This is a genomic window from Tistlia consotensis USBA 355, assembly GCF_900177295.1.
Lineage (GTDB): Bacteria > Pseudomonadota > Alphaproteobacteria > Kiloniellales > DSM-21159 > Tistlia > Tistlia consotensis.
Genome location: NZ_FWZX01000008.1, coordinates 1 through 53940 on the forward strand (window position 1 = coordinate 1; position 53940 = coordinate 53940).

Annotated in this window: 58 protein-coding genes (1 of these 58 only partly in view); 34 read left to right on the plus strand and 24 right to left on the minus strand. The window is 72.0% G+C overall.

The features are described from left to right. From B9O00_RS11875 to B9O00_RS11920, 11 genes are all read left to right on the plus strand, one after another. The coding region (locus B9O00_RS11875; RefSeq protein ID WP_235017107.1) for a hypothetical protein at positions 1 to 305 on the plus strand (305 nt) is incomplete at its 5' end. Positions 306 to 565: 260 nt separating this feature from the next. Next, positions 566 to 4507: a coiled-coil domain-containing protein gene (locus B9O00_RS11880; RefSeq protein ID WP_085122898.1), complete on the plus strand. Its 3942-nt coding sequence runs from the start codon at positions 566 to 568 to the stop codon at positions 4505 to 4507. Further along, positions 4504 to 6222 (plus strand): hypothetical protein, encoded by a 1719-nt coding sequence (locus tag B9O00_RS11885; protein ID WP_085122899.1) that lies wholly within the window; start codon positions 4504 to 4506, stop codon positions 6220 to 6222. The genes B9O00_RS11880 and B9O00_RS11885 overlap by 4 nt, the downstream gene beginning before the upstream one ends. Beyond that, on the plus strand, positions 6219 to 7010 hold the full coding sequence (locus tag B9O00_RS11890; RefSeq protein WP_085122900.1) for a hypothetical protein: 792 nt from the start codon (positions 6219 to 6221) through the stop codon (positions 7008 to 7010). Before B9O00_RS11885 ends, B9O00_RS11890 begins: the two co-directional genes overlap by 4 nt. Before the next feature lie 10 nt (positions 7011 to 7020). Next, positions 7021 to 8133, plus strand: a complete 1113-nt coding sequence (locus B9O00_RS11895; protein ID WP_085122901.1) for a hypothetical protein — start codon at positions 7021 to 7023, stop codon at positions 8131 to 8133. Further along, positions 8133 to 8858: a LamG-like jellyroll fold domain-containing protein gene (locus B9O00_RS11900; protein ID WP_085122902.1), complete on the plus strand. Its 726-nt coding sequence runs from the start codon at positions 8133 to 8135 to the stop codon at positions 8856 to 8858. The genes B9O00_RS11895 and B9O00_RS11900 overlap by 1 nt, the downstream gene beginning before the upstream one ends. Before the next feature lie 9 nt (positions 8859 to 8867). Then, on the plus strand, positions 8868 to 9482 hold the full coding sequence (locus B9O00_RS11905; protein WP_085122903.1) for an HI_1402-related protein: 615 nt from the start codon (positions 8868 to 8870) through the stop codon (positions 9480 to 9482). Beyond that, on the plus strand, positions 9482 to 9637 hold the full coding sequence (locus tag B9O00_RS33035; protein ID WP_159460199.1) for a hypothetical protein: 156 nt from the start codon (positions 9482 to 9484) through the stop codon (positions 9635 to 9637). The genes B9O00_RS11905 and B9O00_RS33035 overlap by 1 nt, the downstream gene beginning before the upstream one ends. Continuing rightward, positions 9634 to 9960 carry a hypothetical protein gene (locus tag B9O00_RS11910; protein ID WP_085122904.1) on the plus strand — a complete coding sequence of 109 codons (327 nt, stop codon included), beginning with the start codon at positions 9634 to 9636 and terminating at the stop codon, positions 9958 to 9960. Before B9O00_RS33035 ends, B9O00_RS11910 begins: the two co-directional genes overlap by 4 nt. Before the next feature lie 33 nt (positions 9961 to 9993). After that, on the plus strand, positions 9994 to 10197 hold the full coding sequence (locus B9O00_RS11915; protein WP_085122905.1) for a hypothetical protein: 204 nt from the start codon (positions 9994 to 9996) through the stop codon (positions 10195 to 10197). A gap of 50 nt (positions 10198 to 10247) precedes the next feature. Then, positions 10248 to 10877, plus strand: a complete 630-nt coding sequence (locus B9O00_RS11920) for a hypothetical protein (protein WP_085122906.1) — start codon at positions 10248 to 10250, stop codon at positions 10875 to 10877. Between the two features lie 180 nt (positions 10878 to 11057). On the opposite strand, the gene B9O00_RS11925 is transcribed toward B9O00_RS11920, so the two are convergent. Both B9O00_RS11925 and B9O00_RS11930 read right to left on the minus strand, forming a co-directional pair. Next, positions 11058 to 12524, minus strand: coding sequence for a 4-hydroxyphenylacetate 3-hydroxylase family protein (locus B9O00_RS11925; RefSeq protein WP_085122907.1), 1467 nt, complete (start codon positions 12522 to 12524; stop codon positions 11058 to 11060). Between the two features lie 31 nt (positions 12525 to 12555). Then, positions 12556 to 13071 (minus strand): flavin reductase family protein, encoded by a 516-nt coding sequence (locus B9O00_RS11930; protein WP_085122908.1) that lies wholly within the window; start codon positions 13069 to 13071, stop codon positions 12556 to 12558. Positions 13072 to 13196: 125 nt separating this feature from the next. Between B9O00_RS11930 and B9O00_RS11935 the strand changes: the two genes are divergently transcribed. The 4 genes from B9O00_RS11935 (at position 13197) to B9O00_RS11950 (ending at position 17669) form a co-directional block, all read left to right on the plus strand. Next, the gene (locus tag B9O00_RS11935) at positions 13197 to 14108 is read left to right on the plus strand and encodes a LysR substrate-binding domain-containing protein (protein ID WP_085122909.1); all 912 of its coding nucleotides are present in this window, start codon (positions 13197 to 13199) and stop codon (positions 14106 to 14108) included. 41 nt (positions 14109 to 14149) lie between these two features. Continuing rightward, positions 14150 to 14974 carry an aldo/keto reductase gene (locus B9O00_RS11940; RefSeq protein WP_085122910.1) on the plus strand — a complete coding sequence of 275 codons (825 nt, stop codon included), beginning with the start codon at positions 14150 to 14152 and terminating at the stop codon, positions 14972 to 14974. 73 nt (positions 14975 to 15047) lie between these two features. After that, positions 15048 to 16319: an iron-containing alcohol dehydrogenase gene (locus B9O00_RS11945; protein WP_322111194.1), complete on the plus strand. Its 1272-nt coding sequence runs from the start codon at positions 15048 to 15050 to the stop codon at positions 16317 to 16319. A gap of 270 nt (positions 16320 to 16589) precedes the next feature. Next, positions 16590 to 17669: a Glu/Leu/Phe/Val family dehydrogenase gene (locus tag B9O00_RS11950; protein WP_085122912.1), complete on the plus strand. Its 1080-nt coding sequence runs from the start codon at positions 16590 to 16592 to the stop codon at positions 17667 to 17669. A gap of 28 nt (positions 17670 to 17697) precedes the next feature. Here B9O00_RS11950 and B9O00_RS11955 read toward each other — a convergent pair whose 3' ends face one another. From B9O00_RS11955 to B9O00_RS11975, 5 genes are all read right to left on the minus strand, one after another. Continuing rightward, positions 17698 to 18189: a PAS domain-containing protein gene (locus tag B9O00_RS11955; RefSeq protein WP_085122913.1), complete on the minus strand. Its 492-nt coding sequence runs from the start codon at positions 18187 to 18189 to the stop codon at positions 17698 to 17700. A 22-nt stretch (positions 18190 to 18211) separates the two neighbouring features. Continuing rightward, entirely contained in the window at positions 18212 to 18700 is a 489-nt protein-coding gene (gene bfr / locus B9O00_RS11960; protein ID WP_085122914.1) for a bacterioferritin, read from the minus strand. A 104-nt stretch (positions 18701 to 18804) separates the two neighbouring features. Continuing rightward, positions 18805 to 19029: a (2Fe-2S)-binding protein gene (locus tag B9O00_RS11965; protein WP_143596212.1), complete on the minus strand. Its 225-nt coding sequence runs from the start codon at positions 19027 to 19029 to the stop codon at positions 18805 to 18807. Between the two features lie 187 nt (positions 19030 to 19216). Beyond that, positions 19217 to 19828, minus strand: a complete 612-nt coding sequence (locus B9O00_RS11970) for a 5-bromo-4-chloroindolyl phosphate hydrolysis family protein (protein WP_159460200.1) — start codon at positions 19826 to 19828, stop codon at positions 19217 to 19219. A 4-nt stretch (positions 19829 to 19832) separates the two neighbouring features. Beyond that, on the minus strand, positions 19833 to 20936 hold the full coding sequence (locus B9O00_RS11975; RefSeq protein WP_085122917.1) for a toxic anion resistance protein: 1104 nt from the start codon (positions 20934 to 20936) through the stop codon (positions 19833 to 19835). Between the two features lie 113 nt (positions 20937 to 21049). On the opposite strand from B9O00_RS11975, the gene B9O00_RS11980 reads away from it, so the two are divergent. Then, entirely contained in the window at positions 21050 to 21838 is a 789-nt protein-coding gene (locus tag B9O00_RS11980) for an SDR family oxidoreductase (protein ID WP_085122918.1), read from the plus strand. Between the two features lie 19 nt (positions 21839 to 21857). On the opposite strand, the gene B9O00_RS11985 is transcribed toward B9O00_RS11980, so the two are convergent. Further along, the gene (locus tag B9O00_RS11985; protein ID WP_085122919.1) at positions 21858 to 22301 is read right to left on the minus strand and encodes a VOC family protein; all 444 of its coding nucleotides are present in this window, start codon (positions 22299 to 22301) and stop codon (positions 21858 to 21860) included. Positions 22302 to 22388: 87 nt separating this feature from the next. After that, entirely contained in the window at positions 22389 to 23204 is an 816-nt protein-coding gene (locus B9O00_RS11990) for a helix-turn-helix domain-containing protein (RefSeq protein WP_085122920.1), read from the minus strand. A 214-nt stretch (positions 23205 to 23418) separates the two neighbouring features. On the opposite strand from B9O00_RS11990, the gene B9O00_RS11995 reads away from it, so the two are divergent. Next, complete coding sequence (locus tag B9O00_RS11995) at positions 23419 to 23856, plus strand: DUF6647 family protein (protein WP_143596213.1); 438 nt, start codon at positions 23419 to 23421, stop codon at positions 23854 to 23856. A gap of 116 nt (positions 23857 to 23972) precedes the next feature. Here B9O00_RS11995 and B9O00_RS12000 read toward each other — a convergent pair whose 3' ends face one another. The 6 genes from B9O00_RS12000 to B9O00_RS12020 all read right to left on the minus strand — a co-directional run bounded on the left by B9O00_RS12000 (position 23973) and on the right by B9O00_RS12020 (position 31244). After that, positions 23973 to 27263: an error-prone DNA polymerase gene (locus B9O00_RS12000; protein ID WP_085122922.1), complete on the minus strand. Its 3291-nt coding sequence runs from the start codon at positions 27261 to 27263 to the stop codon at positions 23973 to 23975. A gap of 283 nt (positions 27264 to 27546) precedes the next feature. After that, positions 27547 to 27957, minus strand: coding sequence for a type II toxin-antitoxin system VapC family toxin (locus B9O00_RS12005; RefSeq protein WP_085122923.1), 411 nt, complete (start codon positions 27955 to 27957; stop codon positions 27547 to 27549). Positions 27958 to 27970: 13 nt separating this feature from the next. Further along, positions 27971 to 28207: a FitA-like ribbon-helix-helix domain-containing protein gene (locus B9O00_RS12010; RefSeq protein ID WP_085122924.1), complete on the minus strand. Its 237-nt coding sequence runs from the start codon at positions 28205 to 28207 to the stop codon at positions 27971 to 27973. Between the two features lie 50 nt (positions 28208 to 28257). Then, positions 28258 to 29916 carry a DinB/UmuC family translesion DNA polymerase gene (locus B9O00_RS12015; RefSeq protein WP_235017115.1) on the minus strand — a complete coding sequence of 553 codons (1659 nt, stop codon included), beginning with the start codon at positions 29914 to 29916 and terminating at the stop codon, positions 28258 to 28260. Then, on the minus strand, positions 29807 to 30658 hold the full coding sequence (locus tag B9O00_RS33780) for an ImuA family protein (protein ID WP_235017108.1): 852 nt from the start codon (positions 30656 to 30658) through the stop codon (positions 29807 to 29809). The genes B9O00_RS12015 and B9O00_RS33780 overlap by 110 nt, the downstream gene beginning before the upstream one ends. Before the next feature lie 241 nt (positions 30659 to 30899). Continuing rightward, positions 30900 to 31244, minus strand: coding sequence for a hypothetical protein (locus tag B9O00_RS12020; protein WP_085122926.1), 345 nt, complete (start codon positions 31242 to 31244; stop codon positions 30900 to 30902). Positions 31245 to 31422: 178 nt separating this feature from the next. On the opposite strand from B9O00_RS12020, the gene B9O00_RS12025 reads away from it, so the two are divergent. Together B9O00_RS12025 and B9O00_RS12030 are read left to right on the plus strand one after the other, a co-directional pair. After that, on the plus strand, positions 31423 to 31770 hold the full coding sequence (locus B9O00_RS12025; RefSeq protein WP_085122927.1) for a GFA family protein: 348 nt from the start codon (positions 31423 to 31425) through the stop codon (positions 31768 to 31770). A gap of 109 nt (positions 31771 to 31879) precedes the next feature. Beyond that, on the plus strand, positions 31880 to 33145 hold the full coding sequence (locus B9O00_RS12030; protein ID WP_159460201.1) for an MFS transporter: 1266 nt from the start codon (positions 31880 to 31882) through the stop codon (positions 33143 to 33145). Positions 33146 to 33195: 50 nt separating this feature from the next. Here the strand turns inward: B9O00_RS12030 and B9O00_RS12035 are convergent, their stop codons facing one another. After that, positions 33196 to 35115 (minus strand): ABC transporter substrate-binding protein, encoded by a 1920-nt coding sequence (locus tag B9O00_RS12035; protein ID WP_085122929.1) that lies wholly within the window; start codon positions 35113 to 35115, stop codon positions 33196 to 33198. Between the two features lie 214 nt (positions 35116 to 35329). On the opposite strand from B9O00_RS12035, the gene B9O00_RS12040 reads away from it, so the two are divergent. Further along, positions 35330 to 35680, plus strand: a complete 351-nt coding sequence (locus B9O00_RS12040) for a hypothetical protein (protein WP_085122930.1) — start codon at positions 35330 to 35332, stop codon at positions 35678 to 35680. A gap of 13 nt (positions 35681 to 35693) precedes the next feature. Here B9O00_RS12040 and B9O00_RS12045 read toward each other — a convergent pair whose 3' ends face one another. The 4 genes from B9O00_RS12045 to B9O00_RS12060 form a co-directional block, all read right to left on the minus strand. Further along, on the minus strand, positions 35694 to 36476 hold the full coding sequence (locus B9O00_RS12045) for a molybdate ABC transporter substrate-binding protein (RefSeq protein WP_085122932.1): 783 nt from the start codon (positions 36474 to 36476) through the stop codon (positions 35694 to 35696). A gap of 106 nt (positions 36477 to 36582) precedes the next feature. Further along, positions 36583 to 37416: an ABC transporter substrate-binding protein gene (locus tag B9O00_RS12050; RefSeq protein WP_085122934.1), complete on the minus strand. Its 834-nt coding sequence runs from the start codon at positions 37414 to 37416 to the stop codon at positions 36583 to 36585. Positions 37417 to 37442: 26 nt separating this feature from the next. Next, complete coding sequence (locus B9O00_RS12055) at positions 37443 to 38228, minus strand: ATP-binding cassette domain-containing protein (RefSeq protein WP_085122935.1); 786 nt, start codon at positions 38226 to 38228, stop codon at positions 37443 to 37445. Further along, entirely contained in the window at positions 38225 to 38929 is a 705-nt protein-coding gene (locus tag B9O00_RS12060) for an ABC transporter permease (protein WP_085122936.1), read from the minus strand. The genes B9O00_RS12055 and B9O00_RS12060 overlap by 4 nt, the downstream gene beginning before the upstream one ends. A 197-nt stretch (positions 38930 to 39126) precedes the next feature. On the opposite strand from B9O00_RS12060, the gene fdhD reads away from it, so the two are divergent. Both fdhD and mobA read left to right on the plus strand, forming a co-directional pair. Continuing rightward, a complete protein-coding gene (gene fdhD / locus B9O00_RS12065; protein ID WP_085122937.1) occupies positions 39127 to 40086 on the plus strand; it encodes a formate dehydrogenase accessory sulfurtransferase FdhD in 960 nt (319 codons plus the stop codon). Positions 40087 to 40140: 54 nt separating this feature from the next. Beyond that, positions 40141 to 40770 (plus strand): molybdenum cofactor guanylyltransferase MobA, encoded by a 630-nt coding sequence (gene mobA, locus B9O00_RS12070; RefSeq protein ID WP_085122938.1) that lies wholly within the window; start codon positions 40141 to 40143, stop codon positions 40768 to 40770. Here the strand turns inward: mobA and B9O00_RS12075 are convergent. The 3 genes from B9O00_RS12075 to B9O00_RS33480 form a co-directional block, all read right to left on the minus strand. Further along, positions 40767 to 41282, minus strand: coding sequence for a P-loop NTPase family protein (locus B9O00_RS12075; RefSeq protein ID WP_085123060.1), 516 nt, complete (start codon positions 41280 to 41282; stop codon positions 40767 to 40769). The genes mobA and B9O00_RS12075 overlap by 4 nt on opposite strands. A gap of 161 nt (positions 41283 to 41443) precedes the next feature. After that, positions 41444 to 41602, minus strand: a complete 159-nt coding sequence (locus B9O00_RS12080; RefSeq protein ID WP_085122939.1) for a YqaE/Pmp3 family membrane protein — start codon at positions 41600 to 41602, stop codon at positions 41444 to 41446. Positions 41603 to 41703: 101 nt separating this feature from the next. Then, the gene (locus B9O00_RS33480) at positions 41704 to 41958 is read right to left on the minus strand and encodes an HP1242/YdcH family protein (protein WP_200808477.1); all 255 of its coding nucleotides are present in this window, start codon (positions 41956 to 41958) and stop codon (positions 41704 to 41706) included. Positions 41959 to 42196: 238 nt separating this feature from the next. Here B9O00_RS33480 and B9O00_RS12090 point away from each other — a divergent pair, with 238 nt between their 5' ends. The 11 genes from B9O00_RS12090 (at position 42197) to B9O00_RS34020 (ending at position 51795) form a co-directional block, all read left to right on the plus strand. Continuing rightward, positions 42197 to 42838 carry a DUF3305 domain-containing protein gene (locus tag B9O00_RS12090; protein ID WP_235017109.1) on the plus strand — a complete coding sequence of 214 codons (642 nt, stop codon included), beginning with the start codon at positions 42197 to 42199 and terminating at the stop codon, positions 42836 to 42838. Then, complete coding sequence (locus tag B9O00_RS12095; protein WP_085122942.1) at positions 42835 to 43557, plus strand: DUF3306 domain-containing protein; 723 nt, start codon at positions 42835 to 42837, stop codon at positions 43555 to 43557. The genes B9O00_RS12090 and B9O00_RS12095 overlap by 4 nt, the downstream gene beginning before the upstream one ends. Before the next feature lie 215 nt (positions 43558 to 43772). Then, positions 43773 to 44378, plus strand: a complete 606-nt coding sequence (locus tag B9O00_RS12100) for a TorD/DmsD family molecular chaperone (RefSeq protein ID WP_085122943.1) — start codon at positions 43773 to 43775, stop codon at positions 44376 to 44378. Positions 44379 to 44482: 104 nt separating this feature from the next. Then, positions 44483 to 44683 (plus strand): hypothetical protein, encoded by a 201-nt coding sequence (locus B9O00_RS12105; protein WP_085122944.1) that lies wholly within the window; start codon positions 44483 to 44485, stop codon positions 44681 to 44683. A 63-nt stretch (positions 44684 to 44746) separates the two neighbouring features. Further along, positions 44747 to 47620, plus strand: coding sequence for a formate dehydrogenase subunit alpha (locus tag B9O00_RS12110; RefSeq protein WP_085122945.1), 2874 nt, complete (start codon positions 44747 to 44749; stop codon positions 47618 to 47620). 18 nt (positions 47621 to 47638) lie between these two features. Continuing rightward, positions 47639 to 48235 carry a formate dehydrogenase FDH3 subunit beta gene (gene fdh3B / locus B9O00_RS12115; RefSeq protein WP_085122946.1) on the plus strand — a complete coding sequence of 199 codons (597 nt, stop codon included), beginning with the start codon at positions 47639 to 47641 and terminating at the stop codon, positions 48233 to 48235. Between the two features lie 155 nt (positions 48236 to 48390). After that, positions 48391 to 48594 carry a hypothetical protein gene (locus tag B9O00_RS12120; protein ID WP_085122947.1) on the plus strand — a complete coding sequence of 68 codons (204 nt, stop codon included), beginning with the start codon at positions 48391 to 48393 and terminating at the stop codon, positions 48592 to 48594. A 78-nt stretch (positions 48595 to 48672) separates the two neighbouring features. Beyond that, positions 48673 to 49815, plus strand: coding sequence for a formate dehydrogenase subunit gamma (locus B9O00_RS12125; RefSeq protein ID WP_235017110.1), 1143 nt, complete (start codon positions 48673 to 48675; stop codon positions 49813 to 49815). A 14-nt stretch (positions 49816 to 49829) separates the two neighbouring features. Further along, positions 49830 to 50228, plus strand: a complete 399-nt coding sequence (locus tag B9O00_RS12130) for a hypothetical protein (RefSeq protein ID WP_089229685.1) — start codon at positions 49830 to 49832, stop codon at positions 50226 to 50228. A 31-nt stretch (positions 50229 to 50259) separates the two neighbouring features. Next, positions 50260 to 51603: a WD40 domain-containing protein gene (locus B9O00_RS12135; protein ID WP_085122950.1), complete on the plus strand. Its 1344-nt coding sequence runs from the start codon at positions 50260 to 50262 to the stop codon at positions 51601 to 51603. A 63-nt stretch (positions 51604 to 51666) separates the two neighbouring features. Next, the gene (locus B9O00_RS34020; protein WP_268810756.1) at positions 51667 to 51795 is read left to right on the plus strand and encodes a hypothetical protein; all 129 of its coding nucleotides are present in this window, start codon (positions 51667 to 51669) and stop codon (positions 51793 to 51795) included. A 30-nt stretch (positions 51796 to 51825) separates the two neighbouring features. On the opposite strand, the gene B9O00_RS12140 is transcribed toward B9O00_RS34020, so the two are convergent. Beyond that, positions 51826 to 53043: an MFS transporter gene (locus B9O00_RS12140; protein ID WP_085122951.1), complete on the minus strand. Its 1218-nt coding sequence runs from the start codon at positions 53041 to 53043 to the stop codon at positions 51826 to 51828. 135 nt (positions 53044 to 53178) lie between these two features. Here B9O00_RS12140 and B9O00_RS12145 point away from each other — a divergent pair, with 135 nt between their 5' ends. Further along, on the plus strand, positions 53179 to 53940 hold the 5' portion of the coding sequence (locus B9O00_RS12145) for an AraC family transcriptional regulator (protein WP_085122952.1). It continues 15 nt past the right edge of the window; 762 of the gene's 777 nt are visible here — the first part of the coding sequence; it begins with the start codon at positions 53179 to 53181; the stop codon falls past the right edge of the window.

Consider the following 53940-nt stretch of genomic DNA (forward strand, 5'->3'; position numbering starts at 1 on the left):
CGGCTGCACGAGCTGCTGCCGTGGGAGTGGAAGGCCTTGCGGGACGCCGCCAAGGCAGCCTGACGATGGCGGCACCCATCCTGGTGCTGACGATCGAGCGCGTGGCCGAACTCCTGGGCGAAGACCTCGACTGGCTGTGGGACGTGGCCGGCGAGATGGAGCCCGAGGACGGCTGCCTCTGGGTCCACGGCGCCGACGACCAGCAGACCATCGCGTTCACGCCGGACAGCCTGGATCGTCTCAAAGAGCTGGTCGAGCACTACAAGGCCACCCCGCACCAACTCCGCCGCTACGAAAGCCTCTGACCCGCGGTCCTCACCGGACGGGTACGGCGGCCCGGGCGCTGTCGCAGCAGCTGCCGCAGCTGCTCGGCGGCTTCGGGCTCTGGGGCGCCGTCGTCGGTGCGGCCGTCGCGCTCGGCGGCGCCCTGATCACGACGATCTTCGACATCGGCTACAGCGCCAACGAGACCGACAACAAGCTGAAGGCCCTCGCCGATTCGACGGGCCTGGTCACCGACCGCCAGCGGCGCCTCGACGGGGGCCTCGAGGAGACGCGCCAGGCGGTGATCCGCCTTGCCGAGGCCTACCAGCTGGCGGACAAGGCGCAGAAGGGCTTCGCCGCGACCGACCTGTCCGGGGCGCTGGGGCGCAGCCGGACCGCGATTGAGTCGGAGATCGTCAGCAACCTCTCGGCCCAGCAGGAGGCGCTCAAGCAGCGTCTGTCGAGCTTCGGCGACACGCTGCGATCCGGACCGTTTACGATCCAGCAGGGCATGGCCGCGCGCTTCGGCATCCCGCGGAAGATCATCGCCGACCTGCCGGTCACCGACGAGCAGGCGGCCAGCCTGACCGGCGCGATCGGCGCCTTCCTCGACCACAAGACGGTCGACAACGCCAAGGCCGTCGCCGACGCGCTGAACAAGATCAACGCTGAGGCGAGCAAGATCTCGCCGGAGGTGGCGAAGCTTGCTCAGCAGGTCGGGGACGACTTCGACGCGATCGCGCAAGACCAGCGCGCAATCGACGCTCTCAAGGAGCTGCGCCGGCAGATCCAGGATACCGGGACGGTCGCGGCGCAGTTCGCCAGCGACGAGGAGCGCCTCCTCCAGCGCAAGCTGAGCCTCGTCGGCGCCGACCCCGCGAAGGCTGCCGGCGAGATCGCCGCCCTGCAGAAGCGCCTCGAGCTGCAGAAGCAGCAGCAGGGAGCGCTGACCGCCGAGCAGGAAGCCGAGGTCGAGCGCGCCCGGCGCCTGGCCGAGGGCAACGTCCTGCTCGAGCAGCAGACCGGCCTGGTCCGGCAGGTCCGCCAGGCCGAGGACGACGGCGAGCTGCTGCAGCGCCGCCTCGAGCTGATCGGCGCCTCGAAGGTCGAGCGCGACGTCGAGCTCGCCCGCCTGCAGCAGCGCCAGGAGCTGGAGCGCCAGGGCATCCCGCTCGACGACGCCCGCGCCAGGAAGCTGGTCGAGCAGGCCGGGACGCTCGCCCGGCAGAACGACCTGGTCGAGTACCAGGTCAAGCTCGCCGAGAAGCTGGCCGGCGGCCAGGACAGCCTGACCATCCTGCAGCGCCAGTTCTCCCTGCTCGGCGCCGACCCGGTCGTGTCCGCCGGCGTGATCGCCCGCGAGCAGCAGCGCCTCGAGATCGTCCGCGAGATTGGCAGCGCCGATGACCAGCGCTCGCGCGACCTGATCGACCAGGCCGGCCGGATCGCCGAGCAGAACGCCCGCCTGACCATCCAGAAGGGCCTGGTCGAGGACATCCGGGCCGCCAACGACAACTTGCGGGTCCTCGAGGCCGAGCGCGACCTGGTCGGCGCCACCTCGATCGAGCGCGAGACGATCCTGGCGCAGCTGCGCACCGAGCTGGACCTCAAGAAGCGCGGCGTCGATCTCAGCTCCGCCGAGGCGCAGCAGCTGATCGCGCTCAACCGGGAGATCGCCGCCAAGGGCGTGCTGCTCGACCAGCAGAAGCAGTTCGTCGACAGCCTCTCGGACTCGATCCGCCAGGCCTGGGAAGACGGCACCGGCGACGTCGACCTGGGGAACATCACCGACGCGCTTACCAAGGCCTTCAAGTCGGCCTGGTACTCGGCGATCATCGACGCGCCGCTGCGCCAGCTCGCCGGCGCCGCCAGCAAGCCGCTGACCGAGGCGATCGGCGGCACGGGCACCGGCGGGCTCGGCAATCTCTCGCTCACCAAGATCGGCGACTGGCTCGGGCTGACCGGACACTCGTCGGCGGCCAACGACCTCTCGGCCTTCGGCGGCGCCGGCCCGACGATCGCCGGAACCGGAGTCGGGCAGTCGGCGGCGCTCGCCGCGAGCGGTCCGCTCGGCGGCGCTGGCACTCTGCCGGGAACCGTGACCGGCTCGAGCGGCGGTGCGACGGCGGCGGCGACCGCCGCCCAGGCGACGCCGGGTGCCGCTTCCGGCCTGTCCTTCGGCCAGGCCTTCGGCGCGGCCGGATTCGGCTTGGGTGCATTCCAGGGCTTCCAGAGCGGCAACTACGCCCAGGGCGTGTCCAACCTGGTCGCCGCCGGGCTCATGTTCACGCCGGCGGCGCCGATCGCGCCGCTCGTCCCGATCGCCGGCAGCATCATCGGCGGCTTCTTCGGCAACCACCATCCGACAGTCGGCCCGAACTCGGCCGCCACCGGTACGCTCTACGGCGGCCTTGCCGGGATCACCGACGCCGGCGCGGACAACGACGGCCACGTCGCCAACAGCGTCAACTTCCTCAAGCAGCTCGCCCAGGCGCTCGACCAGGTCGGCACGGCGGCCGGCAAGGCGCTGCCGCCCGTCGACGCGAACGTCAAGATCAACGAGAAGAGCGGCGAGATCCTGGTCACGATCGCCGACGAGACCCGGCGCTACACCGACGCGACCGAGGCGCAGCTCGATTCGCTGAAGCGCCTCACCGAGCGCTATGGCGACCTCGACGGCGACATGGCCAAGGTCGTCGCTGGCGCCGGCAGCCTGGACGACGCTCTGCAGGGCCTGCAGACGATCGCCACGATCGATGCCCTGCCGACGTACTTCAAGGCGCAGACCGACCTGGAACGGCAGGTCACGGAGCTGACCGACCGCTACCAGGCGCTCACGGATCAGGCCGAGAAGCTCGGCCTGTCGGAGCAGCGCCTTCAGCATATCCGCGAAGCCGAAGCCGCCCAGCTCGAGCAGCTCCGGACCGACTTCGAGGCGAGCATCCAGCGCCAGATCCTGGAGATCACCAACTCGGGCTCCGCCTCACTCGCCAGCCTGCAGGATGCCTTCGTCCAAACCCTGCACGACGCCGCAGCGGTCGGTGCCGACCTGGAGGCGGTCGAGCGGCTCTACGGCCTGAAGCGCCTCCAGGCGGTCCAGTCCTTCAGCGAGCAGCAGCTGCGGGCCCTGCAGTACGGGACGCAGCTCGACCAGGCGCTCGCCGCCTACGAGACCGCCAGGCGGCGGATCCAGACGGCGGTCCAGGACATGGTCTCGCCGCTGCAGCAGTTCATCGATGCAGCCGAGCAGTTCCGCGACTCGCTCGGCCGGATCTTCGACAGCCTCTTGACGAACAAGGAACTGTCGCCGCTCGCCGACCAGGAGCGCCGCGACGAGGCGCTGAAAGTTCTCAAGCAGACCATCGCCGACGCGGCCGGAGGCGACGTCACCGCGCTCGGCAACGTCCAGGCTGATGTCCAGTCGTTCCTGCAGGCCTCGAAGGACGTCAACGCGAGCACGCCGGCCTATCAGGCAGACTTCAAGCTCGCCCAGGATCTGGCGAACGGCCTGGGCGTCGAGCTCGAGCCACAGATCGACGTCGCGCACCAGCAGCTCGACGTCCTGCAGCAGATCCTCGACCAGCTGCAGAACCCCCAGGTCGACACCGGCGCGCTCTCGTCCTTGCTGGCCGCCGCCGGGCTCAATCCCGCCCTGGCCGGCGGCCTGGTGTCCAGCCTGGCATCGGCCCAGCAGGCGATCGAGCGCGAGACGGCACACAGCAACCGCGACGCCCTGCAGCAGACCTATTCCGACCTGCTGCAGAAGCTGCGCCACGGCAGTCCGACCCAGGCCGACGCCGACGCCTGGTCGCGCGTCGCCGGCGAGCTGGACGCGAGCGGCGGCCTCGACCACGCCGGTATCGCGAAGGACGCCGGGGACTGGGAGCAGCGCGGCTTCAAGGTGTCGGGTTATGCCGAGGGCGGCGACCACCCGGGCGGACTCCGCATCGTCGGCGAGCGCGGCGCGGAGCTGGAGAACACGGGCCCGGCCCGCTACTTCTCGGCCCAGCAGACCTCGCAGATCTTCGCTGCCGGCATCAGCCAGGCGGCGGCGGCCGACGCCGACATCAAGGCCCTGACCAAGGCGGTCGACCGGAACACCGCGCAGATGGTCGTGCTGATCGACGAGGTTCGAGGCCGCGGCGAGGATGCCAGGCGCCAGGCGAGCGATCTGGAGTCCGCGACCCGTCTGACCGGGCGCGAAATGAAAGCGGCCGCCAAGGCCGCGGGGGGCAGCCAGTGACCGGCGGCTCCGCGATCGCCGGCCTGGGCGAGCTGCCGCTCGGCAGCCCGGCGCTGCGCGCCGACCTGCCCGACCGCTACCTGCGGATGCTCCGAGATCCCGGCGCGATCGCGGTCTATCTCGCCCAGGTCACCGGGGTCCGCGCCGGCGGCGGGGACGGCGGCCTGGTCGCCGGCCTCGGCGAGTCGGGCCTGGGCGAGCCGGTCGTCGCCGGTGTCGGTCAGGCGCTCAGCAGGACCTTCCGCTGGGCGACGCTGCACAAGTCGATGCGGCCGGGCGACGGCCGCCTGCCCAACGGGTTCTGGGACGGGCTCATGGCGACCGGGCCGAAGCTGACCCGCGAGCTGCCGCTGACCCCCGAGGATTCCCGGCGCCTGCGCGAGTCCTTCGGCGAGCTCGAGCTCGGCGACGGCGACCGCACGCTCGATGCGCTGCTCGCCGCCTACAACATCGACGGCCGCGAGCTGTCGTTCCTCTTCGGGCCCTGGGACGGCGACCTCGAGGACTTCGCCGAGGTCGGCCGCGTGCTGATCGAGAGCCCGGTCACCGGCGGCGCGCGCGCCCTCCTGGAGTTCCGCGACGCGACCCTCGGCCTCGACCAGGTCGCCCAGCCGCTCACCTTCGCCGGCACCGGCGATGGCGAGGGCGGCGACGACCTCAAGGACAAGCCCCTGCCGCTCGCCAAGGGGACCGTGCGCTTCGTCTCGCCGCCGGTCGAGGATTCGGCGAGCGACATGCGCCGCGCCGCCGACCGCGCCTTCGAGCTGCTCGGCGCCTACGACGGCGCCAAGGCGCTGGACGTCGCCGGCGACTGGCCGAGCTATGCCGCCTTGAAGGCGGCGACGCGCGGAGTCGCCGGCAGCGGCGCGGACATCGAGGCCGGCGAGATCGGCACCTGTCTCGCCGAGGGTTGGGTCCGGCCGGGCGGTCAGGTCTTCAACGCCCTGACGCTCGACATCCGCTGCGGCGCGACGACCCTTTCCGGCATGGCGCTGAGCGCGCTCGACGACGCCGGCTACGGCGAGACCGCGCGCGACAGCGCGAGCTGGCTCGAGATCGACTGGGGCGGCGGCGAGTCCGGCCTCTACGTCTCCAGCGACGAGCGACTGTCGACTGCCGACCTGCTCGACCGGATCACCGCCGCCGGCGACGCCTGGTGGGGCACCGATCGGCGCTCCCTGATCGTCGCCGGCCGGCTCTACGACCCGGACACGCTGACCGCGCACCTGACCTTGACCAGCTCGGACGTCGCGACCGCCAAGCGCGACCGGTACTACGCGCCGCGCAAGAGCCAGACCGTCACCTACGCGCGCTGCTACACGCCGCTGTCGGAGAACCAGATCGCGACCGGCGCGACCGATGTTCGGAAGACCTTCGCGCGCCAGGCGCTGCGCCAGGTCCAGCCGACCTTCGACACCATCGCGAGCCGCCATCCCCAGGCCTTCGACGCCGCCGCGATCGCCGGCCTCTTCGACAGCCAGGCCGATGCGCTCTCGCTGGCCCAGACCCGCGGCACGCTGTGGAGCCGCTGGTGGCGCTCCTGGTGGATCCTCGCCGGCCGGCGCGGCTTCGAAGCCAAGCTCGGCCGCTGCATCGCCGTCGAGCACCCCGACCTCGGCCGCTACTCCGGCCGCAGGTTCCTCGTCGTCGGCGAGCAGCTGACCGGCAGCGCCGCCGCCATCCTCCTGCGCATCGCGAGGCCGATCGAGAAGTGACCGCCAACCTCACCCGCGCCCTCTTCATCGGCGACGACCGGGTCGCCTCGGCCAGGTCGATCACGGCGACCAGCTGGGTCGGCAGCGACTATGCGCCCGCCAACGTCGCCAATCGCGTCCCGGCCTACCGCTGGGCGACGACCGACCCGCTGGCCGAGCTGACGATCGACTTCGGCGCCGACGTGGCGATCTCCGCCATCCTGGTCGAGCTCTATCGCGGGGAATGGCCGCTGCCGACCGGCGGGACCTTCCGCTTCCGCCTCGACCCGGACGGCGGAGCGGCCGGCGCCGGCGCACTGCTCGACCGGACGGTCGCGGCGGACCTGGTCGAGGGCTACGCCACGCACCTCGAGCTGCTCGATGCCGAGTACGCGGCCCGCTATCTCACGATCAAGCTCGGCCTGACCGGCGCCGATCGCTACGAGGTCGCCACGGCGATCGCCGGCACCTGGTGGCAGCCGCCGGACAACTACTCCTTCGGCGCTGTCGAGAAGCGGGTCGACCCCAGCGACCTCTCGATGCGCGCGGCCAGCGGGACGCTGCATCCGGACTATCGGCCCGGCTGGCGCTCCTGGAGCCTGCAGCTCGACCAGATGCCGGAGGACACCCGGGACTGGTTCCGCGATCTCCACCGCCAGCAGGGCCAACGCGGGCGCTTCGTCTTCTGCAAGGAGCCGGCCGCGGCCGCGACCGAGACTGCGGTCTGCCGCTTCGCCAGCGACCCCGCCTTCACCCGGAACCTGCCGCTCGCCTGGGACATCCCCGTCGAGATCGAGCAGCTCGTCTGAGGAGCCACCGATGACCGTCTTCGTGCTCGACAACGCCCGCAATCAGACCGACGCCAACGGCGCCCAGACCGACGCCTCGCTGGTCGACATCGTCGAGGGCTACCGCCAGATCGTCCAGGCGGCCTATGTCGGCTTCCCGATCATGTGCGTCGAGGTCGACGACGTGAACGCCTGGAGCCACATCGAGGGCTTCGTCGGGCGGCTGCAGAGCGGGCCGAACCGCCTGGAGAAGGTACGGCTGATCTTCAGCGACACCGGCAGCTGGATCGCCTGGAACGGCAGCCCTGGCATCATCTTCTCGACGCCGCTGAGCGAGCACTTCAACGGCTTCGACTGGATCGACACCGACGCGGCTGCGACGACCGAGGTCTACAAGATCGCCAGCGATCGGGCGCGCATCAATGCCGGCGGCACGATCGGCAGCCTGGGGACGGCACCCGTGGTCGGTGCGGAGATGCTGATCGAGGCAGGCGATACCGCCCTCACGTTGACCCACAACGCCGCCGCGATCCTCTGCCCGGGCGAGAAGGACCTGCCGTTGGCACCGGGCGATCGCGCCCGCGTGCGCTATCTCGGCGGCTCGGTCTCGGAGGTCCTCGAGGTGCTGCCCGGCTCGCGCATGCACTCGATCTCGATTCCCGTCGCCAGCATCCTGCCGAGCCCTAACGGCGGCTGCGAGAGCCTGACCAACGACAGTGCCGCCTCGACTGTCGCGACCCTCGAGTTCCTGCTCTTCTCGGCCTCGACGGCCAACCATGCCCAGGCCCAGCTGACCCTGCCGAAGAGCTATACCGGCGGCGACATCCTGGTCGAAGCGCTGCTCGCGTCGAACGGCAGCGGCAACGTCAAGGTCGACGTGCGCGCTGAGGCCGTCGGCGCAGGGGAGAGCCCGTCCGGCTGGGGCGATGCCGCGACGACGACCGTCGCCGTCGGCGCGACCGCCGGGGCGCAGAAGTCGACCGGCCGCCTGACCGTGACGCCGGCCGGCACGCCGGCGGGCGGCGAGGAGCTCTTCGTCCAGGTCAAGCGAGACGCCGCCGACGGCACCGACACGGCCGCCGACAAGATGCGCCTCTACGCGATCATCGTGACGATCCCCGTCAGCAAGGAAAGCGACGCCTGATGCGGCCCTATCGCCTGGCCGGCCGCCGCGCGAGCTACTTCGCGAACGCGGTCACGATCGACAACGCCTGGGCGTCGATCAGCGGCGGCTTCGGAACCAATCCCGCCTACTTTACCATTTCCTTCTGGCTGAAGATGCTGTCGGCGGACAGCACAGACCAGGCGCTGCTCTACACCTCCGGCGGCTCGTTCTTCCACCTCTACCGGGACTCGACGAACGCGCTGACCCTGACCATGGCGACGCCTGGGGGCACGATCATCTTCAACCAGGTCGCCGCCTATACCGGCTTCACGGTCGCCGCAGGCTGGCAGCACGTGATGATGGCGGTCGATCCCGGATCTACGGCCGAGTGCTACGTCAATAGCGTGGCCAGGAACCCCCCGTCCGTAGGCTCCGACGGCACGATCGCCTTCGACCGCGGGGACTTCCTGCTCGGCTCTTCGACGGTCGTCGGCGGTGCCAAGCTCCATGCCGACATCGCCGACTTCTGGCTCGACTTCTCCTGGCTGCCGCCCTCGACGGCCGCGAACCTCGCCAAGTTCCGCTCGTCGGGGGGCAAGCCGGTCAACCTCGGCGCCAACGGCCAGCTGCCGACGGGGTCGGCGCCGAGGCTCTACCTCGCGGGGCCTGCCAGCGGCTTCCTGGACAACAAGGGGGCGCCCAGCCCCGACTTCACGCTCGTGTCCGGCAGCCTGGCGGATGCCGCCTCGAGCCCGAGCAGCTAGGAACGCACCATGCCCACCTATGCAGAGATCCTGCCCGGCCAGCCGATACGGGAGGTCGTGTTCGGCCGGGCCCTGCAGCCTGACGAGATCAAGCACATCGGCGGCCTGCCGACCCTGCGGCCCCTGGTCGTCGACCTGTCGGTTCCGTCGGGCTATCGGGGGATCGGCACCGACTACCAGGTTGCCGACGTCCAGGTGACCAAGGTCGCGGTGACCGAGGCGATCCCGCTCGCGGAGCAGGCGGACGCCAAGGCAGCGACAGCCCGCCGGATCGGCGCTGCCAAGATGGACGCCATCGTCATCGACTACAGCGAGCAGGAGCGGCTCACCTTCGCCAAGCAGCTTTCCGAGGCGCAGGCCTACGATCCGAACGCGACGGCACAGGAGAACGAGGCCTCCTGCCCGATGCTGGTGCAGCTTGCCGCCGCCAGGCCGGACATCGCGACGCTCGCCGACATGGTCGACCTGGTTCTCGCCAAGGACACTGCCTGGTCGTTGGCGGTCGGCGCGGTCCTGGGCGTCCAGCAGGGGTTCGAGAAGGCCTGCGAAGCCGCCAAGGCCGCCGCCGACCAGGCCGCGGTCGATGCGATCGACGTCACCACAGGCTGGCCTGGAGAAGCTTGATGATCCGCTGCATGAAGGCGCGCAGGCGCCCCGACGGCCGCCCGTTCGGCATCCCCGACAGCGCTCACGACTGGGCGGTCTTCCTGACCGGCCTCGCCTGGGGGGCGGGCCTGACCGCGCTGGCCGCGCTGGCCTTTGGTGTGCCGGCGCTGTGACTGCGCCGGCCCTGCTCGACCCCGCCGGCGTCGTCGCCAAGCGGCACTGGCGGGCCAAGGAAGCCGCGGGCCTGCTCGCCCGCCTCGGGCTCGGCCAGGTCGCCGAGGTTCACCGCCGCGCCGGCTATGACCTGGAGCGCCTCGAGGGTTCGCTGACGACCTCCGGCCACCTGCGCGTCCAGGTCCGCTGGGCCAAGCTGCTGGCGCAGGGCCGAACGCTCGAGCGCCGCGAATCCTGGCGCCGCTACGACCTGGACCTCTCGATCGAGGAGTTCATCGCCTGGAGCGAGCTGCTCGCCGGCCGGCGCCGGCTGGAGGCTTGACCGTCCAGGCGGCGCGCGAGCAGCCTAGGATCCATGGCGAGCTCCTACACGATCGGCGAGCTGCTGACCGAGGGCTACACGGTCCACGGCTTCTGCTTCGGCTGCGGCACCGGCCGGCCGCTCGATCTCGCGGCGATCGCCGCGAGGCGGGGCAGGCAACTGCAGCTCCTGGAAATGAAGCGGCGCCTCCGCTGCACAGTCTGCCGCGGTCGGGTGGAGATCTGCCTCAGCAGCTAGCCCGCCGGCCTCGGGCCCATCGCCAATCACACCCCGATGCGGAGGTAGCAATGCGTTCGATCATCATCGCTGTGGCGGTCACCGTGCTTCTCATCGCGGCCCAGGCGGCTGCCGCGGGCGAGGGCGACCCTCTGAGGGTGCTCAAGCCGGCCGACCTGCCGGCCGACGGCCTGTTGCCGGCCGCGTCCATCGTCCACGGCTGGGCCGTCGCGCTCGACGGGGTGACGCTGGCCGTGGCACCCGGCGCGAACGGGGACAAGGAGTTCTTCGCCGACGCTGCCGACCGCCGCGTCATCCGACTCCGCCTCTGGGGTGTCATGGTGCCGGCCCCGGAGGCGACGGCCGCCGCGCTCTTCGCCCGCGCCGCGCTCGACGATCTCCTGACCTGCCGGCAGAAGCCATGCCGGACAGGGAGCGTCGAAGTCGGCGGCTTCGTGAAGTGCACGGCCGAGGGCATCCTGGTAGCGGGCCTACCGGCGGCCTCCTGCAGGACCGACGTCGTCGGCTCTCTGTCAACGCCCCTCGTCCTATCCGGCGCGGTCGTAACCGACCGGGATGTCATCGTCGACGGCGGTCGTGACGGGTCGGCCATGATCTCGGGCGAGAAGGCCCCGCGCCTGGCTCAAGAGGGATTCTGGTCGGGCCTCCCCCGGGCTCCTGTCGCCGGCGTCACCAACTGACGCAGCGCCCCAGCCATCTTCGAAGACAGCTCAAACCACCTTCGATCCCCACCCGCGCGTGCTATGAATTCTAACGTCAATGACTCCAAGATTCAGTGTCGCGCTACACTCGCCCCTTGGGGGAGAGGGAGGGGCCCGCGAAGCGGGAGGGTGAGGGGTGTCACGAGCGCAAGGCCCGCCTCAATGCGGCTTCTTCTTCCCCATCACCTTCTCCGACAGCCCGGCCGCCTTGCGCACGAAGTCGAGCGGGCCGGAGAAGTCGAAGTTGCGGTAGACCGCGGCCAGGTGCGCGAAGGGCGGCGACTGGGCGAAGAGCTCGAAGGTCAGGCGGTGGCCGGCGTAGTCGCTGTTGATCAGGTCGCGGGCGAAGGCCAGCAGCCGGCGCCGGTCCTCGGCGACCCAGTCCTCGTTGACGCTGTAGTACTTGGCCAGCCAGTGGGCGATCCCGGGGGCGTCGAAGGTCGCCGAGTCCGGGGTCACGCAGATCTGGCCGCCGCAGAGCTCGCGGGCGATATGGATCATCTCCGGCAGCTTCGAGCAGGCCTGGACGCGGCCGGTGTAGAGCAGCGACTGGTTGGGCATCAGCAGGCCCGCCGGGCTCTTCTCGGCCAGCGCGATCGAGGCGGTCAGGTGCGCGTTGATCGTCTCGCGGTAGCAGGCCAGCTGCGCCAGCTTCTCCTGCACCGCCTGCTGCTTGTCGAGGCCGGTCTGGCGCACGTTGAACAGCGCCGCGCCGATCAGCATGTCGGCGATCTTCTCGATGCGCTGCACGAAGGGGAAGGCCGAGTAGCGGTGCAGCGTGCCGCGGATGAAGGTCGCCGCCCTGGTGTGGCGGTAGAAGAGGACGTTCTCCCAGGGGATCAGCACGTCGTCGAAGATGACCAGCGTGTCGACCTCGTCGAAGCGGTTGGCCAGGGGATAGTCCGTGGCCGGCCGGCGCCCGGCGAAGCCGGTGCGGCAGATGTGCCTGATGCCCGGCGCGCCCATGTCGCAGATGAAGCCGAGGGCGTAGTCCGACAGCTCGGCGTCGCCCCAGTTGGCGATCGTCGGCTTGACGAAGGCCTGGTTGGCGTAGGCCGCCGCGGTCTCGTACTTGGCGCCGCGCACGACGATGCCGGCATCGGTCTCCTTGACCAGATGCAGCAGCATGTCCGGGTCCTGGTCCTGCGGCCGCTTCGAGCGGTCGCCCTTGGGATCGGTGTTGGCCGAGACGTGGAAGGGGTCGCCGTGCAGGGCCTTCTTGATGTGCGCCTCGATGTGGCGGGCGAACTGCGGGTCGACCTCGTTGAGCACGTCCTGGCCGTCGTAGAGCGACCACATCTCGCCGACCGTCTCGTCGCCGACCCGGATGACCACGCCGCCGATGTCGTTCAGCACGGTGTCGACCGCCTTGCGCTTGTCCCACCAGTCCTGCTGGCTCTCGGGCAGCTTCAGGCCGATCGCGTTGGGCTCGTTGGTCCCCGGGTCGACGTAGGACATGACGCCGGCCGTGGCCGGCTCGTGGGCGAGGTCGTAGATCCGTGCGCGGACGTCGACGATCGGCTTGAACGAGGGATGCGCGGTCACGTCCTTGACGCGCTCGCCGTCGATCCAGACCTCGCGGTCGTCGCGGATCGACTGGCGGTACTCCTCGCCGGTACGGATCATGGCAAAGGCTCTCCTGGTGAGGGGATTGAGGTCAGACCGGCGCGGGCGCGCAGGGCGCCAGGCGGCGGTAGGCGCGCTCCTGGTAGAGCAGGGGCCGCTCGGCGCCCGGCGCGCTCTCCAGCACCTGGCCGACGAAGACGCGGTGCGTGCCGTGGGCGTGGGCCGCCTCCAGCGCGCAGTGGAAGGTCGCGGCGGCGCCGGCCAGGCGCAGGGCGCCGTCGGCGCCGAGCCGCCAGTCGCCGGTCGCAAACTTGTCCTCGCCCTGGGCGAGGCCGCGGCCGGCGAAGACGTCGGAGATCGCCGACTGGCTTTCGGACAGCAGGTTCACCGTGAAGCGCCCGTTGCCCTCGATCGCCGCGCAGGTCGGGCTGAGCCGGTGCAGGCAGACCAGCAGCAGCGGCGGCTCGGCCGAGACCGAGGAGAGCGCCGAGACGGTCGTGCCGCGGCGGCCGGCGGGGCCGTCGGTCGCGACCGCCGCGACGGCGGTGGCGGCGCGGGCCATCGCGGCCAGGAAGGCGCTGCGGGCGGTCTCGTCGCAGGTCGTCATGGTCGGGCTCTCCCCCAGTCGGATCCGGTCGGAAGCGAACGCGAATTAGAACCGATCCGAAGGCTAGCTTCCCCCGCCATCTTCAGTAAAATATCATTTACCTAGGAATATCATCGGAAAAACTGATGAACTTCACCCTGCGCCAGCTCCGCTACCTCTGCGCCGTCGCCGAGGCCGGCAGCATCGCTGCGGCGGCCCAGCGCCTGGCGATCTCCCAGCCGGCGATCTCGGCGGCCGTCGCCCAGCTGGAGCGCGAGGCCGGCACCAGCTTCTTCCTGCGCCAGCCGGCCCAGGGCCTGGCGCCGACCGAGGCCGGCCGTGCCTTCCTGGCCCGCGCGCGCGGCCTGCTCGAGCACGCCGAGGAGGTCGGCGGCGCGGCGCGCAGCCTGGGCGAGGGCAGCAGCGGCAGCCTGACGCTCGGCTGCTTCTCGACCCTGGCGCCGGTCCACCTGCCGCGCCTCGCCAAGGCCTTCCAGGCGACGCAGCCGGGCATCGAGCTGGACTTCCGCGAGGGCTCGCTGGACGGGCTGCAGGCCGACCTGCTGTCCGGCGTGCTGGAGCTGGCGCTGCTCTACGACCTCGACCTCGACCGGCGGCTCGAGGCCGAGCGGCTGGCCGAGCTGCCGCCCTACGTGCTGCTCGCCGCCGGCGACCCGCTGGCGGCCCGGGACAGCCTGGATCTCGCCGAGCTGGCCGAACGGCCGATGGTCCTGCTCGACCTGCCGCACAGCCGCGAGTACTTCCGCTCGCTCTTCCTGGCGCGCGGCCTGGAGCCGCGGGTCGCCCGGCGCACCGCCTCCTACGAGCTGCTGCGGGCGCTGGTCGGCAGCGGCTTCGGCTATGCCCTGCTGAACGTCCGGCCGGCCACCGACCGGGCCTACGACGGCAGCCGGCTGGTGCAGCGGCCGCTCGCCGACCCGCCGCCGGGCCTCGCCCTGGTCCTGGCCCGCGTCGCCGCGGCCCGGCCGACCCGCCGCGCCCTGCTGTTCGCCGACTTCGCCCGCGGCTTCTTCGCAACGGCGGGAGCCACCTGCTAGGGTCCCGATCCGATGGAGCGACGCGCGGGAAGGAGCCGCCGATGATCGAGATCAGGACCAGGGGCGCCCGGCTGCCGGCGCTCGGCTTCGGCACCTGGGACCTGCGCGGCGACAACTGCCGGCAGATGATCCCCGTCGCCCTGGAGCTCGGCTACCGCCACATCGATACGGCGCAGTCCTACGGCAACGAGGCCGCGGTCGGGCAGGGGCTGCGCGATGCCGGCCTGGCCCGCGACGCGCTCTGGATCACCAGCAAGCTGTGGCCCGACGACCTGGCGCCCGAGCGGGTGCCCGGCGCCCTCGCCGAATCCCTGGAGCGGCTCGGCACCGACTACCTCGACCTGCTGCTGATCCACTGGCCGAGCCAGACGGTCTCCCACCTCGAGACCCTGGCGGCGATGGAGGAGCAGCGCCAGGCCGGCCGGCTGCGCCACCTCGGCGTCTCGAACTTCACCGTGGCGCAGGTCGCCGAGGCGAGCGCTGCCGGCTTCGAGCTGCTGACCGACCAGGTCGAGTACCACCCCTTGCTCAGCCAGGACGACCTGCGCGACGCGCTGGCTGCGTGCGACATGGTGCTGACCGCCTATGCGCCGCTGGCGCGCGGCCGGGTCGCGGCCGAGCCGACGATCCGCGGCATCGCCGAGCGCCACGGCAAGACGCCCGAGCAGGTCGCGCTGCGCTGGCTGGTCCAGCAGCGCAACGTGGCGGCGATCCCGAAAGCCGGCAGCCGGCCGCATGCCGCGGCCAACATCGCGATCTTCGACTTCGTGCTCGAGCCGGGCGAGATGGCCGCGATCGCCGGCCTCGGGCGGCAGCGGCAACGCCTGGTCGATCCCTCCTGGGCGCCGGCCTGGGACGCGGCCTGACAGGTGACAGCCACTCTCAATTCGCTTCATGGTTCGACAGGCTCACCATGAAGCGGTTCGGGTTCACGCCCCGGTGGACTGGCCTCTGAGCGCGAAATGGCGCTGGAAAGCGATCTACGCGACCGCTAGAAGCGCGATCACCGAGACCCCGAACAACAGGACCACCGCCATGGGCGACGCCGCCGATCTGAAGTCGAACTGGAACTTCCCGACCCAGGTGCTGTTCGGCCCGGGCCGTATCGCCAGCCTGCCGGCGGGCTGCCGCTCGCTCGGCATGGCGCGGCCGCTGCTGGTCACCGATCCCGGCCTCGCGGCGCTGCCGATGATCGCCGAGGCGCTGGAGCTGTGCCGCGCCGACGGCCTGGGCGTCGCGCTCTTCTCCGAGGTCAAGGGCAACCCGACCGGCGCCAACGTCGAGGCCGGCATCGCCGCCTTCAAGGCCGGCGGGCACGACGGCGTCATCGCCTTCGGCGGCGGCTCGGCCCTCGATGCCGGCAAGACCATCGCCTTCGTGGCCCGCCAGAGCCGGCACTGGTCGGAGTTCGAGGACCGCGGCACGAACTGGAAGCTCGCCGATCCCGAGGCGATCGCGCCGATCCTGGCGGTGCCGACGACCGCCGGCACGGGCTCGGAGACCGGCCGCGTCGGCGTCATCCTGGACGAGCGCGACCACATCAAGAAGATCGTCTTCCATCCGAAGATGCTGCCGGGCCTGGTGATCTCCGATCCCGAGCTGACCGTCGGGCTGCCGGCCAAGCTGACCGCGGCGACCGGCATGGACGCCCTGGCGCACTGCCTGGAGGCCTATTGCGCGCCGGGCTTCCAGCCGCTCTGCGAGGGCATCGCCGTCGAGGGCATGCGGCTGATCAAGGACTGGCTGCCGCGCGCCGTCCATGAGGGCCAGGACGTCGAGGCGCGCGCCTACATGCTGGCCGCCGCGTCGATGGGCTCGACCGCCTTCCAGAAGGGCCTGGGCGCGATCCATTCGCTGTCGCACCCGGTCGGCGCGCTCTACGACACCCACCACGGCCTGACCAACGCCGTCTTCATGCCCTATGTGCTGCAGTTCAACCGCACCGCCATCGAGGCGAAGATGCAGCGGCTGGCTGCCTGGCTCGGCCTCGGGACGCCGGGCTTCCCGGCCTTCCTCGACTGGGTGCTGCGCTTCCGCGAGGAGCTCGGCATCCCGCACAGCCTGGCCGAGATCGGCGTCGACGACTCCCGGACCGACGAGATCGTCGCCATGGCGCTCGACGACCCGACCGCGCCGACCAACCCGGTGCCGCTGGAGGCCGCGCCGGTGCGCCGGCTGTTCGAGGACGCCCTGGCCGGGCGCCTGGCCTAGGGCGAGGCGGTCTCGCGCACCGGGCGCCGGCGGGCGCCCGAATCGCCGGATCTTCATCGGAAAGAAAATTACCCGGTCTGCCTGGCAGACCGGTCTTTCGAACGCCCGCGCGGGCGCGCCGCTCACATTGCTGCTTTCTTGGGCAGGACCGGAACAGGCCGTTGAAGCGGCCCGTTCTCCGGGACAGCTTCTGAGGCGGAAGCAAGCAACGAGAGCCGGTGAACGGCCGAGGGTCCTGAGCCAGGAACCACGATCCGGAGGTCTTGCGTCATGTCCGTCTTTGCCCATCCCGAGTTCGACAATCACGAGCGCGTCGTCTTCGTCCGCGACGCCGAGAGCGGCCTGAAGGCCATCGTCGCCGTCCACGACACGAGCCTCGGCCCGGCGCTCGGCGGCTGCCGCTTCTGGACCTACGCCAGCGACGACGAGGCGCTGACCGACGTGCTGCGCCTGTCGCGCGGCATGACCTACAAGTCGGCCCTGGCGGGCCTGCCGCTGGGCGGCGGTAAGTCGGTGGTCATCGGCGACGCGCGCGCGCTGCGCGCCGAGCCGGCGCGTGCCGAGGCGCTGTTCCGGGCGCTCGGCCGGGCCGTCGAGCAGCTCGGCGGCCTCTATACCGCCGCCGAGGACGTCGGCACCTCGGTCGCCGACCTGGAGCTGGTGGGCCGCGAGACCCGCCACGTCGCCGGCGTCGCCAGGGGCCAGGTCGGCGATCCCTCGCCCTACACCGCCTACGGCGTGTTCCGCGGCCTGCAGGCCGCCGTGCGCCACAAGCTGGGCCGCAGCGATCTCGAGGGCCTGCGGGTCGCCGTCCAGGGCCTGGGCCATGTCGGCCAGGGGCTCTGCGAGCACCTGGCCGAGGCCGGCGCGAAGCTGATCGTCGCCGACCTCGACGGCGAGCGGGTCGCGGCGCTGGTCGAGCGCTTCGGCGCCGAGGCCGGCGACCCCGCGGCGATCCTGGCCGCCGACTGCGACGTCGTCGCGCCCTGCGCGCTCGGCGCCGTGCTGAACGACGACTCGATCGCGGCGCTCAGGGCCCCGGTCGTCGCCGGCGCCGCCAACAACCAGCTGGCCGAGCCGCGCCACGGCGAGCTGCTGCGCCGCAAGGGCGTGCTCTACGCGCCCGACTACCTGGTCAACGCCGGCGGCATCATCGTCATCGCCTACGAGGCCGGCCGCCGCGGCCCGCGCTTCGAGCGCGCCCAGGCCATGGCCCACATCGACCGGATCCACGACACCGCGCTCGAGATCTTCGCCCGGGCCGAGCGCGAGGGCATCGCGACCTCGCTCGCTGCCGACCGCCTGGCCGAGGAGCGCTTCCGGCGGCCGGGCAGGGCGCGGGCGGCCTGAGCCCGTCAAGTCCCCTGAGCTTCGCGGGTCAGAAGAAGACCGTCAGGCCGAGGAGCATGTTGACCGTCTCGTCGTCGTCCGACAGCGGCAGCAGGATGGTCTCGAAGCGGGACCAGGGCTTGCTCGGCAGCCAGTAGAGCGTGCCGGTCGACATCCAGGGCTCGCGGCTGGCGACGACCTGGTCGCCGACCTCGCAGAGCCGGTCGGCCGGGGCCCGGTCGGTCTTCTGGTGCGGGTAGCAGCCGGTCCAGTCGGCGCCCTGGTAGTCGACCTGCGCGGTGCCGTGCAGCCGGACGCGGAAGCGCCGCTCGCGCGGGCTCTGCGGGAAGACGTCGATCAGCATCAGGTGGGGCAGCAGCCGGCGCGCGTCGGCGGGATCGAAATCCCGGCGCGCCGGCATGCGCCGCTCGCCGCGCAGCTCCCGCCACAGCCGGTGCAACTCCTGGAGCTCCGGACGGCAGTCCTCGATCGACAGCAGCCGGGTGCTGCTGCCCGGAACGATCATGCTGGCCGCGATCATCCTGCCCTGCCGCCGCGCCGGCTCAGTCGTCCGGCGTGGCGTTGGGCTTGGTCTGCAGGTGGATGAAATGGGCGATGCCCATCTTCTCGACCAGGCCGAGCTGGGTCTCCAGCCAGTCGATGTGCTCCTCCTCGCTCTCCAGGATGTCCTCGAAGAGCTCGCGGCTGCCGTAGTCGCGGACCTCCTCGCAGTACTGGATCGCGTCGCGCAGGTCGGGCATGGCCTTGCGCTCGAGCTTGAGGTCGCACTCCAGGATCTCCTGGACCGATTCGCCGATCAGCAGCTTGTCGAGGTCCTGGAGGTTCGGCAGCCCTTCGAGGAAGAGGATGCGCTTCACCAGGGCGTCGGCATGCTTCATCTCGTCGACGGATTCCTCGTATTCCTTCTTGCCGAGCTCGGAGACGCCCCAGTCCTGCAGCATGCGCGCGTGCAGGAAATACTGGTTGATCGCGGTCAGCTCGTTGCGCAGGACCTTGTTGAGGAACTCGATGACCTTCTTGTCGCCCTTCATGGCCTGTCCTTCCGGAGCGTGATCTTCGTTGCGGCGACGAGAAGCCTAGCGCGGCGGCCGGCGCCGCGCCAATGCCGCTTCGAGGGCCGGGCGGCGGGGAAGGGCTATTCGGCGGCGACCGAGAGGGGATCGAGGGCGGCCGGGGCGCCGTCGTTCGCCCCTGCCTGCGCCGCGTGCTCGTCGATCATGCCGACGATGGTGTCGCGGCAGCGTCCGCAGCTCGGCCGGAGGCCGTTGCGCAGGAACACCTGGGCATGGCTGCGCGCGCCCTCGGAGAGGGCCTGCTTGACCTGGCGGCAGTTCATTCCGGAGCAGAGGCAGACATACACGGCGTGACGGTCCCAAGTCGGCTCTAGAGAGAATGCGAACTGTTCGCAATCGCACCTCTAGATAGGGGACCGCCGGGGCCCTGTCAATCGCATCGATCGCCGCGGCCTATCGAGCCTTCGGCAAGGGAGCAGCCGAGCCGGTCCGTGCTCCCTCTCCGCCCCAGAGGGGTAGAGAGGGAACCTGCGGTCAGCGCGCCCGCTCGTCCTCCAGGGACTGCTCGAGCAGGCGCAGCTCGGCCTCCAGGGCGTCGCCCTCGGGCGCGTGGAGGCGGCCGGCGTAGTCGCGGAACACGGTATCGAGCCGCTCGAGCATCGCAGCGGTCTCGGCCAGGCGCGCCGGGTCGGCGCCGGGGCGGCCCTCCAGCTCGGCGTAGCTCTCGGCCAGGCGCAGCGCCGAGGGCAGGTAGAAGGTCAGCAGGCGCTGCACGGCGAGCAGGCGCTGCGGCCGGCGCTCGAGCCGGCGGCAGAGCTCGTTGGCGCCCTCGACGAGGCCGTCGATCCGTGCGGCGACGCGCCGGTCGGCGATGCGCCGGCCGGCGGCGGAGAGCGCGGGCAGGTCGTGGGCCGCCGAGCCCAGGACCTCGCGGACCAGGGCGACCCGCGGGCGCTCGCTGCGCGCGATGCCGCCGAACAGGCCGCGCGGCGAGAGGTGCCAGCGCAGCGCCAGGAAGCCGGCGAGGCCGGCCGGCAGGGCGGCCCAGACCGGCGCCAGCAGGAGGCCGAGCAGGGCGACCAAGCCGCCGCCGAGGCCGGCGACGAGCGTGCGGTTGCGGATCCAGCCCGAGGGCTCGATCGCCACGGCCTCAGCCTCCCGCGGCATCGCCGCCGCCGTCCGCGGCCGCGCTCAGCGCCTGCTTCAGCTCGCGCTCGATCTGCTGCAGCTGCTGCTCGGCCTCGCGGCGCTTCGCGTTGCCGCCGCGCTGGATCTCCAGCACGCCGGAGATCGTCTCGACCAGCTTGCGGTTGGTCTCCTGCAGCGTCTCGATGTCGACCACGCCGCGTTGCGCCTGGCGCTCCAGCTCGATCGAGCCGGTCTTCAGCATCTCGGCGTTCTTGCGCAGCATCGCGTTGGTCGCGTCGGCGACCTCGCGGTCCAGGTTCAGCGCCGTCTCCTGGCGGTGCAGGGCGAGCGCGATGGTCATCTGGTTCTTCCAGGTCGGGATGGTCGTCGAGATCGAGGACTGCAGCTTGTCGATCAGCGTCTCGTTGCCGCCCTGGATCAGCCGGATCTGCGGCAGGCTCTGCTGGGCGACGGCGCGGCTGAGCTTGAGGTCGTGGAGGCGGCGACGGAAACGCTCGACGGCCTGGCGCGCGTCGTTGAGGCGCTGCGCCGCCAGATGCGACTCGCCGCCGGCGGCGGCCTGGGCGGCCTGCTCCAGCTTCGGCACCTCGCGTGCCTCGTAGTCGGCGAGGTAGTGCTCGCCGGCTTCGATGTGCGCCTCGAGCTGGCGCAGGTGTTCCAGGTTGCGCTTGTAGAACTGGTCGAGCATGGCGACGTCGCGGCGCAGCCCGTCGCGCTGGCGGTCGAGCTCGATGGCGATGCGGTCGACCTGGGCGGCGACGCTGCCGAACTGCTCCTTGAAGCGCACGACCTTGCGCCGGGTGCCGCCGAGCAGCCGGTCGACCAGGCCCTGGTCCTTCAGGCGGTCCGGGGCCAGCCCCTGGACCTTGGCCAGCATGTCGGCGAGCAGCTCGCCGATCGGGCCGGCGTCCTTGTTCAGGGTCTCGCGCAGCACGCCGTCGGCGAACTCCGCGACCGCGCGCTGGGCATGCTCGCCGTAGTCGGCGACGGCGCCGCGGTCGTCGAGGTCGATGCCGGCCTGGATCTCGGCGACCAGCCGGTCGCCGGGCGCGGCCTCGGGCGGCAGGTCCGGCGCGGCCCCCTGCTTCTGCGAACTCTCGGTCATCCGGCCCTTGCGCTCCTCTCCACCCTGGCGACGCGCTGGATATGGTGAAGCCGACGCCCGGGCGCTACCGTTGCCGCCGCCGCGAGCGAGCGAGTCGAAGAGGGAGGAGAGTCATGAGCGAGCGTCTGAAGGTGGATCTGACGGGCCTCAGGGTGCTGGTCACCGCCGGTGCCTCGGGCATCGGCCGGGTCACGGTCGAGAGCTTCCTGGCCAACGGGGCGAAGGTGCATCTCTGCGACGTCGACGAGACGGCGCTGGCCGCCGCCCGTGCCGAGCTGCCCGGCGCCGGGGTCAGCCGCTGCGACGTCTCGCTGTCGGCCGAGGTCGATGGCCTCTTCGAGGCCGCGATGGCCACGCTCGGCGGCCTCGACGTGCTGGTCAACAACGCCGGCGTCGCCGGTCCGACCCTGCCGGTCGAGGAGATCGGCGACGAGGACTGGCGGCGCGTCCAGGCGGTCAACGTCGACGGCCAGTTCTTCTGCGTGCGCCGCGCCGTGCCGCTGCTGCGCGCCGCCGGCGGCGGCTCGATCGTCAACCTCTCCTCGGCCGCCGGGCGCTTCGGCTTCCCGCTGCGCACGCCCTATTCGGCGAGCAAGTGGGCGGTGGTCGGCTTCACCCGGACCCTGGCCATGGAGCTCGGGCCGCAGAACATCCGGGTCAACGCGATCTGCCCCGGCGCCGTCGAGGGCGAGCGCATCGAGCGGGTGATCGCCGCGAAGGCGGCGCAGCGCGGCATCACCGAGGAGCAGATGCGTGCCGAGGTGGTCGCCGACACCTCGCTGCGCAGCTTCGTCAGCCAGCAGGACATCGCCAACCAGATCCTCTACCTCTGCAGCCCGCTGGGCGCGACGATCAGCGGCCAGGCGATCGCCGTCGACGCCGGCCTGGAGGTGCTGCGCTGATTAGAGGCCGCGGCCCGCATCAGCCCTCGTCGCCCATCGCGTCGTAGCGACGCTGCATCTCCTCCGGCGCGACCTCCTCGATCGAATGCCCGATCATCCATTCATAGCCGAAGGGGTCGCGCACCGTGCCGGAGCGCTCGCCGTAGAAGTGGTCCTGGGCCGGCCGCACCAGCTGGGCGCCGGCCTCGAGCGCGCTCGCGATCGTCGCGTCGGCGTCGTCGACGTGCAGGTGGATGCCGACGCTGCTGCGCGCGTCGGGATCGGGGGCGAGGCAGCCGTACTCGGCGAACTCGTCGGAGAGCATGACGGTGGTGCCGCCGAACAGCAGCTCGACATGGCCGATCCGGCCGTCGGGCGCGGTCAGGCGGAACTTCTCGGTCGCGCCGAAGGCGGCCCGGTAGAAGGCGATGGCCTTCCCGGCCTCCCGGGCGCGCAGATAGACGAAGACGTCGTGGATCGCCATGCGGGGGCTCCTCTTTCGCGACGGCGCGATCCTGCCGGAACGGGCGCCACCCCGTCTTGAAGCTTTCGGACTCGCCTTTTCCGCCCGTCAGATCGGCACGTGCCGGCTCTCGCGTGGCGCGGCGCGGCGGTAGGCGCCGGGTGTCAGCCCGGCCAGGTCGCGGAACTCGCGGGTGAGATGGGCCTGGTCGGCGAAGCCCTCGGCAGCCGCCAGGTCGGCGAGCGGCAGCGCGGGATCGGCGGACAGGCGTTCCAGGGTTCGGCCGAAGCGCAGCATCCGCCCCCAGGTGCGGGGCGTCAGGCCAACCGCCTCGCCGAACACCCGGGCGAGATGGCGCTGGCTGACGCCGGCCTCGCGCGCGACCCGCGCCACCGGGCGCAGTCGGTGCAGGCCGGTCAGGGCCTCCGCGACCAGCGGGTCGAGGCCGCGGCGCGGCGCGAGTCGGGCGAGCAGCAGCCGCTCGAACAGCGCGAGCCGGGCCGCCGCCGTCGGCGCCTCGGCGAGGCGGCCGCGCAGGTCTTCGACGGCGGCCTCGCCCCAGAGCAGCCCGAGCGGCGTGTGGGTGTGCGACAGCGGTGCGGCCGGCACGCCGAGCAGGGCGGCGGCCGCACCGGGACGGAGCAGCGCGCCGACGCTCGGCTCCGGCCGAGACAGGTCCTTGAGATAGGGGGACGCCCGGGCGCCGCCGACAAGAGCGCAGCCAACGGCCTCGCCGACGGCGTCGTCGAGATCGCGGAACAGCCGCAGCGGCGTCTCGCCGAGCCGGAACACCGGGTGCAGGGCGCCGGTCGGCAGCACCCGCTCGCGCCGGGGAACGGGACGTACCGGCGGCGGCAGCTCCGAGGCCCAGACCAGCTCGACGAAGGGTCGGAGGGCGGGCAGGGGCGGGCGGCGCAGAGACATCGTGCCGTGCTTCCCTCTTGATGCGGCGCGTCAGCATAGGCGTGAGTCGTGCCGCACGGCGAGGGCCGCGAAAGGCTGCGCTGGATTTGGCGTTCTTCGGGCTTTCGCAATATTCCGTTTGGGGAAGCGTAACGAATCTGTCGCAATCTGAAGACATGGGAGGGCGTCCTCGAAGCGAGGACCTGCCATGTTGCAAGAAGCGATTGCGTCCCTGTTGTTGTTCGCGATCCAGGCGACCGGCTACGCGCCGACCGGCTGGCAGCCGGAGGTCCGGGTCGTCCCGGCCGGCGAGATCGCCGAGCTGTTCGACCGGGTCAACGGCCCGGGCGGGGGCCCGGGCGGGGGCCTGGCCGGCCGCCACGGCCGCGAGGTCGGCGCCTTCTACCTGCCGGGCGAGCGCACGATCTACCTGAACGCCGCGATCGGGGACCCGGACGAGCGCGACTCCCTGCTGGTCCACGAGCTGGTGCACGAGCTGCAGATCGCCGACGGCGCGCAGCTGCGGGTGCCCTGCGAGGCGCGGCTGGAAGCCGAAGCCTACGCCGTCCAGGCGCGCTTCCTGCGCCGGCGGGGCCGCGACGACCTGGCCTTGCCCTACAGCCTGGCCGGCCTGCTGATGGGCGACTGCCGCCCCGAGCCGCAGCCGGGCTGAGTCCCGGAGCGACAGCCGGCGGCGCCGGTCGCCGTCGTCGAGAAGAAGCAGGCCGGCATCCGGATGGGCCCGCCGGCAGCCGCGGGCGTGCCCGGGGCGGAACGGCCGGTCCGGCGTCAGTGGAAATCCCGGCTCTTGATCGTCAGGCCCGGGCCGGCCGGCCGATGGCGCTTCGGCCGGGCGCGGGGGTCGAGGCCGATGCCGTGCTTGATCTCGTCGGCGCGCGCCAGCGCCTCCTCGAAGGCCTTCTCCTCGCCCCTCGGCGGGGTCGAGTAGGGCGGAACGAAGAGATCGCGCGGCCGGGTCTCCAGCTCGTAGAGGCGGTCCGAGAGGTCGACCAGCGTCTCGGCGACCAGGTGGATGACGATGCCCTCGCGCTGCAGCCGCCCGGCGACGCCGAGCAGCTGGGCCTTCAGCACCAGCGGCCGGTAGCGCTCGAAGACCTTGGGCCAGATCACGACGTTGGCGATGCCGCTCTCGTCCTCCAGGGTCAGGAAGATCACGCCCTTGGCGCTGCCCGGGCGCTGGCGCACCAGCACCAGGCCGGCGACCGCCAGGCGGGCGCGGTCCTCGAGCTCCCGGGTCCGGCCGCAGGGCGCGTAGCCGGCGCGGGCCAGCTCCGGCCTGAGGAAGCTGACCGGATGGCTGCGCAGCGACAGGCGCAGGCTGGCGTAGTCCTGCACGACCTGCTCGCTCTCGGCGAGGCGCGGCAGCGCGACCGCCGGCTCGGTCCCGCGCTCCTCCTCGCCCTGCGCTGCGAACAGCGGCAGCGGCGCGTCGTCGGGCAGCCCCTTGATCGCCCAGAGCGCCTCGCGCCGGTCGAGGCCCAGCGAGCGCAGCGCGTCGCCGCGCGCCAGGGCCTCCAGGGCGCGCTGGCCGATCCCGGCGCGCCGCCACAGGATGAGGGGGTCGGGATAGCCGTTGCCGCGGCGGGCGACCAGGCGCAGGGCATCGGCCTGCGAGAGGCCCTTGATCTGGCGCAGGCCCAGGCGCAGGGCGCAGGTCGGGCCCCTCAGCGGGTCGGCGGCCGGCTCCAGGCTGCAGTCCCAGTCGCTGCGGTTGACGTCCGGCTCGCGGATCTCGACGCCGTGCTCGCGGGCGTCGCGCACGATCTGCGCCGGCGCATAGAAGCCCATCGGCTGGGCGTTCAGGAGGGCGCAGGCGAAGACCTCCGGGTGGTGGCACTTCAGCCAGGCTGAGACGTAGACCAGCAGGGCGAAGCTGGCGGCGTGGCTCTCCGGGAAGCCGTAGGTGCCGAAGCCCTCGATCTGCCTGAAGCAGCGCTCGGCGAAGTCGGGCTCGTAGCCGCGCGCGACCATGCCCTCGACCATCTTGTCGCGGAACTTGTGGATGTCGCCGTTGCGCCGGAAGGTCGCCATGGCGCGGCGCAGGCGGTCGGCCTCGCCGGGCGTGAAGCCGGCGGCGACGATGGCGATCATCATCGCCTGCTCCTGGAACAGCGGCACGCCGAGAGTGCGGCCGAGCACCTGGCGCAGCGCCTCGGAGGGGAACTCGACCTTCTCCTCGCCGCTGCGCCGGCGCAGGTAGGGATGCACCATGTCGCCCTGGATCGGGCCGGGCCGGACGATCGCGACCTCGACGACCAGGTCGTAGAAGGAGCGCGGCTTGAGCCGTGGCAGCATCGACATCTGGGCCCGGCTCTCGACCTGGAAGACGCCGATCGAATCGGCCTTGCAGAGCATGTCGTAGACCGCCGGGTCCTCGGACGGCACGCTGGCCAGGTCGAAGCTGCGGCCATGGTGCCGGCGCAGCAGGTCGAAGCCCTTGCGCAGGCAGGTCAGCATGCCGAGCGCCAGCACGTCGACCTTGAGGATGCCGAGCGCGTCGATGTCGTCCTTGTCCCACTCGATGACCGTGCGCTCGGTCATGGCGGCGTTCTCGATCGGCACCAGCTCGTCGAGCCGGCCGCGGGTCATCACGAAGCCGCCGACGTGCTGCGAGAGGTGGCGCGGGAAGCCGATCAGCCCGGCGGCGAGGTCGAGGGTCTGGCGCAGTCGCCGGTCGGCCGGATCGAGGCCGAGCCCGCGCACCTGCTCGTCGGGCAGGCCCTCGCTCGACCAGCCCCAGATCGCGCCGGACAGCGCGCCGACCGTGTCCGCCGACAGGCCCATGGCCTTGCCGACCTCGCGCAGCGCGCCGCGCGCCCGGTAGCAGATCACCGTCGCGGTCAGGCCGGCGCGCTCCCGGCCGTACTTGCCGTAGATGTACTGGATCACCTCCTCGCGCCGCTCGTGCTCGAAGTCGACGTCGATGTCCGGCGGCTCGTTGCGCTCGGCCGAGACGAAGCGCTCGAACAGCAGCTCGCTGCGCTCCGGGTCGACCGCGGTGATGCCCAGGCAGTAGCAGACCGCCGAGTTGGCCGCCGAGCCGCGGCCCTGGCAGTAGATGCCCTGGGAGCGGGCGAAGCGCACGACGTCGTGGACGGTCAGGAAGTAGGGCGCGTAGTCGAGCTGGCCGATCAGGGCCAGCTCGTGCTCCAGGGCCTGGCGGACCTTGGCCGAGGGGCCGCGGGGCCAGCGCTCGGCGGCGCCCGCCCAGGTCAGGCGCTCCAGGGCCTGCTGCACCGTCTCCTCGCGGCCATTCTCTTTGGGGGCGGTGAGCTCCTCCGGGTACTCGTAGCGCAGCTCGTCGAGCGTGAAGCGGCAGCGCCCGGCGACCGCCAGGCTCTCGGCGACGGCCTCGGGGTAGCCGGCGAAGAGCCGCGCGATCTCGGCCGGCGCCTTGAGGTGGCGCTCGGCGTTGAGGGCGAGGCGCCAGCCGGCCGCGTCGATCGTCGTGCCCTCGCGGATGCAGGTCATCACGTCGGCCAGTGGCTTGCGGCCCGGGTGGTGCATCATGACGTCGTTGACCGCGACCAGCGGCAGCCCGGCGGCGCGCGCCAGGCCGTCGAGCCGGCGCAGGCGCCGGGCGTCGTCGCCGCGGTAGAGCAGGCTGGCCGCCAGGCGGACCCGGCCGGGCCGGGCGGCGGCGAGCCGCGCCAGGGCCGCGACGAAGCCGGGCTCCGGCGTCTCCGGCGGCAGCACGATCAGCTGCTGGCCCTCGGCGTGGGCGATGAGCTCGTCCAGCGAGAAGCGGCACTCGCCCTTGGCGGCGCGCCGCTTGCCCAGGGTCAGGAGGCGGCAGAGCCGGCCGTAGGCGGCGCGGTCCTCGGGATAGCAGAGGATCTCGGGCCCGTCCTCGGGCACCAGGCGGGCGCCGACCAGCAGCGCCAGGCCCAGGTCCTTGGCGGCGACGTGGGCGCGCACCGCGCCGGCCAGGGAGTTGCGGTCGGCGACCCCGATCGCCGCGAGGCCCAGCGCCTTCGCCTGGGTCGCCAGCTCCTCGGGATGGGAGGCGCCGCGCAGGAACGAGAAGTTCGTCGCGACCGCCAGCTCGACGTAGGTCATGGGCGGAGGACGGGGCGGGTGCCGGCGGCCGCGCCGTCGTGGCCGTCGCTTCCTTCGTCTTTGCCGGTCTCTCCCTTGTCATCGCCGTGCCCTCCTTCGTCATCCCCGCGAAAGCGGGGATCCAGAGAACGACGCCTCACGCGCGGTCGCCCGGTGGTTCGTGCCGGCGTCCCTTTCCTCTGGATCCCCGCTTTCGCGGGGATGACGAAAAGGAGGGCGGGGATGACGGAGGAAGAGGCGAGGGCGACAGAAGAGACCGTGACGCCCGCCGGGATCGACGCCATCATCCAGACAGCTCCCGGAGGTGCCAGCGACGGTCCTCACCGCCGATCGCGAGCAGGCGCCGGTCGGTCGTGACCAGCGGCAGGTCCTCGCGTTCCGACAGGGCCAGATAGTAGCAGTCGTAGATCGGGTGATCGAGATCGAGGCACAGCGCCAGGGCCCGGTCATGCAATTCTTCGAGCGGCACGATCTCGATCAGCTCGTCCTGGAAGTCCTCGTCGATCGCTGCCGCCTGTTCCAGGCTGATCTCGCGTAGCCGGACCTTCTTCCACAGAACGTTGCCGAGCTCCGCGAGCAGCATCGCCGGCGCCATCAGCCTCTGCGAGCCGTGGAGAAGCCGCACGGCCTGCTCGTGGCCCGCTTCCTCGATGTAGAACTTCACCGCGACCGACGCGTCGACGATGCAGGACATGAAGGTCACCTCCTCACCGGTCGCGATCCTCGCGGACGAGGCGGGTACTGTCGGTTTGCGGCCGGTCCTTCGGCGTCATCGCGGCGATCTTCTCGACCCGCGCGATCCGCTCGCTGCGGGTCGGCCGGCTGGCCTGCTCCTGCAGAATCATCCGGATCTCGGCAGAGAGAGAGCGGTGCTCCTCGGCCGCGCGCTTCCTGAGTCGCGTGAGCGTCTCTTCGTCGACGTCACGGATGGTCACGGTGGGCATGATCGTGGCTCCTGTTCAAAGAATGACTGCATAATAGCAGCAGAATGCAGTCACCCGAACAGCCCCTGCAGGTACCATCGCCCGCCCGCGGGATTGCCGCCCGGCCCCTCGGGCAGGCCGCTGCGGTAGAGCCAGAAGCGGCGGCCGTCCTCGTCCTCGACGCGGAAGTAGTCGCGCGCGCCCTCGGCGGCGGCGGCCGGGTCACGCAGCCACCATTCCGGCGCGATCCGCTCCGGGCCCTCGGCGCGCACCACGCGGTGCAGCAGGCGGCGCCAGCGGAACTGGCGCGGCGGGCTGTCGGGCAGGGCGGCGATCACCTCGATCGGCTCGGGACGGGCGAGCAGGCGGGGCGGGCGGGGCAGGCCGCGCGGCCAGCCCGTCGCGACGCCCTTGCGCAGGGGCCGGGCGAAGGGCTTCAGGGAGCGGGCCGCCCGCTCCGGCAGATGGCTCTCCCGGGGCGCCGGCCGGGTCACGCTGCCGGCGCCGAGACGCGTCTCCAGGCGGTCGACCAGGGCGGCGAGGTCGCTCGCCGCATCGCCCCGCGGTTCCGAGGCGTGACGCGGCGAGAGGGCCATCTGCAGGGCGTCGAGCGGCTCGCACTCGGGCGCGGTCACGACCAGGGCGTCGACGCCGAAGCCGGGGTCGAGGCGCTCGAGGCGCTGGGCGAAGAGCCGCTTCAGGCGGTCGGCGTCGCGGCTGGCGCGGCTCAGGCCGACGCCCTGGCGCTGCACGCTGCCGTCGACCCGGTGCAGCGCCAGCTCGACCCGGCGGGCGCCGAGCCCGGCGGCCTCGAGCCGGTCGCAGAGGCCGATCAGCAGGCCCTCCAGGCCGCGCGCCAGGTCCTCGGCGGCGGCGATCGGCTCGCCGAAGACCCGGCGCACGCGCTGCGCCGGCACCGGCCGGCGCGGCGAGACCGGCTCGTCGACTTCGCCCAGGGCCTGGCGCAGGCGGCGCGCGACCTCGGGGCCGGCGCGCGCGGTCAGGGTCTCCGGCGGCAGCGCGGCGAGCCGGCCGATCGTGGTCAGGCCGAAGCGGGCGAGCAGCTCGACCTGGGCGGCCGCCAGGCGCAGCGCGGCGACCGGCAGCTCCGTCAGCGCCGCCGCCTGCCGTCCCGGCGCGACCAGCCGGAACGGCCCGGCCGCGCCGGTCGCATAGCGCGCCGCGGCCCAGGCGGCGCCGGGCGTGTCGGCGATCGCCAGGCGGCCGTGGTGGCCGCGGCGCCCGAGCGCGCCGGGAGCGATCCGGCCGAGCCGGGACAGCAGGTCGCCGGCCAGCGCCGCCTCGCCGCCGAACAGGTGCGCGCAGCCGCTGACGTCGAGCAGCAGGCCGGCGGCGCCGGCCGGCTCGGCCATGGGATCGAGCGCGACCCAGGGGCTGTAGCGCTCCAGCCAGTCGGCCAGGGCCTCGAGCGCCCGGCGCTCGGCCGGCCGGTCGCGCTCCAGGACCCTGAGGTCGGGGGCCAGCGCCCGCGCGTCGGCCAGCGCCATGCCGGGCGCCAGACCGAGCCCGACGGCGCGGTGGTCGATCGCCGAGAGCAGCAGCCGGCCGGCTTCGGCCTCGATCAGGACCAGCGGCCGCCCGGCTTCCGCCGCGGCGCGCTCAGCCGGCGGCGTGGCGGCTGTCCCGGCGCGCGTCCGGGGGCGCGTCCGGGGGCGCGTCGCGGCCAGCGCCAGCTCGATCGCGAAGTCCGGCAGCCACAGCGAGAGCACCCGCTGCGGCTCGTCCCTCGGCGTCGGCTGCGTCGTCCCAGGGGCTGTGCTCATCGTGCCACTCCAGCAGGAAGTCGGCGGGCCGCCCGCCGCGGCAGCGCTCCAGCGAGACGCGCCAGCGCGGCCGGCCGACGAGGGTCGCGGGCAGGCTCGGGTCCGAGGGCGCGGCGGCGACCCGCCAGCGGGTCAGGGCCGGGCTGGCCAGCCGCTCGCCGCGGCCGGCGAGGCGCGGCCGGTGCAGCAGCAGGCAGGGCCGGCCGGCACTCTCGGCGGCGAGCTGCAGGCGGCGCGCGGCGAGCGGGTCGAGGGAATCGAGCTCGCCGACCACGGCGGCCAGGTCGGGGCAGCGCAGCGCCTCCTCGATCGCCCAGAGGCCGTCGGCGGCGCCGTGCGCCCGGACCAGCAGCAGCCGCTCGGGCGGGATGCCCGCGGCCGCGGCGGCCGGGGCGTGGAAATCGCCGAGCTGGGAGACCCAGAGCAGGCGGCCCGGCCGCGCGGCCAGCAGGCGCACCGCCAGGGCCAGGCAGAAGCCGGTCGCCGGCCCGTCGTCCCACTCGGCGCGCTGCGGCAGGATCTCGTGCAGCCCGGCCAGGGCGAGGCCGCCGCCGGGCAGCGCCTCGTCGAGCTCGGCCGGGCCGAGCGGCAGCGTCTGCCGTGCCGCGGCCGCGCCGCCGCGCTCGATCCGGCGGACCCGCTCGCGCAGGGCGTCGAGCCGTCCCAAAGTGACCGACTGCAGGGCCATGAATTCCGTCCCGGCCGTTCAGATGTTCCCTTTATGTTCTAGTATGGGAACGTGCGGAATTCAAGGCACCGAAGTTCCCTCTCCGCCCCGAGGGGCGGAGAGGGCAGGGAGAGGTGGGGGAATCAAGCCCAGCCGCTCGCGCCGGCATTGCTGTTCGAGAACGCCCACCTCTCCCCGACTCTCTCCCCCCGGAGGGCGGAGAGGGGGGCGGTCGGAGCGGAGCGGGAGCTGCCCCGGCAGCTCAGTGGTCGGAGCGGTGCAGCACCTGGTCGGCGATGCCGGTGTCGTAGGCCAGCGCCTCGGGCGTCAGCACCGCGCCCATCGGGTGCATCGAGCGGATCAGGCCCTTGCGCTCCAGGATCGCGAAGACGTTGGCATTGGCAAGGCCGCTGGCGTCGCGGCCCAGCACCACGGCATCGCCGATGTGGAAGTGGTTGCCGTGGGCATGCGGGAAGTTGGAGACCATGACGCTGCCCTCGGCGTCGCCCGGCTGGGCGTGGTTCGGGCTGCGCGCCATCTGCTGCAGGAGCGCCAGGGTCTTGAGCTGCAGCATGTTCAGCTTCAGCGGGTTCTTCTTCGGTGCCATGATGCGAGGCATAGCGCGGACGAGGGGTCCGCGCCAAGACCCGGATGGCGGGCCCTCGCGGTCGGCATGCCTGCGCCGCCCGCCCGCCGGCCTCGGCCTGCCGGCCGGGGCGAGACCGGGCTTCCATGAGGCCCGCCCCCCCCGGCGTGGGCCGGGGAAAGAGTCGAGGGAGGAAGAGGTGCGCTATGCCGGAAGCTGCCATTGCGGCGCGATACGCTTCGAGGTCGAGGGCGAGCTGACCCAGGCGATCGCCTGCAACTGCTCGATCTGCGCGCGCAAGGGCGCGCTGCTGTGGGCGGTGCCGCGCGCCAGCCTGACCCTGCTGAGCCCGGACGAGGCCGGCGCGCGCTACACCTTCAACCGGCATGCCATCGAGCATCGCTTCTGCCGGACCTGCGGCATCCACCCCTATGCCGAGGACGCGGGCGCCGGGGCCGGGCGCTCGGCCTACGTCAACATCCGCTGCCTCGAGGGAGTCGACCCGGCGGCCGTGCCGGTCCTGGAATTCGACGGCCGCTCGCTGTGAGCCGGCGAAGGCGGCGCGGCAGCCGGAGAGCGACAGCGACGACGCTCCCGGGCTAGCGAAGCCGGGCGGATGCGCGCAAGGGATCGGGCTCGTTCCGGAGTTCCGTCCCTTGCGCAGCCTAGTCCTGTCCGTCGCCGCCCTGATCCTGAGCTTCTCGATGCTGCTCGCCGGCAACGGCCTGCAGTTCGTCGTGCTGGCCCTGCGCGCCGGGCTCGAGGGCTTCTCGCTCGAGGCGATGGGCTGGATCAACGCCGGCTACTTCGCCGGCTTCGCGCTCGGCGCGCTCTGCTGCCCGCGCCTGGTCGCCGGCGCCGGCCACATCCGCACCTTCGCCGCCCTCGGCTCGATCGTCTCGGGCGTCGCGCTGGCCCACCCGCTGCTCGTCGATCCGGTCGCCTGGGCGCTGTTCCGGGTCGTCACCGGCTTCTGCTTCGCCGGCCTCTACCTGGTCGTCGAGAGCTGGCTCAACGAGCGGGCGAGCAACGAGCTGCGCGGCCGGCTGCTGGCGCTCTACGGCACCTTCGTCTTCGCCGGCTACGCGCTCGGGCCGCTGCTCGCCGGGCTCGGCTCGGCGGCCGGCTTCCAGCTCTTCGTGCTGGCCTCGATGCTGGTCTCCTTCGCCCTGGTGCCGGTCACCCTGACGCGGGCCAGCGCGCCGGTCGTCGGCGACGAGGCCCCGGCCGAGCGCTTCGGGCTGCGCCGCCTGGCCCGCGAGACGCCGCTCGGCTTCGGCGGCCTGCTGCTGCTCGGCGCCGTCCAGGGCGCCTTCATCGGCCTCGGCCCGGTCTTCGCCGACCGACTGGAGCTGCCGAGCCAGTGGGTCTCGGGATTCCTGACCGCCGGCATGCTGGCCGGCCTGGTCCTGCAGTACCCGCTCGGCTGGCTGTCCGACCGCCTCGACCGGCGCGTCGTGATCATGCTGATCGCCGGCTGCAGCACGACCCTCTCGGCGCTGTTCCTGGGCGCCGTGCTCGAGGGGCATCGAGGCGTCGCGACGGTGCTGGCCGGGGCGATGGCGACCGGCGGCACGATCTTCCCGCTCTATGCCATCGTGCTGGCGCTGATCAACGACCGGCTGCCCAAGACCTCGCTGGTCTCGGCCGCGGCGACGATCAGCCTGCTCTACTCGATCGGCTCGTCGCTCGGCTCGCCGGTCGCCTCGCGCCTGATGGCCGGGTTCGGCCCGGCCGGCCTGCCGCTGTTCATCGGCGCCGGCATGGCCGCGCTGGCGCTCTTCGCCGGCTGGCGCATGATCCGCCGGGAGGCGCCGACGCCGCTCGAGGACGCCCAGATCGCAACGACCGTGGCCAGCCCCGGCGCCGTGCCGCTCGAGGCCAATCCGCAGGATGCGGCGGAGGGTCGAAGCGATACCTAAGATTTCAGTGAAAGAGCAGGAAACCCCCGTAACATTCTGACGAGAAATCTCTATTTCCTGATCTTGTCCGCTTCGAACCAGAAGGTGTCGGGGCGGTAGCGACCGAAATAGGCGCCGGGCTCGTAGAGGTAGGGCGCGGTCCCGGGGACGTTGCGCAGGCCGCGGCGGACGGCGACCGGCTGCGGCACCCCGGCGACGAGGCCGATGGTGAAGAGCTCCTCGGCGCGGATCGCCAGCATCGCCTCCCAGGCCAGGCGCCTGGCGTCCGGGCTCGCCGCCTCGGACCAGTCCCGGTAGAGCTGCAGCAGCCGCAGCACCTTGGCGTCCTCCGGCCGCTCGCCGGACCGGCCGCCGGTCGCGGTCCAGAGGCCCCAGAGCGGCCACTGGTTCTGCTTCCCGTCCGTCGGCGCCAGCTCGGCCGGATCGGACTCGGCCGTCGCGAGGCCGTTCGCCAGGCCGTAGAAGAGGCTCATCACCGTCTCGCCGCTGGCGACCCGCGCGCGCAGGTTGCTGCGCCCGCGGTCGGCGACCAGGACCTGGATGCCGAGCGCCTTCAGGTCGCTCTGGACCAGCTCCAGCACGTCGGTCTCGCTGGGGTCGACCCGGCCGGTCTCGATGACGAGGGTCAGCGGCCGGCCGTCGGGCAGCGCGCGCCAGCCGTCGGCGGTGCGCGCGGTCAGCCCCAGGCCGTCGAGCAGGGCGTTGGCGCGCGCCGGGTCGTGATTGGCGTAGGCGTTGCGCAGCATCGGCCTGTAGAGCGGGCTCCCGGGCAGCAGCGAGTCGTTGCCGCCGATCGCCAGGCCCTTGAAGACGACCGTCGAGATCTGCTGCCGGTCGATGCCGAGCGAGAGCGCGCGCCGGAAGTCGGCCTGGCGCAGCAATCGGCGCCAGACCGGATCGGCGGCATTGAGGTTCGGGTAGAGCGCGAGCTGGGCACCGCGGCCGATCGGCCAGAGCCGGAGCTCGATGCCGGCCCGGGCCGCCGAGCTCTGCAGCAGCGGATAGTCGGGCAGGGCCAGGCCGACGGCCTGCAGGTCGCTCTCGCCGGTCGCGGTCTTGCCGGCGATGAGCGCCTGGCTCGCGACCACCAGGTCGACGGCGTCGAGGTAGGGCAGCTGCCGGCCCTGGCCGTCGACGCGGTGGAAGAAGGGATTGCGCACGGCGTGCCAGCGGTCGGTCGGCGGCGCCGTGGTCACGATCCAGGGATCGAGCGTCGGCCGTTCCGGATTGGTCAGCAGGCCTTCGGCGTCCCTGGCCTCGAAAAGGGCGGCCCAGCCCGGCAGGCCGGCGGCCCGGGCCTCGGCGTCGAGCGCGGCCGGGTCGGTGAAGTCGGGATGGAAGCGCTTCAGGTAGTGGGCCGGACGGAACAGGGTCAGCGGCGCCGTGCCGGCCAGGGTCGGCAGGAAGCGGGCGTTCGGCCTGGCCCACTCGTAGACCACGGTGCGCTCGTCGGGGAAGGTGACGCTCGGCGGCTGGCCCTCGACCAGCAGCTCGGCGGGCAGGCCGGCCGGCGACAGCAGGGGATTGCTGGCGACCTCGCGCCACCAGAAGCGGAAGTCGTCGCTGGTGAAGGGCGCGCCGTCCGACCAGCGGTGACCGCGCCTGAGGGTGAGGGTGAAGCGCCGGCCCTCCTCGACCTTGAAGGCGAGCAGCAGGTCCGGGACCAGCTCGAGCGCCTCGTTCCAGACGACCAGCCGGCTGTAGCCGAAGACCGAGAGGCTGCGGGCGTCGCGGCCGCCGCGGACCAGCATGGTCAGGCTGCCGCCGTAGCGGCCGGGCTGCCAGTCGGAGCGCTTCGGCAGGTCCCGGCGCGGCTCGGCCGGCAGGCGCCCGGCGAGCGGCGGCAGGTCGCCGGCGGCGACCCGGGCGGCCAGCGCCGGCGGCTCCCCGGCCGCGCCCGCCGGGCCGGAGGCGAGGGCGGCGAGCAGGCCGAGCAGCAGGGCGGGCGCGAGGTGACGCAGTGCTGGCATGGCGGCTCCTGTCCGGGCGTCCCTTCTAGCAGAGAGCCGGCCGCCGCGTCAGGCGCCCGCGACTTGCGGCGCGGGGCCGGGCGGGGCTAACTCTCCACCGCCGGTCGCAAGGGCGCGGTCGCAAGGGTAGCGGTCGCAGGGATTGCGGTCGCTGGAACGGCTGTACCGGGGACGGGGCCGCATCGGGGCGCCATCGGGTCGCGAGGAACGCAACATGCTGCAGATCATCGCCGCGGTCGTGCTGGCCGGCATCGGCGGGACCATCGCCAACTCCGTCGCCGTCTGGCAGGTCCTCGGCGCCGACTTCGTGCCGCTGGCCGTCTCGCCGGGCCGCAACGGCGTCGCCATCGCGGTCGCCGCCTGCCTGCCCTTCATCCTGCCGCGCGTGCCGGGCGTCTGGGGCTGGCTGTTCGGGCTGGTCGTGCTGACCGTGGTGCCCTCGCTGCTGGCGCGCTGGGTCTTCCACTTCCATGCCCCCTGGGAGCACCTGCTGCTGCTGAACGGCGTCTACGCCCTTGCCGCCTGCCTGATCTACGGCGCGATCGTCGGCCGCAAGGGGCTGTAGGGAAGCTCGCGGTTCAGCCGTCGCCGTCGCGCGGCTGGCCGGGCGCCTCGAAGCCGTGGCGGTCGAGGATCGCCCGGCCGGCCGGCGACAGCAGGAAGCGCGCGAGGCGGGCCGCCGCCGGTTGCCCCGGCGCCAGCACGATCATGCCGTAGTCGGCGGCGACGGCGAGCGCCGGCGGGATCGCCACCGCCGTCAGGGCCGGCGTATCCAGGCGGGCGAGCAGGGCGTTGGTCCGGTAGGTCAGGAAGAGGTCGCAGAGCCCTTCGCTCAGCAGCCAGGCGTAGGCGTTGCGATCCGCCGGCGGCGGCGCGCTGTCCGGCCCGCCGGTCAGCTTCAGCGCCCGGGCCTCGAGCGCCTCGAAGCTGCCGGGGCTGAGCGCCTCCGCCTTCTCGAAGAGGCGCCAGGCGTAGTCGCCGCTGGGATCGGCCCCGGGGGTCGAGGTGCCGAGCCGCAGCGCCGGGTCGAGCAGCAGCTCGATCAGGCCGTCGGCGCCGGGCAGGCGCGGCGGGGCGACGCCGGGCCGGCAGAGCAGGCAGAGCGCGTTGCGGGCGAAGACCGTCGGCGGGGCACCGCGTCCCGCCGCCGCCAGGGCCTCGGGATGGCCGAGGTCGGCCGAGGCGAAGAGGTCGGCGGCCTCGCCGCCCTCGATCCGGGCCCGCAGCAGGCCGGAGGGGCCGAAGGTCGTCCGGACGGGCGTGCCGTGCTGCGCCGTAAAGGCGGCGGCGACCTCGGCGAACGCCGCCGTCAGGCTGCCGGCGGCCCAGAGCGAGACGGCGGGCGTGGCGGTCCGGGGCATGGCTCGTCGCCCTTGCTGCGGAACGTCGTTGCGGCAGCCGTCGGCAAGAAGAAGGGGAGCGGCACGGCGGCCGCTCCCCCTTTCCGCGCCGGCGGAAGCGGTCGGCTCAGGAGCCGGTCTTGCCGGCGTTCGGGAAGAACAGCTGCTCGCCGCCCAGCTTGTAGTCGGCGATGTTCTTCTGGCCGTCCTTGGAGATCACCCAGTCGACGAAGCTCTGGCCGAGCTCGGCCTTGACGCTCGGGCAGTGCTTCTCGGAGACCAGCATGATGCCGTACTGGTTGAACAGGCGCTTGTCGCCCTCGACCAGGATCTGGAGGTCGCCGCGGTTCTTGAAGGACAGCCAGGTGCCGCGGTCGGTCAGTGTGTAGCCGTTCATGCCGGCCGCGGTGTTGAGCGTGGCACCCATGCCGGAGCCGCTCTCGCGGTACCAGGTCCCGGAGGCCGCCTTGGTGTCGACCTTGGCGTCCTTCCAGAGCTCCAGCTCCTTCTTGTTGGTGCCCGAGTTGTCGCCGCGCGAGACGAAGGGCTGCTTCTTGGAGGCGATCTCGGCCATCGCCGCGGCCACGTCCTTCATGCCCTTGATGCCGGCCGGATCGCTCTTCGGGCCGACGACGACGAAGTCGTTGTACATCACGTCGTGGCGCGGGCCGCCGTAGCCGGCGGCGACGAACTTCAGCTCGGAGGGCTTGTGGTGCACGAACAGCACGTCGGCGTCGCACTTCTCGGCCAGCTTGATTGCCTGGCCGGTACCGACGGCGACGACGTGCACCGCGATGCCGGTCTTCTTGGTGAAGGCCGGCAGCATGTGCTCGAACAGGCCGGAGTTCTGGGTCGAGGTCGTCGAGGCGACGGTGATGAACTTGTCCGCAGCGTGAGCGCCGGCGGCCAGGCCGGTCGCCAGCAGCAGGCCGGCGGCGGCGGTCATGAAACGTTTCAGCATCTCGGATCCTCCCGTGTTCGCTTGGGTCACCAGAGCAGCTCGCCGGCCAGGTAGGCCTCGGCCTCCCGGCTCTGTGGCTGCGTGAAGAAACGGTCGGCGGGACCCTGCTCGAGCAGCCGGCCGCGGTTCAGGAAAACGACCTCGTCGGCGAGGCGGCGGGCTTGGCCGAGGTCGTGGGTGGTCATGACGATCTTGGTCCCGGCGGCGTGCAGGGCCTGGACGATCTCCTCGACCGCCCTGGTCGAGGCCGGATCGAGCGCCGAGGTCGGCTCGTCGAGGAACAGCACCTGCGGCTTCAGGGCCCAGGCGCGGGCCAGCGCCAGGCGCTGCTGCTCGCCGCCGGACAGCGAGCGCGCCGGCTGGTCGCCCCGATCCGACAGGCCGGTCGCCTGCAGCGCCTCGCGGCGGCGCTGCCGGCGCTCCTCGCCGCCGATCCGGTGCAGCGCCAGGGCGTGGTCCAGGTTGGCCCGGACCGAGCGGCGCAGCAGCACCGGCTTCTGGAAGACCATGGCCTGGCGCCGCGGGCCGCGGCCGGCGCCGGCGATCTTGCGGTTGCGCCACAGCACCTGGCCGGCGCTCGGCCGCAGCAGGCCGTGGGCGAGGCGCAGCAGCAGCGACTTGCCGGCGCCGTTCGGGCCGAGGATCAGGGTGCGCGGGCCGGTCTCGATGGTCAGGGAGATGCCGTCGATCAGGCGCGCGCCGCCGACCTCGTAGCAGACGTCCCTGAGCTCGAGCGGCAGGATCGGGGCCGAGAAGGCGCCCTCGCGGGTCGGCGGCAGGCGCTGCGCGCCCAGGTTCGTTCCCGGGCTCATCCGGTCCAGCCCTTCGACCAGCGCCGGACCAGCTCGGCGGCGCCGTTGACCGCGATGGTCAGGGTCAGCAGCACGAAGCCCAGGCCGAGCGCCAGCGGCAGGTCGCCCTTGCTGGTCTCCAGCGCGATCGCGGTGGTCATCATGCGGGTCACATGGTCGATGTTGCCGCCGACGATCATCACCGCGCCGACCTCCGCGCTGGCCCGCCCGAAGCCGGCCAGGATCGCGGTCAGCAGGGTGAAGCGGCCGTCCCACAGCAGGGTCGGGATGGCGCGCGCCGGAGTCGAGCCGAGCGAGCGCAGCTGCTCCTCGTACTCGTGCCAGAGATCCTCCATCGACTGCCGGGTCAGGGCGGCGACGATCGGCAGCACCAGGACGAACTGGGCGACGATCATCGCGGTCGGCGTGAACAGCAGGCCGAGCACGCCGAGCGGTCCGGAGCGGCTGAGCAGCAGGTAGATGACCAGGCCGACGACGACCGGCGGCAGGCCCATCATCGCGTTGAGCAGCACGACGGCCGTCCGGCGCCCGGGAAAGCGGAACAGCGCGATCGCGGCGCCGAGCGGCAGGCCGAACAGCGCCGCCAGGCCGACGGCGGTCAGGCTGACCCTGAGGCTGAGGGCGATGATCTCGAGCAGGCTGGCATCGAGCGAGGTCAGCAGACGCAGGGCCTGGCCGAAGGCTTGGAGCAGGTCGTTCACTGGGGCTGCCGCGGCTCATGTTCGCGCGAAACTTTGCAGCTTGCTGCGCGAATTACAAGAAGACCGCACTCGCCGGAACGATTGTGCCGGAAAGGCCGGAGAGTTCGCCGATTCCTTGTGCCCGGAGCGCCCGCGGCGCATATAGACGGCGAGGGAAGGGCCGTTCCGGAGCGGCCTGCAGCAGGAGCGAGGCGAGCATGAGCGAAGCGGCCGCGCGGCCCGGCGACCGCGAGCCGGTCAGGCAGCTGCGCAAGGCGTCGGCGAAGCTGGCCGGCGCCGCCGAGCTGGAGGAGTTCCTGCTGCGCCCCGATCCGGAGGACCCGCGCCTGACGCGCCGGGTGCAGGGCCTCGACGAGAGCGGCCGGCCGGTCGAGACGGCGGTCGTCATGGAGCGGCCGCTGACGCTGTTCCTGAACGGCCAGGAGATCGTCACCATGATGACGATCGGCGACTACCCGGACTACCTGGCGCTCGGCTACCTGCTGAACCAGAACATGCTGCGGCCCGACGACGAGATCGAGGGCATCGACGTCGACGAGGACCTCGAGGTCGTGGTCGTGCGCACCGCGCGCGCGACCAACTACGAGGAGAAGCTGAAGAAGAAGATCCGCACCTCCGGCTGCGCCCAGGGCACGGTGTTCGGCGACCTGATGGAGAAGTTCGACGAGATCGCGCTGTCGCGCGACGCGCTGCTCAGGACCTCCTGGATCTATACGCTGAGCCGCAAGATCAACGGCGCGCCGAGCCTCTATCTCGCCTCGGGCGCGATCCACGGCTGCGTGCTCTGCCAGGGCGACCGGCCGCTGGTCTACATGGAGGACGTCGGCCGCCACAACGCCGTCGACAAGATCGCCGGCTGGATGTTCCGCCACGGCGTTCCGGCCGCCGACAAGATCTTCTACACGACCGGCCGCCTCACCTCCGAGATGGTCATCAAGACCGTGCAGATGGGCATCCCGATCCTGGTCAGCCGCTCCGGCTTCACCGCCTGGGGCGTCGACCTCGCCCGCCAGGCCGGCCTGACCCTGGTCGGCCGGGCCAAGGGCCGGCGCTTCGTCGCGCTGGCCGGCGAGGAGCGCATCGTCTTCGATGCCGATCCCGCGGCGACCGGGGAGGAGGAGGCCCGCCACGGGCGCAGGGCCGCGCGGGATGACTGAGCTGGATGATCGGGCAGAATGGCGGGCCGAGATGACTGAACCGGGGAGCGGGCGATGACGGCGCTGCGCCACAAGGTCTGCGGGGTGCTGCTGGCCGGCGGCCTGTCGCGGCGCATGGGCGGCGGCGACAAGAGCCTGAAGACGCTCGCCGGCAAGCCGATCCTGACCCATGTCCTCGAGCGGATCCGCCCGCAGGTCGCCTGCCTGGTGCTCAACGCCAACGGCGATCGCGCGCGCTTCGCCGACTGGCGGGTGCCGGTCCAGCCGGACACCCTGCCGGGCCATGCCGGGCCGCTCGCCGGCGTGCTGGCCGGCATGGAATGGGCGGCGCGCCACGCCCCGGTCTGCGACCTGATCCTGACCGTGCCGACCGACGCGCCCTTCCTGCCGCGCGACCTGGTCGACCGGCTGGAAGAGGGCATGATCCGCAGCGGTGCCGATATCGCCTGCGCCGGCTCGGACGGCCGCGCCCACCCGCCGATCGCGCTCTGGCCGGTCAGCCTGGCCGAGGACCTGCGCCTCGCCATGACCCAGGAAGAGGTGCGCAAGGTCGACGTCTTCACCGCGCGCTACAAGCTCGCCCGGGTCGACTGGCCGCTCGCGCCGCTCGACCCTTTCATGAACGTCAACACGCCGGAGGACCTGGCGCGCGCCGAGGCCCTGGCCGCAGAGGTCGCCGGCTAGGCGGCCGCCGAAGCGGCGAGCCGGGCGAGACAGGCCTCGACCTCGGCGCGGTCGCGCAGCACCAGGACCCGGCCCTTGAAGCCCTCGAGGGCGGCCAGCACTCGGGGTCGGTGAACCTTCCGGTAGGTCCAGACGTAGCAGAGGAAGCCCCAGTCGAAGCGCTCCGGGCATCCGGAACCGAGCTCGGGGCGAACCCGTCGCCAGTGCCGCAGCGTTCGCCGCGTGACGCGCCAGAGGCAGGTCCGGCGCGGCGGGTCGAGCAGGACGACCGTGTCCGCGCGCGCCAGGCGAAGCGGCAGGCTGCCGGCGTAGTTGCCGTCCATGATCCAGCGGGGAGCGGCGGCCAGGCGCTCGACCTCGGCCTGCCAGTCGGCCGGCGCCAGGGCGGTCCAGCCGGGCCGCCAGTAGTGGCGGTCGAGATGCACGACGGGCAGGCCGGTCGCCGCGCCGAGGCGCCGGGCGAAGACGGTCTTTCCGGCGCCGGCGCCGCCGAGGACGAGGACTCTCCGCAAGGCGGGCGCTTCCGGATCCAGGGGTGGCCGGGGTGCCGCCGGACCGATCCGGCGCCGATCGTCCCGCCAGGCCTTCATCTCGACGACCGCGGACGCTCCGGGGGGATCGGAGCTCTCGGGGCTGCCGTCGGAGACGGGGCGCCGCGGGCCGCCGCAGCCGGTCACTTCTTCGCGATCACCCAGACGGCGTGGACGATGCCCGGGATGTAGCCGAGCAGGGTCAGCAGGATGTTGAGCCAGAAGTGCAGGCCGAAGCCGACCTGCAGGAACACGCCGAGCGGCGGCAGCAGGATGGCCAGGATGATGCGGATCAGGTCCATGCGGTCGGGTCTCGCTCGTTGCCGGGATTTCGGTAGCGGGATGCCCCCGGTCAACGCCGTCGACCCGCCGCGGGTTTCCGGCCGATCGCCGGGCCGGCCGGTCAGGCCTGCGCCGGCTTGCCTTCGGCCTCCAGGATCATGGCATAGAGCTCGTCCTTGAGCGCCAGGCGCTCGCGCTTCAGCTGCTCCTCGTGCTCTTCGCTGGTCGCCGGGATCCGCTCCTCGGCGTTGCGCACCGTCCGGTCGAGCTCGTGGTACTTCTCGAACAGCCGGGCGAAGTGGCTGTTGCCGGTCTTCAGCGCATGGATCGTCGCGCGGTGCTCGGGCAGCTCGTGCAGCAGGTCGTGGTGGTCCAAGGACTCGCTTCCTCTCGTCGCTTCGGCCGGGATCGGCCGGGTGATGCGGGGGCCCCTTGCTGCCCGATCGCCGGAGCCGCGACATTGACCTGGGTCAGGGCCGTCGCGACGGCGGGACGATAGAGGCCGCCGATGGCACGATAAGACGGATGGATGACGGGCGCCGCGTCGCGCCCTACAGTCAGGGAAAGGTCGGAGAGCCGGCGGCGTCGCACCGCCGGCCTGGGGAGGCGAGAGCTTGGCGGATAGACCGCTGGACGGCACCGGCGAGAGGGACGACGGGGGCGGGCAGGCGATGCGCCCTACGGCGATCGTCGAGCGCGTCGAGGTGGGCATCGTGCTGGAGCGGCGCGAGAGCCGGCATCCCTGGCTCGACTTCGCCTGGAAGCCGGTCGCGGCGATCGCCGGCGCGCCGGCGCGCGACCCGCGCGGCGACTGGCCGGTCGCGGCGCAGGGCGACGACTGGATCCATTTCCACGCCGGCACCCTGACCCTCGAGATGTTCCGCAAGGAGACCGAGGGCTACCGGGTAAACCTGAGCCAGGACCCGCCGCGCCTGTTCGTCGTGCTGCGCGACCCCGAGGACCCGGAGGTCGACCACCCGATCGTGCCGATCCTGGTGACCGCCTGTCCCTACGAGGCCCAGGACTATCTGGATTCCGGCAGCGACCTGGTCGAGCCCGTGGCGATGCCGCCGGAGCTGGTCGCCTTCCTGCGGGACTTCGTCGAGCGCAACCACGTCGAGCAGCCCTTCAAGAAGCGCCAGCGGCGGCCCTACGACCCGCGCAAGGTCGGCTTCGCCGGCAGCGGCGGCCCCGCGCCGGTCGAGCGGCCGCGCGGCAGGCCGGCGGGCGACGATGCCCCGGGAGACGAGGAATGAGCCGCGACGAGGAGCCGGGCTTCCTGTCGCGCTGGTCCCGGCGCAAGCAGCAGGCGCGGCTGGCCGAGCCGGCGGCGCCGGACGCGCCGGACGCCGGCGTCGCGCCGCCGGCGACCGAAGCGCGGGAGCCGGTGCCGGGCGAGCCGGCGGCCGCGAGCGGCGGCCTGACGGAAGCCCAGATCGAGGCCTTGCCCGATCCGGACAGCCTCCAGGACGGCGACGACTTCACGGTCTTCCTGCGCCGCGGCGTGCCCGAGATCCTGAAGCGCCGCGCGCTGCGCCGGCTCTGGGCGGTCAATCCGCTGTTCAACCTGCGCGACGGCCTCAACGACTACGACGACGACTATTCCGACGCGGCGACGGTGGTCGCGAACCTGCAGACCCTGTTCCAGCCCGGCAAGGGCATGCCCCAGCCGGAGCGCTGGCGGAAGCCCGAGAGCGAGCCGGCGGAAGAGGCGGAAGGCGCCCCGGAGGGCGGCGTCGCGGACGACGCGGAGTCCGCCGCGGCGGACTCCGAAACCGGGGAGGCCGCCGCCGGAGCCGGGGCGGAGGGCGGGGCGGGCGCCGAAGGGGCGTCCGGTTCGATACGGCCGGGCGCGCCCGACGAGGCGGCCGCGGCGGCGCGCACGACGGCCCGGAGCCGGGGCGCCGCCCAGCGCCGCTGGGGCGGCTTCGCGGTCGCCGGCGAGGCCCCCTCCGAGCTGTCCCGGGACGGCTGAAATGCCGTTGAATTCCAGAGCCCTAGACGGCGCTCTGGCTTCGCAGGTGCAGCATGGCTTCTCGTTGACAGGGTTCCGCCGGCGGGGTCTAATTTAGAAACAAACCAAGAAAAGTCCCTGATCATGGAAGGGACTGGAATTCCGGTCGAGGGAAACGAGAGTCCGGGCGAACCGGATCCGGCATCCTTCGGGCGGCTCGGGCGAGGGAGTGACGGTTGGCGGAGGACGCCATCGCAGTCGATCTGACTGAGGAAGATGCCCTGCGCGTCCAGTGGTACGCGCTGCTGGCGAAGCTGTTGGGAGCCCCGGCCGACCGCGAGACGCTGTCGGCGCTCGGCGGGCTGAAGGGCACGGAGGGCGAGCTCGGCCAGGCGGTCAGCGCCCTGGCGGCGGCGGCCCGGGCCAGCGACCCCAAGACCGTCGAGCAGGAGTACTTCGAGCTCTTCGTCGGCGTCGGCCACGGCGAGCTCGTGCCCTTCGCCTCCTACTACCTGACCGGCTTTCTGCACGAGAAGCCGCTCGCCCGGCTGCGCGGCGACATGCGGCTTCTCGGCATCGCGCGCGAGGAATCGGTCAAGGAGCCCGAGGACCACATCGCCGCGCTCTGCGAGATGATGGCCGGCCTGATCTCGGGCAGCTTCGGGCGGCCGGCCGACTTGGCCGAGCAGCGCCGCTTCTTCGACACCCACGTCGGCTGCTGGGCGCCGCGGTTCTTCGAGGACCTGCAGGCGGCTCGGGCGGCCCGCTTCTACATGCCTGTCGGCACGATCGGACGGCTGTTCCTGGCGATCGAGTCGCAGGCCTTCGAGATGGCAGCCTAGGCCTCGACAAGAAGAAACGAAGGGCCCGATCTGGGGGTGGGGGCCCGCTAGGCGAACCGACCTCCCCCGCTTGTGATCGCAACCCTGCGATGAAAGGGAGAACGATGAAACAGGTGGACGTGAAGTCGCCGTCGCGACGGGACTTCTTCCGCAAGGCCGGGATCGGGGCGGGGGCGCTGGGCGCCACGGCCGTGACGCTGGCGGCGGGTCGGGGCGAGGCGGCTGAACCCGTCAAGTCGCCGAACGCCGCGGGCTACCGCGAGACCGACCACGTGAAGAAGTACTACGAGCTGGCGAAGTTCTAGGCCGCTCCGGGCCAGCGTGCCCGGTCCGGTCTCTGGGAACGACCCAAGCAACAGGAGAGGTCAATGCTGACGCGAAAGACGAATGGGGTTGCAACTGGCCCCCGTTTGTCGAAGGCGTTCGCCGGCACGTCCGGCAGCGCCATCGATCGTCGTACCTTCCTGAAGCGTTCCGGTCTGACGGCGGGCGGCCTTGCGGTCGCCTCGACCCTCTCGTTCGGACGTGTCAAGAAGGCCGAGGCCGCCGCCGCGGGCGGCGCCGCCAAGGTGGACATCAAGAAGTCCGTCTGCACCCACTGCTCGGTGGGCTGCACGGTCATCGCCGAGGTGCAGGACGGCGTCTGGATCGGGCAGGAGCCCGGCTGGGACAGCCCCTTCAACCTGGGCGCGCACTGCGCCAAGGGCGCTTCGGTGCGCGAGCACGCCCACGGCGAGCGGCGCCTGAAGAACCCGACCAAGCTGGTCGACGGCAAGTGGACCAAGATCTCCTGGGATCAGGCGATCACCGAGATCGGCGACAAGATCCTGGACATCTGGAAGACCAGCGGGCCGGACTCGGTCTACTGGCTCGGCTCCGCGAAGCACAGCAACGAGCAGGCCTACCTGTTCCGCAAGTTCGCCGCCTTCGCGGGCACCAACAACGTCGATCACCAGGCGCGCATCTGCCACTCGACGACGGTCGCCGGCGTAGCCAACACCTGGGGCTACGGCGCGATGACCAACAGCTACAACGACATCCACAACTCCCGCGCCATCTTCCTGATCGGCGGCAATCCCGCCGAGGCGCATCCAGTGTCGCTGCAGCATCTGCTCAAGGCCAAGGAGCAGAACAACGCGCCGATGATCGTCTGCGATCCGCGCTTCACCCGCACCGCGGCCCATGCCGACGAGTACGTGCGCTTCCGTCCGGGCACCGACGTCGCCCTGGTCTGGGGCATCCTCTGGCACGTCTTCGAGAACGGCTGGGAGGACAAGGAGTTCATCCGCCAGCGCGTCTGGGGCATGGACAAGGTCCGCGAGGAGGTCGCGCGCTGGACCCCCGAGGAGGTCGAGCGCGTCACCGGCGTGCCCGGCTCCCAGATGAAGCGGGTCGCCAGGACGCTGGCCAACAACCGCCCCTTCACGATCATCTGGTGCATGGGCGGCACCCAGCACACCAACGGCAACAACAACACCCGCGCCTACTGCATCCTGGGCCTCGCGCTCGGCATCGTCGGCACCCAGGGCGGCGGCACCAACATCTTCCGCGGCCACGACAACGTGCAGGGGGCGACCGACCTCGGCGTGCTCTGCCACACCCTGCCGGGCTACTACGGCATCGCGACGGGCTCGTGGAAGCACTGGTCGCGGGTCTGGGAGGTCGACTACGAGTGGGTCAAGGGCCGCTTCGCCAGCCAGAAGCTGATGGAGGCCGCCGGCGTCCCGGTGTCGCGCTGGTTCGACCTGGCCCTCGAGGCCAAGGACAACATCGACCAGCCCGACAACCTGAGGGCCATGGTCTTCTGGGGCCACGCGCCGAACTCGCAGACGCGCCTGCCCGACATGCAGAAGGCCATGGGCAAGCTCGACATGCTGGTCGTCATCGATCCCTACCCGACGATGACGGCGGTCATGCACGACCGCAAGGACGGGGTCTACCTGCTGCCGGCCTCGACGCAGTTCGAGACCTCCGGCTCGGTGACGGCCTCGAACCGCTCGATCCAGTGGCGCGAGAAGGTGGTCGAGCCGCTGTTCGAATCGAAGCCCGACCACGAGATCATGTATCTCCTGGCCAAGAAGCTCGGCTTCGCCGACCAGCTGTTCAAGAACATCAAGGTCGAGGGCACGGAGCCCTCGGTCGAGGACACGCTGCGCGAGATCAACCGCGGCATGTGGACGATCGGCTACACCGGCCAGTCGCCGGAGCGCCTGAAGGCCCACATGGCCAACCAGCACACCTTCGACCGCACCACGCTGCAGGCGGTCGGCGGCCCGTGCGACGGCGACTACTACGGCCTGCCGTGGCCGGCCTGGGGCACGCCGGAGATGAAGCATCCGGGCACGCCGGTGCTCTACGACACCTCCAAGCCGGTCGCCGAGGGCGGCCTCTGCTTCCGCGCCCGCTTCGGCGTGGAGCGGGACGGGCAGAACCTGCTCGCCGAGGGCAGCTACCCCTCGGGCTCGGAGATCGAGGACGGCTATCCCGAGTTCACCATGGCGATGCTGCAGAAGCTCGGCTGGGACAAGGACCTGACCGACACCGAGAAGGCGGCGATCGAGAAGGTGGCCGGCGAGAAGACCAACTGGAAGACCGACCTGTCGGGCGGCATCCAGCGGGTCGCGATCAAGCACGGCTGCGCGCCCTTCGGCAACGCCAAGGCCCGTTGCGTGGTGTGGAACTTCCCGGATCCGGTGCCGACGCATCGCGAGCCGCTCTACACCTCGCGGCGTGACCTGGTCGCCGACTACCCGACCTACGAGGACCGCCGGATGTACCGTCTGCCGATCCTCTACAAGTCGATCCAGGACAAGGATTACACCAAGGACTATCCGATGATCCTGACCTCGGGCCGACTGGTCGAGTACGAGGGCGGCGGCGACGAGACCCGGTCCAACCCCTGGCTGGCCGAGCTTCAGCAGGACATGTTCGTCGAGATCAATCCCTTCGACGCGAACAGCAACGGGGTCAAGGACGGCCAGATGGTCTGGCTCTACGGTCCCGACGGCGCCAAGCTGAAGGTCAAGGCCCTGGTCACCGAGCGGGTCGGGCGGGGCGTCGCCTTCATGCCCTTCCATTTCGGCGGCCACTGGATGGGCGAGGACCTGCGGAAGAACTATCCCGCGGGCGCCGACCCCTACGTGCTCGGCGAAGCCAGCAACACGGCGCAGACCTACGGGTACGACTCGGTCACCAACATGCAGGAGACCAAGGCGACCCTGTGCCGGATCGAGCCGGCGTAACCAGGAGGAGAGCCAGTCATGGCACGAATGAAGTTCCTCTGTGACGCCGAGCGCTGCATCGAGTGCAACGCCTGCGTCACGGCGTGCAAGAACGAGAACGAGATCCCCTGGGGCGTCAACCGTCGCCGGGTGGTCACCATCAACGACGGCAAGCCGGGCGAGCGCTCGATCTCGGTGGCCTGCATGCACTGCTCCGATGCGCCCTGCATGGCGGTCTGCCCGGTCGACTGCTTCTACCAGACCGAGGAGGGCGTGGTCCTGCACTCCAAGGACCTCTGCATCGGCTGCGGCTACTGCTTCTACGCCTGCCCCTTCGGGGCGCCGCAGTACCCGCAGGCCGGCAACTTCGGCAGTCGCGGCAAGATGGACAAGTGCACCTTCTGCGGCGGCGGTCCGGAGAAGGACAACTCGGCGATCGAGTTCCAGAAGTACGGCCGCAACCGCCTGGCCGAGGGCAAGCTGCCGCTCTGTGCGGAGATGTGCTCGACCAAGGCGCTGCTGGCCGGTGACGGCGACATGGTGTCGGCGATCTACCGCGAGCGCGTCGTCGCCCGCGGCTTCGGCTCCGGCGCCTGGGGCTGGGGGACCGCCTACCAGCAGAAGGGCGGCTCGTAAGCCAGTGCCTGTCGTCGGCCGGACTGTCCTGCCGGGCAGCCTCCGGCCCGTGATCGAGGGGGGCGGCGGGATCACCGCCGCCCTCCGCGTCGCTGGAGGGCAGGGACGTCCTCCGGAGCGGGACAGTTCGGATGCGATAGGGGAAGGAGGAGCGAATGATCGGCCGCCTGATTGCCCTGGTCGTCTGTGCCGTTGCCGTGGTCGGCCTGTACTTCGTCGTGCAGACCCGGCCACCGAGCAAGGTCGACGACGTGATGATCTACAAGCCCGGGACCTACCAGGGCGCTCCCGACGAGCCGCTGGACAAGCAGCAGGAAGAGGCGCTGCGCCAGCGCGTCGGCAACCAGAACGCGCTCTGAGCTTTTGCCCGCGACGGGCGGCTCGGGGCACAATGGACCGCTAGAGGGTCCCGCGAGCTTCGGCTGGGAGGACGTGAGATGACTGCACGCTTGACGGAGATGGGGCGAAACCTGCTCGGCGGCCTGGCGGTCGCCCTGCTGCTCTGTTGCCTGGCCGGTGCCGCGGCGCCCGCCGCGCAGGCCCAGCAGGCCCAAGGGCAGACCCAGGGGCAGGACGTCTCGGACCAGGCGCTGACCGGCGGCCAGGTGCCGGGCGGCGCGCTCGGCAGCTCAAGCCGCGCGGAGTTCTGGCGCGAGGTCCGGCGCGGCATCCAGGGCGACGTCTCGATCCCCAACAAGCAGGCCGGCGTGCTGGTCGAGTCCGGCGGCGAGTCCTGGCGCGAGTTCCGCAACGGGCCGCTGAAGACCTACGGCGCCTGGGTCGTGCTCGGCATGGTCGCGCTGCTGGCGCTGTTCTTCGTGCTGCGCGGCCGGATCCGCATCGAGGCCGGCCCGTCCGGCCGGACCATCCAGCGCTTCGACGACGTCGACCGCTTCGCCCACTGGCTGACCGCGGTCTCCTTCGTCATGCTGGCGCTGACCGGCATGTGGCTGCTCTGGGGCCGCAACGTGCTGATCCCGGTGATCGGCCCGGAGGCCTACGCGCTGATCGCCCACTGGGGCAAGTACGCGCACAACTTCCTGGCCTTCTCCTTCATCGTCGGCTTCGTGCTGATGTTCGCCCTCTGGGTCGGTGACAACATCCCGAACCGCCATGACGTGATGTGGCTGCTCAAGGCCGGCGGCCTGTTCAGCAAGCACGTCCATCCCCATTCGCGGAAGTTCAACGCCGGCCAGAAGATCATCTTCTGGGCGGTCATGGTCGGCGGCATCTCGCTCGCCCTGTCGGGGATCGGCCTGCTGTTCCCCTTCGAGACCGCGATGTGGGGCAAGACCTTCCACGTGCTGAGCGGCCTCGGGGTCCCGGGCCTGCCGGCCGACGTCACCCCGCGCCTGGAGATGCAGCTCAACACCGTCTGGCACGCCGCCGTCGGGCTGGTAATGATCGCGATCATCCTGGCCCACATCTACATCGGCTCGGTCGGCATGGAGGGAGCCTTCGCCGCCATGGGCAGCGGCCGCGTCGACGAGAACTGGGCGCGCGAGCATCACGACCTCTGGGTCGCCGAGGTCGAGCAGAAGTCGGTCGAGCAAGCCGGGCGACCGCTGCCGGCGGAATAGAAGGAATGGCCACCATGACGCGGCTTCGAGCGTTCGGTCTGGCCGGACTGATGGTCGCGTTGCTGGCGGGGGCCGCGACCCCGGCCGCCGCGATCGACGAGAAGGCGGCCGCCAGGCTGGTCGCCGAGCAGTTCGGCGTGCAGGTCCTGAAGGTGCGCCCGGGCACCGTCGACGGCCGGGCGGTCTGGCTGGTCACCGGCATGAACCCGGGCGGCAACTCGAACAGCGCCTTCGTCGTCTCGACCGTCGCGGTCGACGTCGAGAGCGGCCGGCCGCTGCGCTCGTTCCAGCCGGTCGAGACCGGCTCGCTGCCGCTGGCCGGGGCGCCGGCCGCCGAGAACAAGGTCGTCACCGGCACGCCGCCGGGCCCGGGAAGCCGGGAGGCGGGCGACGGCGCGGCCGCACCGCGCTGAGGCGGACTCCCGCAGGCACTGGGAAGACAGGATGCTCGGTGGCCACCTTCTCCCGCTCCGGAGCGTCGCCTCGGTCCTGCTGGCGGCGGGCATCGGCGCGGCGGCGCTGCCGGGCGAGGCGCGCGCCGAGCTGGTCGGACACGGCGGCTTCGTCAAGGCGGTCGCCTTCTCGCCCTCGGGCGAGCAGGCGCTGACCGGCTCGTTCGACTACACGCTCCGGCTCTGGGACCTCGCGAGCCAGCAGACCCTGGCGGTGCTCAACGACCACGAGGCCGCGGTCAATGCCGTCGCCTTCCTGCCCGGCGGCCGGCGGGCCGTCTCGGCCAGCGACGACGGGACCCTCAGGCTCTGGGACCTCGAGGCCCGCAAGGTGCTGGCCGTGCTGTCGGGTCACAAGGGCAAGGTCCAGGGCCTCGCGGTCTCGCCCGACGGCCGGCTGGCGGCCAGCGCCGGCTGGGACCGGACGGTGCGGCTCTGGGACCTGGAGAGCGGCAGCCTGCTGCGCACCCTCGAGGGCCACCAGAGCAACGTCAACGCCGTCGCCTTCTCGCCCGACGGCCGGCTTCTGGCCAGCGGCTCCTACGACCTGACGATCCGGCTCTGGCGGGTCGCCGACGGCACGCAGGTCGGCCAGCTCGAGGGCCACGAGGTCGGCGTCACCGGCGTCGCCTTCCTGCCCGACGGCCGGCGCCTGGTCTCGGTCTCGGCCGACAAGACGGTGCGGCTCTGGGACTCGGCAACCGGCGAGGAGCTGGCCGAGCTCGGCCGCCACGACGCGCCGATCTTCGCCGTCGCGGTCTCGCCGGACGGCCGCTGGGTCGCCTCGGCCGGCGCCGACCGGGTGATCAGGCTCTGGCCGCTGGTCGGGGACGCGCGGCCGAAGGAGCTGAAGGGGCATCTGGCGGCGGTCTGGTCGCTCGCCTTCTCGCCCGACGGCAGGCGGCTGCTGTCCGGCGGCGCCGACGAGGTGGCGCGGCTCTGGGACGTCGAGAGCGGCCGGGAGCTGGGCGTCAAGGTGGCGGCCGGCGAGCACCCGGTCATCGATCCGCTGCAGGCCGACGAGAGCCGCGGCGCCGAGCTGTTCCGCAAGTGCAGCGTCTGCCATTCGATCGACCCGGACAGCCGCAACCGCGCCGGGCCGACGCTCTACGGCCTGTTCGGTCGGCCGGCCGGCTCGGTCGGCGACTACAAGTACTCGGAGGCCCTGCGGGACACGAACGTGGTCTGGAACGACCAGACCATCTCCAGGCTGTTCGAGCTCGGGCCCGACGTCTTCGTGCCGGGCACCAAGATGCCGATGCAGCGCATCCCGAACGCCGGCGACCGCGCGGCGCTGATGAGCTACTTGAAGCGGATCACGAAACCGTCCAAGTGATTGGGCAACGAACGGCCGGGCCGCTGCGCCGACGGCCGAGAAGCCGAGGAGAGGGGGAGCAGGATGAGGGCATTTCTCGCAGGCGTCTGTGCCGCCGTGCTGATCGCGGTCGGTTCCTATTTCGTCCTGGAGTCGCTGGGCATGAGCTCCCAGGCGGTCTATTCCAGTCCGAACGTCCGCCTCGGCGACTGACGGCGGCCGAACGGACCGGGTGCCGCGCCTCTAGGCGCCGGCCTTGCGCCAGCCGCTGCCCCTGAGGTCCGGCAGGAAGGCCGTCAGCAGGCCGAGCAGCGGCAGGAACGAGCAGACCTCGTAGACGAAGTCGATGCCCATGCGGTCGGCCAGCAGGCCGAGCGCCGCGGCGCCGATGCCGCCGGTGCCGAAGGCGAGCCCGAAGAACAGGCCGGAGACCATGCCGACCCGCCCCGGCATCAGCTCCTGGGCAAAGACCACGATCGCCGGAAAGGCCGAGGCCAGCAGCAGGCCGATCAGCGCGCTGAGCGCGATCGTCCCCGGCAGGCCGACATAGGGCAGGGCCAGCGTGAAGGGCAGGACCCCCAGGATCGAGACCCAGATCACCGTCTTGCGGCCGATCCGGTCGCCGATCGGGCCGCCGATCACCGTGCCGGTCGCCACCGCGGCGAGGAACACGAAGAGGCAGAGCTGCGCCGACTGGGTCGACAGGCCGAAGCGGTGGATCAGGTAGAAGATGTAGTAGCTGGTGATGCTGGCCAGGTAGAGGTACTTGGACAGGATCAGCAGCCCGAGCACGGTCATCGCTCGGCCGACCTGGCCGGCGGTCAGGTCCGGATGGCGCGCCGCGCTGCCGCGCGCCCGCGGCCGGGCATGGCCATTGCGCCGGTACCAGTGGCCGAGGCCGGTCAGGGCGACCATGCCGGCCAGCGCCGCGAAGGCGAACCAGGCCAGGCTGGTCTGGCCGCGCGGCAGCACGACGAAGGCGGCGAGCAGCGGGCCGAGCGACGAGCCGAAGTTGCCGCCGACCTGGAACACCGACTGGGCCAGGCCGTGCGCGCCGCCGGAGGCGGCCCGCGCCATGCGCGAGGCCTCGGGGTGAAAGATCGACGAGCCGAGGCCGAGCAGCACGCCGCCGGCGAGCAGGGCGGGGTAGTTCGGTGCGAAGGCCAGGGTGACCAGACCGAGCAGCGACGCGCCCATGCCGACCGGCAGGGCGAAGGGCGTCGGCCGGCCGTCGGTGTAGAGCCCGACCAGGGGTTGCAGCAGCGAGGCGGTGACCTGGTAGGTCAGGGTCAGCAGGCCGATCTGCGCGAAGCTGAGGTCGTAGCCGCCCTTCAGGATCGGGTAGATCGCCGGCAGCAGCGACTGCAGCATGTCGTTGAGCAGGTGGCAGAAGCTGATCGTGCCGAGGACGGAGAAGGCGGTCCTGGCGGCCTTCGGCGGTGCTGCGACGGTCTCGCTCACGGGGAATGACCCTCTTTCCTCCGCACCGGACCAAGCCTCGGCGCGTTGCGGCGTTGCACGGGACGAGGCGGGATCTTACGGTCCTCCGGTGCGGCCCACCACTGCGGTCAGGCCGATTTTCTACGAGATCGGGCCATGGTCCGGAACGTCCACATCGAGGAGGTCGACGCCGCGCCGCGGCCCCTGATCGCGCTGGGCCACGACTATCCGGACGGCTTCAGGCTGGCGCCGCATCGGCACCGGCGCGGCCAGCTCATCTCCGGCGCGACGGGCGTGCTGGTGCTCGCCACGCCGCAGGGCCGCTGGGTGATGCCGCCGGGGCAGGGGCTGTGGATCCCCCCGGGCATCCTCCACGAGGTGCGCATGATCGGGCCGGTCAGCACCCAGAGCCTCTACCTGGAGCCCGCGCAGGCGGGCGTCCTGCCCGAGCGCTGCCAGGTCGTCGGCCTGTCGGGCTTCGTGCGCAGCCTGATGGCGAGGGCGCTGGACGTGCCGGCGGACTACGAGCCGGACAGCCACGCCGGCGCGTTGATGGCGCTGCTCCTGCACGAGCTGCGCGCGCTGCCGGTGCTGCCGCTGTCTCTGCCGTTCCCGGCCGACCCGCGCCTGGCCGAGCGCTGCCGGTCGTTCCTCGCCCGTCCCACGACCCACGAGACGATCGAGCAGTGGAGCGAGCCGCTCGGGCTCGGCCGGCGTACCTTCACCCGGCTGTTCCGCCGCGAGACCGGGCTCAGCTTCGTCGAGTGGCGCCAGCAGGCCTGCCTCGTCGCCGCCCTGCCGCGGCTGGTCGCCGGCGAGCCGGTGACGACCGTCGCGCTCGACCTCGGCTACGACAACCCGGCGGCCTTCACGACGATGTTCAAGCGCGTCCTCGGCGCGCCGCCGCGGGCCTACCTG

What these genes read in the sequence shown, in the direction of transcription:
- B9O00_RS11895 (WP_085122901.1), top strand. Translation starts at nt 7,021, where the DNA reads ATGACCGTCTTCGTGCTCGACAACGCCCGCAATCAGACCGACGCCAAC.
- B9O00_RS11900 (WP_085122902.1), top strand. Translation starts at nt 8,133, where the DNA reads ATGCGGCCCTATCGCCTGGCCGGCCGCCGCGCGAGCTACTTCGCGAAC.
- B9O00_RS11905 (WP_085122903.1), top strand. Translation starts at nt 8,868, where the DNA reads ATGCCCACCTATGCAGAGATCCTGCCCGGCCAGCCGATACGGGAGGTC.
- B9O00_RS33035 (WP_159460199.1), top strand. Translation starts at nt 9,482, where the DNA reads ATGATCCGCTGCATGAAGGCGCGCAGGCGCCCCGACGGCCGCCCGTTC.
- B9O00_RS11915 (WP_085122905.1), top strand. Translation starts at nt 9,994, where the DNA reads ATGGCGAGCTCCTACACGATCGGCGAGCTGCTGACCGAGGGCTACACG.
- B9O00_RS11920 (WP_085122906.1), top strand. Translation starts at nt 10,248, where the DNA reads ATGCGTTCGATCATCATCGCTGTGGCGGTCACCGTGCTTCTCATCGCG.
- B9O00_RS11925 (WP_085122907.1), bottom strand. Translation starts at nt 12,524, where the DNA reads ATGATCCGTACCGGCGAGGAGTACCGCCAGTCGATCCGCGACGACCGC.
- B9O00_RS11930 (WP_085122908.1), bottom strand. Translation starts at nt 13,071, where the DNA reads ATGACGACCTGCGACGAGACCGCCCGCAGCGCCTTCCTGGCCGCGATG.
- B9O00_RS11935 (WP_085122909.1), top strand. Translation starts at nt 13,197, where the DNA reads ATGAACTTCACCCTGCGCCAGCTCCGCTACCTCTGCGCCGTCGCCGAG.
- B9O00_RS11940 (WP_085122910.1), top strand. Translation starts at nt 14,150, where the DNA reads ATGATCGAGATCAGGACCAGGGGCGCCCGGCTGCCGGCGCTCGGCTTC.
- B9O00_RS11950 (WP_085122912.1), top strand. Translation starts at nt 16,590, where the DNA reads ATGTCCGTCTTTGCCCATCCCGAGTTCGACAATCACGAGCGCGTCGTC.
- B9O00_RS11955 (WP_085122913.1), bottom strand. Translation starts at nt 18,189, where the DNA reads ATGATCGCGGCCAGCATGATCGTTCCGGGCAGCAGCACCCGGCTGCTG.
- bfr (WP_085122914.1), bottom strand. Translation starts at nt 18,700, where the DNA reads ATGAAGGGCGACAAGAAGGTCATCGAGTTCCTCAACAAGGTCCTGCGC.
- B9O00_RS11975 (WP_085122917.1), bottom strand. Translation starts at nt 20,936, where the DNA reads ATGACCGAGAGTTCGCAGAAGCAGGGGGCCGCGCCGGACCTGCCGCCC.
- B9O00_RS11980 (WP_085122918.1), top strand. Translation starts at nt 21,050, where the DNA reads ATGAGCGAGCGTCTGAAGGTGGATCTGACGGGCCTCAGGGTGCTGGTC.
- B9O00_RS11985 (WP_085122919.1), bottom strand. Translation starts at nt 22,301, where the DNA reads ATGGCGATCCACGACGTCTTCGTCTATCTGCGCGCCCGGGAGGCCGGG.
- B9O00_RS11990 (WP_085122920.1), bottom strand. Translation starts at nt 23,204, where the DNA reads ATGTCTCTGCGCCGCCCGCCCCTGCCCGCCCTCCGACCCTTCGTCGAG.
- B9O00_RS12000 (WP_085122922.1), bottom strand. Translation starts at nt 27,263, where the DNA reads ATGACCTACGTCGAGCTGGCGGTCGCGACGAACTTCTCGTTCCTGCGC.
- B9O00_RS12005 (WP_085122923.1), bottom strand. Translation starts at nt 27,957, where the DNA reads ATGTCCTGCATCGTCGACGCGTCGGTCGCGGTGAAGTTCTACATCGAG.
- B9O00_RS12010 (WP_085122924.1), bottom strand. Translation starts at nt 28,207, where the DNA reads ATGCCCACCGTGACCATCCGTGACGTCGACGAAGAGACGCTCACGCGA.
- B9O00_RS33780 (WP_235017108.1), bottom strand. Translation starts at nt 30,658, where the DNA reads ATGGCCCTGCAGTCGGTCACTTTGGGACGGCTCGACGCCCTGCGCGAG.
- B9O00_RS12020 (WP_085122926.1), bottom strand. Translation starts at nt 31,244, where the DNA reads ATGGCACCGAAGAAGAACCCGCTGAAGCTGAACATGCTGCAGCTCAAG.
- B9O00_RS12035 (WP_085122929.1), bottom strand. Translation starts at nt 35,115, where the DNA reads ATGCCAGCACTGCGTCACCTCGCGCCCGCCCTGCTGCTCGGCCTGCTC.
- B9O00_RS12040 (WP_085122930.1), top strand. Translation starts at nt 35,330, where the DNA reads ATGCTGCAGATCATCGCCGCGGTCGTGCTGGCCGGCATCGGCGGGACC.
- B9O00_RS12045 (WP_085122932.1), bottom strand. Translation starts at nt 36,476, where the DNA reads ATGCCCCGGACCGCCACGCCCGCCGTCTCGCTCTGGGCCGCCGGCAGC.
- B9O00_RS12050 (WP_085122934.1), bottom strand. Translation starts at nt 37,416, where the DNA reads ATGCTGAAACGTTTCATGACCGCCGCCGCCGGCCTGCTGCTGGCGACC.
- B9O00_RS12055 (WP_085122935.1), bottom strand. Translation starts at nt 38,228, where the DNA reads ATGAGCCCGGGAACGAACCTGGGCGCGCAGCGCCTGCCGCCGACCCGC.
- fdhD (WP_085122937.1), top strand. Translation starts at nt 39,127, where the DNA reads ATGAGCGAAGCGGCCGCGCGGCCCGGCGACCGCGAGCCGGTCAGGCAG.
- mobA (WP_085122938.1), top strand. Translation starts at nt 40,141, where the DNA reads ATGACGGCGCTGCGCCACAAGGTCTGCGGGGTGCTGCTGGCCGGCGGC.
- B9O00_RS12080 (WP_085122939.1), bottom strand. Translation starts at nt 41,602, where the DNA reads ATGGACCTGATCCGCATCATCCTGGCCATCCTGCTGCCGCCGCTCGGC.
- B9O00_RS12095 (WP_085122942.1), top strand. Translation starts at nt 42,835, where the DNA reads ATGAGCCGCGACGAGGAGCCGGGCTTCCTGTCGCGCTGGTCCCGGCGC.
- B9O00_RS12105 (WP_085122944.1), top strand. Translation starts at nt 44,483, where the DNA reads ATGAAACAGGTGGACGTGAAGTCGCCGTCGCGACGGGACTTCTTCCGC.
- B9O00_RS12110 (WP_085122945.1), top strand. Translation starts at nt 44,747, where the DNA reads ATGCTGACGCGAAAGACGAATGGGGTTGCAACTGGCCCCCGTTTGTCG.
- fdh3B (WP_085122946.1), top strand. Translation starts at nt 47,639, where the DNA reads ATGGCACGAATGAAGTTCCTCTGTGACGCCGAGCGCTGCATCGAGTGC.
- B9O00_RS12120 (WP_085122947.1), top strand. Translation starts at nt 48,391, where the DNA reads ATGATCGGCCGCCTGATTGCCCTGGTCGTCTGTGCCGTTGCCGTGGTC.
- B9O00_RS12125 (WP_235017110.1), top strand. Translation starts at nt 48,673, where the DNA reads ATGACTGCACGCTTGACGGAGATGGGGCGAAACCTGCTCGGCGGCCTG.
- B9O00_RS12130 (WP_089229685.1), top strand. Translation starts at nt 49,830, where the DNA reads ATGACGCGGCTTCGAGCGTTCGGTCTGGCCGGACTGATGGTCGCGTTG.
- B9O00_RS12135 (WP_085122950.1), top strand. Translation starts at nt 50,260, where the DNA reads ATGCTCGGTGGCCACCTTCTCCCGCTCCGGAGCGTCGCCTCGGTCCTG.
- B9O00_RS34020 (WP_268810756.1), top strand. Translation starts at nt 51,667, where the DNA reads ATGAGGGCATTTCTCGCAGGCGTCTGTGCCGCCGTGCTGATCGCGGTC.